Genomic DNA, 57,671 nt, shown 5'->3' with positions numbered 1-57,671 from the left:
GCATTCTTCGCCCTGAGGTTTCTTTGGCGAATGGACTTCCTTTAGGCACTTTAATTCCACACTCCCGCATATATATCACTTTTGAATCGACAGTTTCCGTGATCCCTAACTCCCTTGTCTCTGCTGAAGAATGGGTCAACCGTTCACGGCTGACTTACACATTTCGAATCAATGACGGAAGATCAGTTCGACTGACAACGCTAGCTTTTACTCCTGTTTTTTTCTATGCCCCGCGGATATTACTTCATGTGCTCACATCACCGAAGTTCGTGGAGCCTGGAGATGACATACTTTTTGAGATAACCATTCAGAATTCAGGGAATACGAAAGCAGATTTATTTCTACCCTTACCAGCGCCGGGTGTGTCTACGATTCTAAATGGCTTTATTCAGTGGTCTGATCATAAACGTGAGTTAACAGATCTTGAGATGAAGCAGCAGAGATTGCAAATTACAGATATTCAGCCTGGTGAAATCATCCAAATTATTTACACACTGCATATGCAAGTGTTTCCACTCTTTAGACCTACACGGGAACGGGATGAATATGTGTTTACCGATACGATCCAGGCACTTTACACGTATGACTTTAATAATCGTATACACTCCTTTGAAGTGGTATCTAATGTCTATGAAATTGTTTTTACTGAGCACGATGAATAAGAAGAAATTAAAGGCCCGTAAGCATTATTTTAATGCTTACGGGCCTATTTTATCGTCATGTAAAGTAAATTAGTCGGTATTAAAACAACTTCAATAATTCAGCTAATAAGGTTAAAACAACATCTATGTTCACAAAGGTGAAATAAATTCGATAAAAGGAGAGTGAAATTAGCAAAATCAGGTTGATAATTCATTCAGCCAATGTTAAAATTCGTTGTAGAGAAAGTAACATTTTCGTAATTATTATTGTAACTAATTGTTATCATTAACATGAATATACAAGGTGCAATCACGATAACCGCCGAATTCTTACGCACCTAAGAAGCGGGGGACCCGCCTACCATGGGTGAATTGATCTCGAAACAGAGTGATCATAGGGTACCTTCAACCGAATCCTTAGCTAACCTCGCAGGCATTGGAAGGAGTATTACATTTTGAAAAAGAAACTCGCAGCAGCAGCATTAGGACTATCTTTACTTTTCACAGCAGGACTCGGAGAAGCTTCCGCTTCTGTACTTACTACCACAGTAAATAAAACAGTTGGTGTTCCTTATAAATACGGCGGTACAACACTCACAGGGTTTGATTGCTCTGGGTTTACTCGTTATGTATACAAAAAACTAGGTGTATCTTTACCTCATAGTTCGAAACAACAATATAAAAAAGGAACATCAGTGAAGAAATCTGCTCTTACCAAAGGCGATCTTGTATTTTTTGATACCAGCGGCAAAGGCATTTCACATGTTGGTATATACCTAAGCGATAACAATTTTGTCTCCGCTACCTCCTCTAAAGGTATCGCCATTACACCCATTAATAAGGGTTATTGGAGTTCGAAATACTATGGTGCTAAGCGTGTACTTAGTTCATCAGCAGCGAAAAAGGCCGGCTTATAGTATACATATAAACTGCCATCACGATTATGAAACTTCAGATTTTCAACATATGAAGAAAGGTCAGAGGATTACTCCTCTGACCTTTTTTAGTGATTTTAAATTTGGCTGCTTTTGGCAATGACATAAGGCTGCTTAGCATCGCCGATCAGTGTGCGGTCTGCCGTTAAATGTACATCTTTATCAAGAATTACATTCTCAAGTACTGCGTTCTCCTCAATTACACACTTTTGCATAATGATCGAATTCCGAATTTGTGCCCCTTTATGAACTTTGACTCCTCTAAAAATAATACTATTCTCGACCTGTCCTCCAATAATACAGCCATTAGCAATTAAAGAGTTGCTCACTTCCGCATTATCCAGAAATCTAGTCGGCGGTTCATATTTGATTTTGGTATGAATCTCATTTTGTTTAAACAAACGTTGATATTGTTCTTGATTGAGTAAATCCATACTATTACGATAATAACTTTCGATCGAGTTAATTACGGTATGATATCCATCAAAAGCATATGCAGCAATGTTTAAGTTATGCAAATTATCTTGGATTCCGTCACGGAAGAAGTAATCTTGACCATGCGCAATACAATGATCCACTAATTTCAAAAACAATTGTTTTTCCATAATAAAAGCACCGAGATATATATTAGGATGATCTCCTTCTTGATGAATTCCGGTAACTTTCACACCGTCCACATCGACCCGTACACAGGATTCATGTTCAGGAAGAATCGCATCTACTTTTTTATAAAGAAGAGTGACATCGGCTTGCTGAGAGATATGAAACTGATACATTTCGCGGTAATCCATCGAGTAAATATGCTGACTGCCGGTATGAATAATATGGGTGCCTTTTGCTCGAAGAAAATAATCGCGATTATTATGAAAATGCTGCAAATCGCCTTTGGAACGGTCCGTAGGATCATTCCAGTCTGGCGGAAGTATAAAAAGTCCACCGTGTTTGCGATCTAGATCCCATGGAGCACCCTGCCCCAAATGATCAAGCAGCGATCGATACTTCCTGCGTACAAATAGCGCGGTATGATGAATGTTAGAATGCATTAAATTTGACAAAACAAAATCGATTAAACGATACCGACCTGCAAAAGGAACGGCAGCACCGCAACGAAAATACGTTAATTCATTCATTAAATCAAGCTCTTGATCCAGGTTTACTACACCCATGAGTTGTTGCATACTAGGTCACCGTCCTCATTCATATTTAGCTAAGTCCATAAGTATGTTGTCGAAATGTTTCGTCAATTAGTAAAATTTCATCTTCCTGATCTCCATTACCCCCAACAACGGAGTAATCTTCGATAATCGTTCCTTCGCTTACAATCGCCTTGTGAAGTCTAACATTCTTTCCTATTTTCACTTTAGGCATAATCACTGAGTCCGTAATCACACTTCCTTCCCCGATCTCGACCCCATAAAATAATACCGATTTGCTGACTTCACCTTCGACAATGCAGCCTTCATTCACGATGCTATTACGGACCTTCCCTTTTGTCCCAATATAGCCTGCCGGTTCATTCGGATTACGTGAATAGATACGCCACTGCGGATCATTTAAATTCAGGGGAGGATCATCGCTTAACAGATCCATATTCGCTTCCCACAAGCTCTTAATCGTCCCTACGTCTTTCCAGTAACCGCTAAATGGATAAGCGTACAGCTTCTTCTCATTCTTTAGAAGCAGAGGAATAATATCATGACCGAAGTCATAGGTAGAATCCGGATCTTGTTCACTTTCAAGAAGATGCTGTCTAAGGACAGACCATCTGAACATATATACTCCCATGGATGCTAGCGTACTTTTCGGATGTTCCGGCTTCTCTTCAAACTCATAAATCTCATAATTGTTTTTTGTATTCAAAATGCCAAACCGGCTTGCTTCATGCAAAGGTACATCAATGACCGAGATTGTGCAGTCCGAATCATGGTCTTTGTGATATTGAAGCATGGCATCATAATTCATCTTATAGATATGATCACCTGATAAGATAAGTACATGCTCAGGATCAAACTGGTCAACAAAATTCAGATTACGATAAATCGCATCTGCCGTACCTCTGTACCAGTTATTACTCCCCTCTCTCTCATGTGGCGGAAGTACAAATACTCCTCCCTTTCGGCGATTTAAATCCCAATCACTGCCAATTCCTACATACGAATGAAGCACCAAAGGCTCAAATTGTGTTAATACGCCTACCGTATCAATTCCCGAATTCGCACAATTGCTAAGCGGAAAATCAATAATACGGTAAGTTCCCCCAAAATAAACAGCAGGCTTAGCTAAAGTCTTCGTCAGCCCTTTTAATCGTTTACCCTGACCTCCGGCCAGTAACATAGCTACCACTTCTTTTTTGTTCATGGATAAGCCTCCTCAAGATGTAAAATTGTATAACTGCTACTTAAGTGAGTAATAAACAAATAACATATTGAAGATGACTGTGACTGGACATTAGAAGATCAAACGTTTGTAGAGGGAAAACCATGAAGGTTGGTCTTAGAAGATGGTTATTTAGGGAGGTGAAAACTTGTAACGGGTGTATAAGAAGAATAATTTCTCTATGTTGTTAATTTATGTATACACAGTTCTATTTCATTATAATCATCAAAATTCCTTCCTAAAAAGCAGTATTATCTTAATTTTCATTAAAAAACGGAAACTCAGCCTAGGAAACCGTCCTATTTTGTACCTTTCCTTCTTTTCGTCTTGCATTCGAAGGCACCTGATAGTACAATACGGCTTTGAGTATGAATAACAGCAAATAGAATTATAGCTTAGAAAGGGGATTATTCCCATGGAACTTCTCAAATCCACTTTGCCCGGTGTAGGTATGAAGTATCAACTGGAAACCAAATCAGGTTCTAATTTCATCATCGTTCACCATGAGGATGGACGCCGTGAAATTTACTGTACAGATCCAGAAGATCATGAAAACATCCGATGCATCGCTGAGTTAGAGGATGAGGAGTGTATGTTGCTCTCTAGTATTATAGGCGGATGGAACGAATAATAAAAAAAGAAATGGACAGTCCGACTTTTCTCTAACGAGAACGAGGTGAAGACTGTCCTTTTTTTCATGCAGTATCCAGCTCCAGTAAGAATTGAAAGGTAGCTCCCTTTCCTTCATCACTACTGACGCTGATGGAGCCTCCCATAACTTCAACCAAACGTTTTGAAATGGCCAGTCCGAGACCGGTTCCACCATATTTTCGATTTATAGAAGCATCTAACTGGGAGAATGATTGAAACAATTCATGCTGTTTATGAAGCGGAATACCAATGCCCGTATCTTGTATTTGAAATACAAGTAATTTCCGATTCGTCAGATGGGTGTTCATTTGTTCGATTTGTATAATCACTTCTCCAACATTGGTGAATTTAATCCCATTACTGATTAAGTTAATTAAGACTTGCTTGATTTTCGTTACATCACCTAAAAAGGTTTCTGGGATATTTTCATCATACTTTTGTATAAGCCGAATCCCTTTTTCTTCTGCTGAAGCGATAAATAGATCATGAACCTCTTGAAGTGCTTCAATTAAGGAGAACGGCTCATGAGCCACTTCTATTTTTCCGGCTTCGATCTTACTAAAATCAAGCAGTTCCCCAAACATTTGCATAAGTGTGTTGCTGCTATTCGCAATAATCTCTGTATATGACTTTTGTTCTTCATCGAGATCTGTATCCATCAATAATGAAGTCATCCCCACGATCCCGTTCATTGGTGTCCGCAGTTCATGACTCATCATCGCAAGAAATTCTGATTTGGCCCGGTCTGCATGAATCGCTTCTTCTTTTGCCTTCATAATCTCTTTGATTGATGTAATATCTCTAATTACGACTACTGCACCTTTACGTTCATTCCGATCGATTAATGGAGTGACTTGATACTCGGCAATAAACGTACTCCCGTCTTTGCGTCCAAAGATCTCTTCTTTTACGCAGTGACTCTCCCCGGACAGAATACTTTCATATATTGGCATCTTTTCTGGTGTATATGGATAATGATTTTCATTAAATTGCAAAATTTGATTCGTAAGCTTAAGACCAATCGCTTCCTCTTGATATATGCCGAGCAGTTCTGCCCCTTTTTTATTCAAATAAGTCAAATGCCCCTCATAATCCACACCAAAAATACATTCATCTACTGCATTAAAAATAAGTTCAAGTTGGTTGCTAAGATTCTCAATTTCCTGAAGATACCGTCTGCTTTCTGTTATGTCGCTAGTAATACCGTAAACACCTACCACTTTACCGTTTAGAATCGTAGGAACATTGATTACATTTGCCTCAATGGAATGACCCTCTTTATGAAGCATACGAATATGGTACGATTGCGGGATCCCTTGGGAAGCCATAAAAAAGTGATAATTGGTCTTCTCTATATAATCAGGATGAATCAGTGGGGTGTATCGGTCTGCAAGAAGCTCTTCTTCCGTATGACCTGTTATCTTACACTGTCCTTCATTTACCCGCAGTAAGTGGCCGCTGAGGTCCATAGAAGCTACTCCTAATGGATTATATTTAAACAAAGATTTTGATTCTTCCCATTCTCTTTCCGCTGCTAAGTCTTTCATTGGAGAAACCGCCTGAACAATAAAACAAAGGTCTTCCTGTTCCGAATCCTCCAATAGCGAGAAGTGAAGCTGCACTTCTTCTGATTTGATACGTCCTTTGTTTAGTGAAACTTTATATTGCACTGAATCCTCGCTGCCTGTCTCCAGTTCGATAGCGATTTGCTTGAAATTAAAATAGTCCATGTCTTGTAAACCCAATATATGTATAAAAGATTTAGAGAGTAAATTTTCTGAACAAAGTTCAGCCCATTTTTCAAACGCTTTATTCACTTTACATATAATTCCCTTATCGCCAACAACCATGGCCATCGGAATGGGTGCATTCTGAAAGATGCTCTTCCAGACTTTACTGTCTGTTAAAGGCCCTGACATGTGGACGCCTCCTTCACCTACCAATTATATCTATTCTAATAGTTACCTCTTTTTTCCTTACTCCAAACTAAGGTTACAAAAGATTCATCTTTTTTTTAGTTATCCTTTTTCACTCATTTTGCATAAGTAAAAAAAGCCCGGATTTATCAAAACACCAGGCTCTTTATTCTTCGTCATTCATATCATTATAAAAATAATGTTGCATTCAAATATCGTTTAGAAAGGGAATGCAAATACGTTGTTTGTATGGATAAGGTGGCAATGAAAATTATATTTCTCACGATAAGGTGTTGTCTCTCCGTTAAATAAGAGAAAGATTGCACCATCTCATCAGCTGCCGCCAGTACCTGCGCTTCTGCTTCCCTATCCGTGTGAATGAAATGCTTCTTCTCACAGTCTAACTTTTCAAAAAGATCCGCATACGTATTGTACAATATCAGCGGATTGAGTAAATCATCATCGTCACGCTCCGGATCAATAAAAACCCCCTTGAACAGATTGCGCATGGAATCGAAGTCTAGAACTGCCTTTAAATCATCTATAATAAAGAGGAGTGCAGCTTGATGAATGGAATATTTTTTCCCAATCTTCGGTGAAGAAAAATACTCTTTGAAATCCCGCTTCACCCAATTTTGCATCGAAGTAAGGGATGTATTTGAATATTCAATCATTTGAGCGAGTGATGCAATCTCTTGGAGGGAAAAACCAGCCGTTCGATTGCCTTTAATTAATTTTTCTAAAATGGGAGGAAGCGAAGTGGATAAGAATGCTGCATATGTGGTTCTCTGATCTACGTCTGACTTATGGTGTTCATTCCACGCTTTTTGCAGCAGTTCTAGTGGTGTTATCTTATGATGTCCTTCGATGGACAGCAGCAGTTGTGCCATTTCGCTACGAGTAAGGGTGAATAACTCTGTCATCTCACGGACCTCCAATAATTTTGTAATAATAATCCTATCAAATCATATGGACTAATATTACGTGACCCGCTATCCCTTGTAAAGGAGTGCAAGGGAGCGCAAAAGTATATAAAGTTAATCAATTCAGACCTTAAACGCCATAAATCAACCAAACAAGACGATATTGACCATTGCTCACCCTATCATAAGTTCTGTATACTAGTTCATATGAACTTAAAATATATTATAAAGGATTGTGAAGACGTCTAATGGATGACATAGGACTGAATTTGTTTTTGTTTGTTGTATTAATTGCGCTTACGGCTTTCTTCGTAGCTACTGAATTTGCCATTATTAAGTTGCGACCGAGCCGAATTGATCAATTAGTACTGGAAGGACGTAGAGGTGCACTTGCCGTACAGAAAGTGACATCCAATCTGGATGGATACTTGTCTGCGTGTCAGCTTGGTATTACGATAACAGCTCTAGGACTTGGATGGCTCGGTGAGCCTACTGTAGCAAAAATGGTTGAACCGTTGTTTGAACGATTCGGCATCGCTGCAGAAATTGGCCACATCGTTTCCTTCATTACTGCCTTTACTATCGTTACCTTCTTGCATGTCGTTGTAGGTGAACTCGCTCCGAAAACAATGGCTATTCAGAAAGCAGAAACTGTGACCTTCCTGGTTGCAAGACCCATTATGTTGTTCTATAAAATCATGTATCCTTTTATTTGGCTTTTAAACGGATCTGCCAATGGCTTGGTTCGAATTTTCGGATTAAAACCAGCAAGTGAACATGAAGATGCTCACTCTGAAGAAGAGATACAGATTATTTTATCTGAAAGCTATCAGAGCGGAAAAATAAATAATACAGAATACGGATATGTAAATCGTATTTTTGCTTTTGACGAATTATTAGCGAAAGAAATTATGATCCCTCGTACCGATATGGTTTGTCTATATACGAATAATACGTTTGATCAGAACATGGAAATTATCCGTAGAGAACAGTACACACGCTTTCCTGTTGCCGATCAAGGCAAAGATCAGATTATAGGAATGATTAATACGAAGCAAATGTTCCTTAATTATGAAGAAGGTAAAAGTCTTGATCTCAAACAATTTATGCATCCCGTTCTTACCGTATCTGAAGCAACAGCGGTTAATGATCTGTTGAAACGAATGCAGAAAGAACAAGTCCATCTCGCCGTATTAGTAGATGAATTTGGTGGAACAGCCGGGCTTGTCACTATTGAAGATATTCTCGAAGAAATCGTTGGCGAAATTCGAGATGAATTTGACTCTGAAGAACGCAAGGAAATTGAACAACTCGGGGAGCTTCACTACATCGTAGATGGAAAAATTCAGCTTGATCAAATCGCTGATATGACGGGAATACATTTCGATCTAGAAACAGCGGATACGATTGGTGGATGGTTATATACCATCTTGCTTAATCCGAGACCAGGTCTAACGCATCTTCATCAAGGTCTCCTCTTTACTGTCAAAGAAGTGGGACGCAACCGAGTGAAGAAAGTCGAATTTAAAAAAGCACCAGAAATCACTGAGAATAGTATGGAACATGAACCTACGGTTTCGTTCTAAATAGAGTAGATATAACAAAATCCTCTGACTGCTGTCAGAGGGTTTTGTGTATTTTCAATTGTTATGCTAATGCTTCTGTAAGAACAGGAACAATCTGAGATTTACGAGATACTACACCTTTGAGTAGTGCCTTGTTCTCAATAAGTTGTACACCGTAAGCACGTTCTACAGCTTCTGCTTTTTCACCAATGGCAAGAGCAACAGAATCATTATTTAGAATATCTGTAATTACGAAAAGGAACAGATCCAAGTTTTTCACTTGAACATTTGCAGAAATGGCTGCTTCAAGTTCCTCTTGTTTTGCAAGCACATCATTAACGTCCACTGTATTTACTTGTGCAATTTCCACTTTGGAGTTACCCATTTGGAACTCTTTTGCATCCAGTGTCAGCAGTTGAGGGATCGATTTTTTGCTCAGATCTGCACCTGCTTTTAACATATCCAGGCCATATACTTTAGCGTCTACGCCAGCAATTGCAGCAAGTTCTTCTGCAGCAGCTACATCTTGATCTGTGCATGTAGGGGATTTAAACAAGAGTGAATCCGAAATAATAGCAGACAACATCAAACCAGCAATAGGCTTTGAAATCTCTACATTATTTTCTTTATACAATTTATTAAGTATGGTTGCTGTGCAGCCTACTGGTTCCGCACGATAATATAACGGCTGGCTTGTCTCAAAATTTGCAATACGATGATGGTCAATAACTTCAGTAACTTGTACTTGATCAATATCACTTACACTTTGCTGACGTTCATTATGGTCTACCAAAATAACTTTGTTTACTTCATTCGCTACGGTCTCTACTAGACGCGGTGCAACAACGCCAAAGTAATCAAGAGCGTACTGAGTTTCGCCGTTCACCTCGCCAAGACGTACTGCCTCTGCTTCTAAGCCCAGTTTGTTTTTCAGATCAGCATATGCAAGTGCAGAGCAAATCGTATCCGTGTCTGGATTTTTGTGTCCAAAGATTAAAGTTTTCTCCATGAAAAGTAACCTCCGATAATTGTTAGAGTAAGTTCATATTTCAGATCATCCGTTAAGGATGTAAGTCCTTTTAAGATTATAGCGTTAAATCATCTGTATTCCAATAACTCTACCTTGTATTTAACAACATTTTTTTAAGGATGTAATTCCACAACTGCCTGTTTACCGCTAAGCTGGATTCCCGTACTTGGTTTCCCGAGTGGTTTTAAATCCCGAATGAAGTCTTCAAGTAATTTCTTAGCTGCCTCTCCTTGCTTTCCTTGAATCTTAACAACCAGCTTTACAATATCACCGGTCTTTAGAATCCGTTCCATTTGTGTTTTTTTGGTATCATAATCATGCTCTTCAATATGAGGTGTCAGCCTGATCTCCTTCGTCTTCGGAGCTCTGTCCTTACGTTTCTCAGCCAGTGCTTCCTGTTTCGCTGCTCCTGCCCCAATCAGTTTACAAGGCGGCGGACTTGTCATGAGTGAGGTACATACTAAGTCCACTTTTAATTCTTTTGCTAGTTTCAATGCTTCTGATGTAGACATAAGTCCGAGATCTTCTCCAGCTAGTCCCGTTACATGTACTTCTGATGCTTTTATCTTTTCATTTTTGATCATCAGTTCTTCTCCTCATCTCTTCATTTTTTCCTGACAAAAGGCACCGTACCTATTTACGGTGCCTTTCCGATTCTATTTATAATCCACGTTTCGGAAGCAGCTTCACATATTCGTCAGACAACTTCATGAGCTGCATGATGTAATCATAGTCTGACTTATATTTCTCAAAGTCTTCCACAGGAGCCAGCGTTTCAAGCGAAATTGCGGTTCCGTCCTCAAACCCAGTGCCTGGAATAAACATAATATCATTATTAAAGAAAGAACCTGTTGGCAAGTAATATCGCATTCCGATCACATTTTGATCCACATTTAGCAGATCCTGACCGAACGCAGTAAATTTAGTGTCCTCAAGTGAAATACCGAGCAGATTGCTGACCGTAGGCAGAATATCCATCTGACCACCAACCGTCTCAATTTCTTGTCCTTCCATCCCTGGTACATGAATAATTAGAGGGATATTAAATCTGCTGACCTGCTCATGATATGGAATACCAAGTGCTGCTTCAACCTCTTCTGGAGATGTACTTTGATTCTGTAATCCAAAATGATCACCGTAAACAACAAGCACAGTTTCATCCCATAATCCTTGCTCTTTCAGACCATCAATCAATGTTCCAAGCGCATAATCAGCGTAATTCAGTGATGTCAAATAATCCCCAAGCGCTGTTCCTTCAATAGAAGCAGGGGTGTCCCACTTCACAAATTCCGGTTTAACTTTGAAAGGAGAATGGCTCGAAGCCGTTATAAACTGAGCATAAAAAGGTTTGTTCTGTGCTTTTAAATCTGCCAGTTTTTCAACTCCAACGCTAAATAGTTCTTCATCGGAAGCACCCATCTCATTAAAATTATCATTATTGTAATAAGGCTTATCAAAATACTTATCAAAATGAAGAGCAGGATACATTTTACTTCGATCCCAGAAACTCACCGTGTTCACATGAAACGTTTCTGCTGTATATCCTTCATTTTGCAGCAGTCTCGGTAAACTCGGAAGAACACGATCGCTATACCCGGTAGACATAGCAATAGTGCCAAGCGGATAAATAGATGTATTTGAGATAAATTCAGCATCGGAAGTATTTCCTTGCCCAATCTGCTGGAATACATTTGTAAAATAAAGACTATCTTTTACAAGTTCATTCAGAACCGGTGTAACTTCTTGACCTTCTACCGATTGCCCGATCGGGAACCGTTGAAAAGATTCAAGCTGCACGACAATGACATTTTTACCTTTCATCGCTCCATACCCTTCTGGTTTTGCATCAGGGTCCTTCTCCGAGGTCTGATAAGGGTAGGATGACTTTAGATCATTCACTTTTTTGATGGTCTCTTGCAGGTCACCAGCGGCGATCGCTTTATTTTCTGCTTTCGCATGAATGGCAGCAGCGATTTGATAATTCAGAAACCCCAGCTCATCTGCACGAACGGTTTCATTCTCGATCGTACCGTCTTTCGCAATCGTTAAACCAGAGAAAATAACGCAAATGGCTCCGACCGCAACTATAGAGATCCGGGAAAGCTGTTTCGTATACAATCGGCGTTTGCCTTGCATGCGTTGGTAGAACCACCAAACCGCCATTAAAATTACATCAGCGAAAAACAAGAAATGTATCGGTTTAATGAGCATACCAATGCTTCCTGCTACTTGCGGAATCTGATTCAAGCTGAGTAACGTTGTGTAAGTAGGTATAGAGCCAAACTGCACGTTATACAGCGTTGCTGCGAACAAAATAATAGAAAAGAGTGTATTTAGTATAAAATAAGCACTGCCTTTCCATCTGCGAGGACTAATGAGTTCCCACAAGCTAAGAATAACGAGAATCGCTAGGGCATCTGCACCTATACGGTCCAGTGACAAATCTCTAAAAACGAAGAAACGAAATAAGGCAAACTTTGCCAATAGCAAAACAAATACAACAACAAATAAGGACCCCTGAAGCCCCTTCATCGTTTTTTTCAAAATCACGACCCCATTTTTCAAAATTAATTTCTATTTTACGAAAAGCTCGATTAATTATAACACTGTTTTGATCTGCCTTCCATTTCAAAGAGAGAAAATGAATGAATGAACAAACAAAAAAGAAACGACCGATGAAGGCCATTTCTTTTCTTTGAGCTATATTTTTTACGATGTGTACGTAATTTTTTGAACTGCCTGCTCTGTTTCGTGAAAAGCTTTATTCAATCCTTTATCTTGAATGTCCTTTTTGGCTACTTTTCGGTACGATAACTCCGTCTCAAAAGACTTCCTGAATGGAGCAGGCTGCACTTCTACCGTATATTCATCTTTCCAAAATGCTTGAACGGATTCTTTTCCTTCTTGAAAAAGAACCGCAGCTGATCCGAGCCCATTCTGGAACCATGGATGTTCCTTCTCTTTGCTTACCCCCGGTTCATTCATACATACGTAGAGAGAGAGATCATCACATAATTGAAGTAAGTGATAATGTTGTTTCATTTCTGTCTCCTGAATAGAACCCAGTTGTTGTTCCAGCTGCTCTTGTCTCTGCTTCTCCTCCTGATTAAAAGAAATACTGAATGGATCGGTTCCATTCTTAATATCGGGAAAGGTGGAGAAATGGTGACTTACTAAGTAACCAGCGTAAGGATTAACGGTTTCAACTTCCTGAATGCCGGTTTGGTACATCTTAAGCTTAACCGCATAGGGATAATCGACGAAATAATAGGGAGCTTTTGTGACTTCATTCCAGATGGGGTGTGCATCAAGCCGAATCCATCCACGATCGTGCTGTGTAATTGCATAAATGACATCTTGTCTATCTTTCTCATGTATGAAGTATTCAGGTTTCAGATGCTTGGCAATCTCTCCGCTTAATCTAGCATGTTCATGTTGCTCAATCATAATAAAATGTTCTACTTGTTCTCTTATCACCATGAGAAATTCAACTCCTGTCATTATCTTTGTTTATGATAAGTAACCCATGCAGGAGCAGGTTCAAACGGATACACATGCAGCATCTCCATTTGATAAGGATCTGTACTGTCCACTTCGCAAACAAGTTGCTTGATTCCATTTTCAGCGGCGTATTTCATTTGTTCTCTTGTAAGCAGCAGAATCAGATCCAAATGCTCAGAAGTTGCCACACCTCTCCATCCTAGTTCCGCCACACCGTTCTCTGAAGTAGAATGAAGCAAGGCAAATCCGGCACAACGACCGTTCGTAGCATTGAGAACAACATAAGAACCTTGTGACTCCAAGTCTTGTTCATGCAGAAATGCCTTCCAGCGAGATAAATCGAACACTCCCGGTGGATTTGCTCGGTGTGTATGTTCGTAGGTTTTTTTCACAAGACGTACAAGTTCTTCTTCAGCTTGTTCCCTCTTTAGATATTCAGACAGTGCTAACACCTGATAATCCGAGTGGTGTTCCATGAAGTATTCCTCATCTCTGATCAATCCGCTCTCAGGCGTTGCAATACGTACTTGATATGTATTTCTAATTTCATAAAAACCTTGCTTAACAAGTGCCTGCTTCATCGCAAAATCGGTTTCCCAGACAGAGATTTGGAGCGGGTACACCATCCGGTGCGCTGATAGAGATATCAGCAATCTCGATGCAATCAGCATTCGGTCACTTGAAGGTAAGACGAGAAGTGAAATATAGGTACAGTAAGGATGAAACGGACGATGATATGTAAAAATCATGCCGGCTGGAACTCCATCAGCAAGCGCAACAAAAGCAACTTCTGACTCTGCCGGGTTTACATGTTCCTGATCATCTAGTTTGGCTAACTCTTTTAATTTCATATAAAACGGTCCATGTTCTTCCCCAAAAGGTTCTATAGTAATATTCTGGTATCTTGTTGTTGTTAACAAGCGGCTCCCCCCTATTTGCATTTGTTATATCTATTATCGTATCAAAAGAAGCAGAAAACCGCCAGAAGGCGGTTTCATATATAACCAAGTATCATTCCGGCTGTTTCTTCAATCGCTTTGTCTGTAACATTAATAACCGGACAACCTAACCGATCAAACAACGTATATGCATATTCCAATTCTTCAACAATTCTAGCAAGTGAAGCATAATTAGAACCGTGCGGTAAACCCATAACTTTCAAGCGCTCTGTGCGAATTTTAAGCAGATGTTCTGCGTCCATCGTAAGGCCGATGACTTGTCCCTTGATTGCTTCATTAAGCGGATCAGGAGGTTTAATCTCAGGCACAACGGGATAATTCACGACCTTATAACCTTTGTGGGCCAGAAAAATACTGAGCGGAGTTTTCGAAGTGCGAGACACACCTAGAAGGACAATATCCGCTTTTCGAATCGCACTGGTATCTTTGCCGTCATCACATTTTACCGCAAATTCAACTGCTTCTACCCGGCGAAAATAGTCCTCATCCAGGCGGTGGAGCACCCCTGGTCTTTGGGTAGGGGAATCATGAAATGTATCGATAAAGGCCTGCATCATGGGGCCCATAATATCCACCGTTCGGATACTCAGCCGTATTGACTCTTCTTTGATCAGTTCACGAAGTTCGGGCTGCACAAGAGTATAAGCAACAAACCCTGACATTCGATGAACTTCTTCCATCAGATCGCGAATCTCTTCCTCACTGCGAATCTGCGGGTAACGTTTAATCTGAATTTGCAAGGATTCAAATTGGTGCAGTGCAGCTCTCACTACAAGATCTGCAGTTTCCCCAAGTGAATCCGAGCATATAGCAACAAATTGCATATTTTCTCCTCCAGCGGCCTATTCTACTGCGATCTGAACGACAAGCTTGGTAATGGTAGTCTTGGTTATTCTGCCAACCACTTCATACCCATCTTCTTGATTCCACGTTCGGATAACAGGAAGACTGTCCACTTCATAATTAATCATTTTCTGTGCAGCCTCCACCACATGATCTTCCGGTGTGACGGCAATCATCTGCACGGCTCTTGTCATCAGCATACATACAGGCACTTCTGATAAATCCTGATTCCCAAGCGTCATCTTCAGGAGGTCTTTTCGAGATAAGATGCCAGAAAGTCTACCTTCTTTGTTAATAACAAACAGGGTGCCAACGTCCTCTAAAAATAGAGCAACCACGGCTTCGTGAAGCGTCGCATTTTCATTGATTACGACCGGTACACTTTGAATATCTTTTACTTTCATATTTACAAGCGAAGTTCGAAGCGGTTCCTTAACCGTCAGACGCTCACCTGGAAAATATCCAACCTTCGGTTTCGCAGACAAGTACTGTGTCATTACAAGAAGAGAAAGATCGCTGCGTATCGTCGGTTTAGGCAAGCCAAGCTGTTCAGCGATCTGATCTCCAATAATCGGTGTCTTCTTCTGTACAATGTCAATAATTTGCTGCTGGCGTGCGGTAAGTTCTATTTTATTCACCCTCCAGCGTATTTTGTTAACTTTCTCTTATGCTGTAGTAGAAATAGGATTCTCACCATGTGATGACTTTGTTATATTTGAAGCTTGAATCTGTGCTTGGGCAGCAGCGATACGTGCAAACGGTACTCTATAAGGAGAGCAGCTAATATAATCAAGTCCTACGTTATGGAAAAAGAAAATCGAATCTCGCTCCCCTGCATGTTCTCCACATATTCCTGCTGCAAGTTCCGGTTTAAGGGATCTTCCTTGTTCAAGGCCAATCCGAATCAGCTCACCAACTCCATCTTGATCCAATACTTCAAATGGATTAGCAGGGAGAATCTTTTGTTCTACATAATGATTCAAAAACTTCCGTTCTGCATCATCTCGGCTATACCCCAGCGTCATCTGGGTCAGATCATTCGTGCCAAACGAGAAAAAGTCGGCATGCTCCGCAATTTGTGACGCGGTAAGTGCAGCACGAGGAACCTCGATCATGGTACCTACACGGTAAGGACAATGGATTCGCTCTTCCCTAAGTACCTGCTCTGCTACTTGATCTACTAATTTACGCAGGAAGGATAACTCACTTGCGTGACCAATCAGCGGAATCATGATCTCAGGCAGTACTTTGATCCCTTGATGAATACATTGCAGTGCTGCTCTGAATATAGCTTCGATCTGCATGTCATAAATTTCCGGGAAGACGATGCCAAGTCTTGCTCCTCTTTGACCTAACATGGGATTCGATTCTTTCAATTCCTTAACCTTCTCCATTACACGATCTACCTTCTCGAGTTCATCTGTATCACCATCGAGTGTAATCATCTCGAGATGCTCTCTTCTTCCTTCGAGCACTTCGAGCTTAGGTAAAAATTCGTGGAGCGGTGGATCAAGCAACCTGATTGTTACTGGCAATCCATCCATTTCCGCAAAAATTTCTGCGAAATCAGATTGCTGCACAGGTAGTAGTCTTTGGAGCGCTTCCTGACGCTCTTGATTACTTCCTGCAACAATGACCCTTTGTACTAGCGGAAGTCTCGATGGAGATAAAAACATATGCTCTGTTCGGCACAGCCCAATTCCCTCTGCTCCCCATTTACGAGCGAGTCTCACATCATGGGGATGATCACTGTTTGCAAATACTTTCATCCTCTTCACTTCATCTGCCCAGCCGAGCATCCGTGTTAGTTCTTCGGATATTTCGGGCTCTCTCAGTTCAATTTCTCCGGCATACACTTTTCCTGTTCCGCCATCGATCGATATTAAATCTCCTTCGCGGAAGATCTGATCACTGCAGATCAGCTCTTTCGTATCTTCTCGTAGTTCAAGTTCTTCACAGCCACATACACAAGGTGTTCCCATCCCTCTCGCCACTACAGCAGCATGACTTGTCATTCCACCGCGGAGTGTAAGAAGTCCTTCTGCTGCGATAACACCGTGAATATCCTGCGGGGTCGTTTCCCTGCGCACGAGAATTACTCGTTTCCCAAGAGATGCCCATGATTCAGCCGTTTCTGCATCGAATACGAGCTGTCCGCTCACTGCTCCAGGAGAAGCAGGTAGTCCGCTAGCTATAATCTCATCTTCTTCTCTAATTTTAATCGATTGATGGAGCAGTTGATTTAAGTGTTCAGGCTCTATTCTAATCAGTGCCTCTTCTTTGGTAATAATTCCTTCTTCCGCATAATCAACCGCTGCTTTCATGGCAGCTTGCGCTGTTCTTCTTGCATTTCTTGTTTGTAATATGTACAGCTGACCTTTCTCAATCGTAAATTCAATATCTTGAATATCGCCATATAACTCTTCCAATGAAGAAGCAGCTTCATGAAGCTGTTCATATACGGACGGCATCGTTTGTTTGAGATAAGTAATTCCAAAAGGTGTTCTGGTACCCGATACGACTTCTTCCCCTTGGGCAGCAGGCAAATATTCACCCAGCATCTCATTTCCGCCTGTGGAAGGATTCCTCGTAAACAAAACGCCTGTACCGCTCGTTTCATCCCGATTCCCAAAAATCATTTCCTGTACACTTACCGCAGTGCCTTGATCTTCTGGTATTTTATGAACTTTGCGATAGACCTTAGCCCTTGGATTTGACCAGGAACGGAAAACAGCCCGTACCGCATCAATTAACTGGTCTTCTACGTTTTGCGGGATCGACTTTTTAGCACGATGAAGGATAAGTTGTTTGTATTTGCTAATCAATTCTTCCAATTTCTCTTCCGATAACTGTCCGATATGTTCCGCTTCCGATTCACGGTTTACTTGCTGAAGAACTTTAGAGAAAGCATTATTTTCGATATCCATGGCGACATGACCATACATCTGTATAAATCTCGCATAACATTCCAGCGCAAATCTTCGATCACCTGTAGTTAACGCAAGACCCTCTACCGTTTCATCCGTGAGGCCTAAATTAAGAATGGTATCCATCATGCCGGGCATAGAAGTAACCGCTCCTGAACGTACCGCAAGTAAAAGAGGACTCACCGGATCACCGAAACGCTTGTTTGAAGTTTGTTCAAGAGATCGAAGTGCTGTTCGAATCTCATCAATGAGTGTAAGCGGAATATGACCAAGGTGAGTATAATAATCTCTGCAGGAAGCTGTAGTGATGGTGAATCCATAAGGAACTGGTAATCCAGCTTTCGTCATTTCGGCTAGGTCCGCACCTTTTCCTCCGAGCAGCTCGCGCATAGACGCGTTTCCTTCATGAAACAAAAACACACGCTTGTTCTTCATTTTATCTCTCCTTGTCATATTTACCAATATTTTCAAATTGTTCTCAGCCAATATAATACGTCATGAAGGGTAATTGGTCAATATATAATACGTCATGATAAGAAGAATCTTAGGTCCCTTTTCACTCATACTAAATCACACAAAATTCGTCATATAAAAAACAAAAAAGACTGCAGGCAAACTAGTTTAAGCTAGTTTACTTACAGTCTGCAGCCCAAAAGGCGGATATAGTGTTTATTATTTATGAAGTTTGGGGCAAAGGCCCAATTGTCGCCCATGATTACGTCTTACATCCAAAACAGTGTTTGCAATAGAACGTCTTATTTCATAGTTCCATGTTCGGTTGTATCTTCCGGATCGTTAACGCTCTCTATTCCTTCTTGCTCCAATATCTGACGAATTGTACTGCTATGATAAGATATCCGCGGCCGTAAATAAATATCATTCGTCTTTCCGTGTAAGAAGAGGGATAACTCATTTGTATCGCTATACCCACGATAGGAACGGACCTGGTCGAAAGAGTAAAAACGTGTACCGTACTTTATTCCCTTTGTTCCTACATAGAACCGGGTTACAAAGTAATGCACGATAAAAGCGATAATAAAGAGTCCGTATCTCAAGATACCTGTACTTGAAATGAGATAAACGCCACCTAAAATAAACACGACTATGGTAAGAAAAGATTGCTGTTTCCCCTGGCCATCAAACCTAATTTGTCCCACCCGCCCACGTAGCCATATACTATGACAAAGAATGACAGCAGACAAACCTAAATATACGATCAAACTGATGATTTGAAACGATAACATGTACTCACTCCCTGCGGCTGCTAATAGTCTTCGAATCTTATCCACATTGTACTTGCCTGTAGTAAAGAATGTACAGGTTTTTCCAAATGAGCTAATTATAAAAAAAAGGGCTAACCCCAGTGAATACACCACTGAGATTAGCCTTTTATTCAAGGTTAGATCAAGCTCCCGCCCATACATCCTTCGCATATTTACCAGATGATTCAAGACCGGTCAACCAAGATAATGCCTCATCTTCACTAACCCCATGTTTCAACTGATAAGCTGCAATCAAGGTCTGTTCCACATCCGGTGCCATTTTTGTACCATCACCGCAAATGTACATTTTAGCTCCTTGTTCCAGCAGGCTAAGCAGATGTTCGGCATCTTGTTTCATTAGATGCTGTACATAACATTTTTCTTGTCCATTCACTCTCGAGAAAGCCGTATGAAGCGTAACAAGGCCCTCCTCCTGAGCAGCGACTAACTCTTCTTTATATAGATAGTCATGTTCAGGATTCCGACATCCAAAGTATAGATGAGCTTCGCCGAGTTTAATATTTTGCTCCTTCATTACTTTTCTCGCTTGAATGAAACCACGGAATGGGGCTACTCCTGTACCTGGACCAATCATAATAATTGGTGATTCCGCCTTTTCAGGGAGATGGAATCCTGATTCTGGTGTGCGTACAAACAGGAATACCTCTGCGCCTATTTCGAGACCTTCCAGATAGTTGGATGCAATTCCTTTATACTGCCCTTGACCACTCCATGCTGCGTCTCTTACTACACTTACCGTAATACTTACGATATTTTCGCTCACCTTAGGTGAACTTGAAATCGAGTAGTATCTCGGTTTCAGTGCAGGCAGTAATTCCATAAAACGCTCAAATGGAATTTCACAAGCTTCATATCTTTCAATCAAATCGAGCATGGTGATTCGTTTCGCTCTAATTTCGGATTGGTATATCTCATCATCCAGCATAGCTGTCAGTTCTTTCGCATGAGGAGGACATACGGTATAAGCTGCAAGCTCACGCAGCTGTGCACGAGTTGCCGGCTCCTGCAGTTCTACACTGCGTGCAAGCAGATCATCAAGACGTACGGGAGTTCCCACCGGTAAATGCGCACTGCTTCTTCCGCTGGCGGATAGAACCAGGTGGCTGCTTCCTTGAAGAGCAAACCGCTTCAACACTCGCTGTACGAGCGATTCAGGATTAACAGGCAATATTCCCAAGTGGTCTCCTTCTTGATAAGACACCCCTTCTGGAAGAGCAATCTCAATGTGCTGAGTAATTCTGCCGCTTTCTGCATTTTGTAAATTCTCACTTTTAACTACGTGACCAAGTTCAGCATGGTATGTCTCTACTAGTGGAACGGCAGCTACTCCGCTGACATATTTCACTTTCAGGCTAGTACCCTTCTTCTTGCCATTTTCCACAAGCTTCAGATCTAGTGCTTGCATCAGATCAGGCCATAGTCCTTCTGACCAATCATCCACATCCGTTTCAAAATCCCCGCTCGCATCACTTTCTCCTCTGCCTAGAAGACGAGTCGCTCCTTTTGCTTCCAGGGTTTCATCAATCAATCTTGGAATCCGCTGATACGTGCTGGCCCAGTTATGGTCACCACAACCAAATACAACATAACGAACACCTTCGAACTCGGCTGGTCCAGCTGACTCGATCCACTGTGTGAACGATTTTGCATTGGATGGCGGCTGGCCATTATAAGAAGCGGTGACAATAAGTACGACGCCTTCTTTTGGCAGATCGCCCACATAATCATCCATTGGTGCTACATTACTATCAAACCCCTGATATTTAGCCCGGTCGGCTACCTCACGAGCAATCCCTTCTGCTGTACCCAGGTTCGAACCATACAGTACAAGCATTGGAGTACGATGCGCATTCTCCGGCAATGATTCAGCTGTGGCCGCTTCTGACGTTTGTTCTTGTGCGGTAACTGCCGAAGCACCTGGAATCATAAGTGCTGCAGATAAGTTTCCTCTGCTGCGTACTTTTACATGGAAATCATCCGGCTTCAAAGTTAGCGCCTCTTTTACTTTAAGTTCATAGTTATTAACATCTATAAATTCAAAGTGTTTTACAACAAGACCAAGAACAAGAGTAGCTTCCTGAAGGGCAAACTGCTGTCCAATACAAGCTCTTTGTCCATTGCCAAATGGTTTATAAGCGTCATGCGGTACTGCGCTTGGATCTGCGAATCGTTCCGGTTTGAACTCTTCCACATCATCTCCCCATACCCGAGTATCTCTATGCAACGCCGGAATGAGCACTGTTACACTGTCGTTTTTCTTGATAGGATATTTACCAGCAATTTGTGTATCCTCTTTCGCATAAAGAGAAAATGCCGGTGCAGTTGGCCATAGACGCAGTGCTTCATTCAACACCATGCGAGTATACTTGAGCTCTCTGACCTGATTGTACGTAGGCACCGGATCTTTAAGGACTCGATCAACTTCCTCAACAATCTTTTTCATTTTGTCTGGATTCTTCATTAAGTAATAGATGGCAAATGACAGAAGACCGCTTGTTGTTTCATGTCCTGCGATCAGGAAAGTAATGATCTGGAAACGTATATTTTCAGAGTCGAGTTTTTCACCTGTTGCCGGATCAACACCTTCGAGCATATGGGAAAGTAAATCTCCGCTGTTTCCGCCGCCCCGCTCTTTTCGTTCCTTGATTAGATCATCCACAAGATTGAACATAAACTGTTTATCATCTTGAAATTGTTTTTTTCTTTTCACCATAAACATTTCTTGAATACCTAATCTATGAAGTTGATTCATCCCTTCGTCCAAAGAACGAACCATGGCATCGATAAATGGATGATTATCTTCTCTGTAAAAACTGTTAAAACGGTAATCGAATCCACATATCCCTATCGTATCAAGCGTAAGTCTTGTCATATCAGCCGGGACATCAACCGTCTCATCAGGGTTTAATCTCGCCCATTTCTGAACGAGCTGAAAAGCGATATCAAGCATCTTGGTGTGATACCCTTGCATCGCACGCTGACTAAAACTAGATAACAAAATGTTATGCGCTTTTTTCCAGTTAGGCTCGTTCGTCGCACTCGTAAATAGTCCATCGCCCGCAAACGGCCGAACATTTTGCAGTGGAGCCCATATTCTTTTATCAAAGCGTTTCTCATCTGTCGCATCTTTAACAAATTCATGACCTGATATATATACTTCCTTACGTCCAGCAGGATACTGCATTTGGAAGATCGGACCATATTCTTTCGCAACTTTAGATAGTGACTGTATCGGAGCCGTTCCCTCAATCATAGGTAAATTTCCAAGTGGACCATAGGTTTTAGGTTGTGGTATGTGAACAGATTCTGTCATTTCGTTTCCCTCCGTTATCCTTCATTTATGATTCATTTCGCACTCTCTAGAACCAACTGACCATAACAGTAAACCGGTCATTTTGATGTAAAAAAAAGTGGATTTGATTATTCAATCTCTCCTACATATCTACACTATCACGATGAAAAATGTGGCACAACAGGTATAAGGTCATAATTCCTTACGTCAAAAGTTTCATATTTATTTCGAAAAATATCGAATTTTCTCCCTTTTCTTGGTACTTTTATCACAGCGTTCTTCGATAAGATCGTTAAACACCTACATCATTCATCACGTGAAATAGTAATCACCTATTTTATTAATTACCCAAATCATTGCTTGCTGAACATAAAAGAAGTGAAGAAACCTCCATTCCTTTCGCTTCGGAGGCCTTCACTTAGTTTCAGTCTAACCCAATATAATCGCATATACGATTCCAGGACCGTGAACTCCAATCGTCAGATCATTCTCTATATCAGAAGACCTGCTTGGTCCGGATATAAAATGCACCCCTGCCGGTAATTCCTCTCGGCCTTGTTCGTCGAGTTCTACAAGCAGTTCACCCATTCTCGTTCGGATCTGTTCTCTAGGAATAATAAGAAACAATGCCGTGGGCAGTAAACTTACCGATCTTCCCTTTTCCTTGGAAGACTTCACCATCACTGAACCGGTATACGCAGCTGCTCCATCTGCAACCACGATCCCAATATCCGCTTCTGCAGCCAACACTTTCTCATCAATTCCTTCCTCCGTATTCCAAAAAGTAATCTTGGCGTAGGGGATGGAATCTTCTAAGTGGAGCGCCCTTAGCTCTTCTTGATCCTGACAAATAATTCGTTTTGGTTCCAGCACCTCTGCTTTTTCCTCGATCCATGCACGGAGTTCCTGCTCATTAGAAACAAGGACGACATGTCCCCCTACGCTCTCGAAGTGAAGCGAAAACTGTTCAACCCGCTTTTCATCATCCCAATGGGTCTCATTCCAAAAATCAGGTGAACCTTGAAATGGTCTTTCGGGTCTTTGCATTACACGCGGTCGTTGCAGTTTAGAAGCAATATGCTGCATAAATGCATCCTGTTTGCGCCGCGATTCCTGTTCGAGTTCAGTAAGCCAAGTTTCGCCATATTTACTCATCTCGCGAATCCCCCTGTTGTCTACGGTCTAGTACATTTTGCATTCGATCGCGAACATCCGTATTCATCTCCACGTGCTCTGCACGAATCTCGGATTCTAGTGTCTTCCATGACTGTCTGAAAGACTGCTTTGCAAGCGAGGGAGTTACTCTGTAACTGTTCCATCCCTTCAGCGGTCCTGCCTTTAACGTAATTTCGCCATTTTTCACAATTAATTTTTGACCGATTTGTCCCATTTTTATCGCTGTACTAAAGCGACTAGCCTTCTTCACGACCGTTCCAAAAGCCTTCATCCCTGCTGTTTCTACCTTATTTCCATACCCTTGCTCCACTTTACGTCTACGAAGAGAAACAAGCATGTCATGTAAAGGGATTTTCACAGGACAAGCTTCATAACACGCTCCGCAGAGACTTGAGGCACTGGCAATATCGTCCCACTCTGCGACATTTTTATTTAATGCTGGTGTTAGGACGGCCCCAATCGGTCCGCTATACGTGCTTCCGTACGCATGACCACCAATGTGTCGATAGACGGGGCAAGCGTTTAGACATGCACCGCAGCGGATACAGTTCAGCAGTTCTTGAAACTCTGGGTCTCCGAGCTGCAAAGAACGTCCATTATCCACGATAATGATATGCATTTGTTCCGGTCCATCGGCATCTTCGGTCCTTTTAGGACCCGTTATACCTGACATATACATCGTCATACGCTGACCTGTAGCCGATCTTGGCAGCAGGGTTGCCATAACCTCTAGATCAGCCCATGATGGGATGATACGCTCCATGCCCATCAGTGTAATTTGAGTTCGCGGCAGCGTGCTCACCATCCGAGCATTCCCTTCATTTTCGAAGAGAACCATAGAACCTGTCTCCGCAACTGCAAAATTACATCCCGTCATGCCAATATCGGCATCGAGAAACCGTTCCCGTAATTTTTTTCGCACAAATCCTGCGAGAATGGTTGTATCAGGAGCCAGGGTCTCTCCCGCAACTTTAGATAACAGCTCGGCGATCTGATATCTATTTTTATGAATAGCCGGGATAACAATATGAGAAGGCATCTCACCGGCAAGCTGGATAATATATTCACCAAGATCGGTTTCAATCGCTTCGATTCCCGCTTCTTCCAATGCATGATTCAGATGCAGTTCTTCTGTGACCATGGACTTAGACTTTACGACAGAATGAGCTTCCCGGTGTTTGGCGATCTGTAAGGCAATCTTAACGGCTTCCTCACCGGTCTCGGCAAAATGGACGTGAACTCCGTTCGCTCTCGCATTCTCAGTAAAAAGATTTAGATAATAATCCAAATGAGCGATGGTATGAAGGCGAATCTGTCTTCCGCGTTCTCTCCATTCCTCCCATCTTCCATGCTCTTCAGATGCCAGCTTTTTTCCACCACGAAGCCTTTCTGTCGTAAATCGTACCGCTCTGCGTAAAAATTCATCATGCAGCGCAATTTCAGCGCGTTCTCTAACGGCATGTTTCCCTGCTCCCATGCTCATGAAGACTTCACCCCTTCGTATAGCAGCTCAGCAAGATGCATAACCCGAACCGGCTTATTTTGGAAGCGAAGCTGGCCGGCAATATTCATCAGACATGCCATATCTAAACCAACCAGAACTTCGGCTTCTGTTTCGACGATATGTTCTGCCTTTTCCGTTACCATCGCACCTGAAATATCTGCCATCTTCACAGCAAAGGTTCCGCCAAACCCACAGCAATCTTCTGCAAAAGGGAGTGGAATAAACTCGATATCCCTGACTCCTGCTAAAAGAGCCATCGGTTCTTCCTTCACTCCTAATAAACGACTGCCGTGACAGGACGGATGATACGTAACTTTATGAGGGAATCTAGCACCTATATCGGTGATCCCCATCACCTGAACTAAAAACTGTGTAAATTCATAAGTTTTCGCTTCAAGACGTCTTGCTTGTTCTGCCAGAACAGGATCATCTTTAAATAAGTCCTCATAGTGATGGATCATGTAAGTGCACGAACCCGAAGGTGAGACTACAAAATCACTGTCTTCAAATGCTTCTAGAATCGTTCTGGCAGCTGTTCTCGCTTCATCAAAATATCCGCTGTTATAAGCCGGTTGACCACAGCAAGTTTGCACGTTCGGAAATTGAAGAGTGACACCGTATTTTGCCAAAATACGAACCATGGCTTCTCCCACCGCTGGATAGATGGCATCACTCAAACAAGTAATAAATAGGGAGACTTTCATCAGCGTACACCTCTTATCTAGAGAAACTCATCTTATTGTTTAGGTCTATACATAGGCAGCTAAATTTGTATATTTTACATACCCCAGATAGGCTTCTTTCCAAGCTTCTGCGTTCTCCGGTTCATACGTAAGTACTGGAAATGACTCTTTTACTGCCTTTCTCGCTTCAGTCAAAGAACTGAAAACGCCTTCATTTATCCATTGTACAATAATATTTCCAATCGCGCTTGCTTCAACAGGACCGGCATATACAGGTTTGCCAAGGGCACTCGCAGTCCACTTACATAAAAGGCGATTATGAATGCCTCCGCCGACCATATGAAGCCCGCTGAAAGATTGCCCAGATACCTGCTCTGTCAGCTCATATACATACCGATATTTCATTGCGAGACTTTCCAGTATGCACCGAATGATCTCTCCTTGCGTTTGTGGCGGACGTTGATTGGTCTTTATACAATATTCTTGGATTCGAGTCGTCATGTTCCCTGCTGGAAGAAACATAGAATGATCCGGGTCTATAAAATACTGAAAAGGAACAGCCTGCTCAGCTAAATGAAGAAGTTTATCATAGTTCACATCATGCCCTTCTCGCTCCCACTCTCTTATCGTCTCTTGAAAAATCCACAATCCCATAATATTTTTCAAGAGACGATAAGTATGACCCACACCGCCTTCGTTCGTAAAATTACTCGCAAGCGTCTGTTCATTAATAATCGGTGCTTTTACCTCGGTACCCATGAGAGACCATGTGCCGCAGCTTAAGTAAGCGAACGGGCCATCCGTCGCCGGGACGGCAGCAATTGCTGAGCCCGTATCATGTTCAGCCACCGCAATAAAGGGAACTGGCCGTATGCCGAGTTCTTTGGTCACTTCGGAACGAAGCATCCCGACTTCCGTGCCTGGAGAAACAATGGGGCCAAACCATTCTTCCGGTATGCCGATCTGCTTGATTAATTCTCGGTCCCAATCATTCATAACAGGATTAAACAACTGAGTGGTCGTCGCGTTTGTGAATTCATGCTGTTTTTCTCCTGTCAGAAAATAACGGAGTAAATCCGGGATCATCAGCAAATGTGCCCCTTCTCTCAGCAGATAAGAGTCTCGTTTTTTCAAGGCAGCAAGTTGATAAATGGTGTTGAACGGAAGAAACTGAATTCCTGTTTTTTGAAAAATGCGTTCCGCTGGAATCTTATTCAGCACCTCTTCCATTACACCGTTTGTCTGCGTATCACGGTAATGGTATGGATTTCCGAGTAGCTCGCCATCTTTGCCAAGGATCCCAAAATCAACAGCCCACGAGTCAATACCGACACTGCTAACTCGCTCTCCTGCTTGTTTTGTTTTCAGCAAACCTTGTTTCATTTCATGCAAAATTCGTAATATATCCCAGTGCATGTGTTCCCCAGCAAAAACCGGGTTATTACTAAATCGATGCACTTCCCTTATCTCCATGCGGGAGTCGTGGAGCAGTCCAAGGACTGCTCTCCCGCTGCTGGCTCCCAAATCAAAGGCTAGGACACTCACCAGCTAGCCCCTCCTTTGCCGCGCCCTGCAATTTCGGCAGTATAACGGCTGTTTAAATAGGCTTCCATTGGATCTACTGGAAGTCCTTGCTCCTCACGTACGGCATGCAGTAGTGGAGTAACATCGAACTCAAATGCTCTTCTTACTGCATGTTCAGCAGCAAGTACATCATTATTTTTTTGAGCAGCCGCTACTTCCTCGTGATCTACAAGCAGCGCTTTGGCGTATTGCGTCTGAACATTGAGTACGGAACGAATCATTGCAGGAATCTTCTGTTCAATGTTATGCGATTGATCAAGCATATAAGCGATTTTATCTACACCGCTTCGTATTCCTTCATCTTCATCCATACTTCCTTGCAGAATCTGATAGAAAATAAGGAATAATTCATATGGGTTGACGGTACCTACGATAAGATCATCATCGGCGTATTTCCGGCTGTTAAAATGAAAACCGCCTAGTCTTTTCTCATCCAACAGGTAGGCTACAATATGTTCGATATTCGCCCCAGGGAGATGATGTCCCGTATCAACTAGCACTTGCGCCTGTTCTCCAAGCTTCAGCGCCATATTGTATGCCATGCCCCAATCCGCCAAATCGGTATGATAAAAAGCAGGTTCAAAACATTTATATTCAATAAGCATCCGCATGTCTGGATCCAGAGCACGGTACATTTCCTGCAAAGCTTCCTGCATCCAGCCTTTGCGTTTACGGATGTCGCCTTGTCCCGGGTAATTTGTTCCATCGGCAAACCACAAAGATACATCTTTCGAACCGGTCTCTTTTGCGATATCTACACAGGCAAGAAGATGGTCGGTTGCCATGCGACGAATTTTGCTGTCACTGTTCGTTACACTTCCAAGCATGTACTCGTCTGCCTGGAATAAATTCGGATTTACGGCTCCAATGCGCAGACCTAGATTTTCCGCATGTGAACGCAGTTTACTATAGTCATCCACTTGATCCCAAGGGATATGAATTGCAACGGTCGGAGCGAGCCCGGTCAGCCTGTGGACCACGGCAGCATCTTCCATTTTCTCAAAAGGATTACGCGGAACGCCTTCTTTTTGAAACACTTTAAAACGTGTACCGGAATCTCCATAACCCCAAGAAGGAGTTTCAATTTTCAGCTCGGCTAGCTTTTGTTTTACATGATTAACATCGATTCCTCTTGCTAACTGCTGCTCTTCGAATAGTACATAGGCTTTATCCTTCAAATCTGTTCCCTCCTTCGAATGTGAAGCACAAAACGAATGAATACTTACGGATTTAACGTGTAAAGGCTGCAGGTACTCCGCCATCAATCGTCAACATACACCCTGTTGTTTTTTCTGCTTTGGATGAGGCAAAGAAAGCGACGCCTTCGGCAATATCTCTTGGGTAAATATTAACGAGCAGTGTAGTTCGCTTGCGGTAATGTTCTTCCAGCTGATCAGGTTCGATTCCGTAAGCTTCTGCTCGCTCATTACGCCAGTTGGAATTCCATATCGCAGAGCCTTGTAAAATCGCATCCGGCAAAATCGTATTCACGCGAATTCCGTATTCCCCGCCTTCTGTCGCAATACAACGAGCTAAGTGGGCTTCCAAAGCTTTCGCAGAACTGTAAGCGGTCACATTTTTACCGGCATAAATTGAATTCTTAGAACCAATGAAAACCATACTGCCTCCAAGCGCCTGCTCTTTCATTACCTTAAAAGCTTCGCGGGCAACAAGGAAATATCCTGTTCCTAACACATTTATATTTAAATTCCATTCTTGGAGCGACGTCTCATCAAACGGACTCGAGGTTGCAAGCCCCGCATTATTGACAATAATGTCGACACCGCCATAAGTAAGTGCACACTGAGAATAAGCTTCTTTAATTTGCTCTTCGTTCGTCACATCCATCTTAATGGCAAGGGCCCTACCATCTCCGTACTCGGCATTGATTTCTGCAGCGACACGCTGAGCCCCTTCGAGATTCAAGTCTGCAATAGCCACATGCGCCCCTTCAGATACAAGCACCCTAGCAGTCTCACTGCCAATTCCGCCCGCACCTCCCGTAATGAGTGCAACTTGACGCGAGAATTCCGTTTCTTTTGGTGCGAGTGACAATTTATACAGTTCAAGCGGCCAATACTCCACATTGTACGATTCATTTTCGCTAAGAGAGACAAATTCTCCTAGAGCAGTAGCGCCTCTCATCACGGCAATTGCCCTATGATATAGTGCACCGCTAATTAGCGAATGAGCATGGCTTTTTCCCGTATTGATCATCCCGATACCAGGAATCAAAATGACGCGCGGTGCGCTTTCAAACATTTGATCTCCTTCATGTTTGTTGCGTTCAAAATAGGCTTTGTAATTCTGTTTATACTGCTGGATTTCTTCAGATAAAATCAGTTTCACTTGGTCTATATTTTCTAACTTTGGTTCCCATTCTACGAATAAAGGAACAACTTTGGTATGTACCAGATGATCAGGGCAAGCTGCGCCGACCTGTGACAAAGCTTTCGAGTTGATTCCATTGACGAATGATAATACATCATCTGCATCGTCATACGTTAAAATCATTTTCTTCTCATCACTGACAGCTCCGCGAATCAAAGGCATGATCGCTGCTGCTGCTGCGCGGCGCTCTTCCTCGCTAAGCGATGTATAGCGTGCTCCTCCAAATGTCTCTTTCTCCTGTGCTTGGCGTTCAATATAGTCTTCGGCCTCTTGAATCACGCTTATTGTCTTTGCATACGTCTCTTCAGAGGTATTTCCCCATGTAACCAGTCCATGCTTCTCCATAAGCACAAGTTCCGCATTAGGATGATTTCTGACACCTTCTGCAATCATTTTCGACAAAGTAAAACCTGGACGAATATAAGGAACCCAGACGAATCGATCTCCATATATTTCACGAGCGATTTCGCGTCCGTTATCTGCACAGCAGATACTAATAATGGCATCCGGGTGTGTATGGTCAACCTGTGGAAATGGCAGAAACGCATGAAGCAAGGTTTCAATTGATGCCCTTGGGTGTTTCGAATCAATCATACAATTGCTGAGGTATGCCACCATTTCTTCGTCTGGCATTTCATCTAATTCATATAAAGGATTAATATCTTCAAGCCGAAGTCCCGTAAAATGTTTAGCTTGCATGGTTCCAAGATCAGATCCGCTGCCTTTCACATACATGACCTCTACATCTCTTCCCCGAAAATCCTTAATCACCGTTTTGGTTGATGTATTTCCCCCGCCCCAATTACATACACGGCGATCGGTTCCAATAAGATTGGAGCGATACACAAGTTCATCAAGTCCTTTGTTCAGTTGCTGAGCTTTCTCGTTGTCCCACAAATTTTGTACCATAGTGTAATCAACCCTCCAGAGGTTCTATATTTAGGATAATTTGTCATTGCTTAACGGGAGTATACCACTTTTATTTGGGTTTGAGTATGTATTTTTCTGTTTTTTACAGAAAAAACAATAGGAAAAGTAGTTATATATCTTTGTTTCAAACAAATGAAGCGCTGTCAACCTCCAAACTACATAAAACTACATCTATTTCTTTGAGATACATCTTCTTTACAGATGGGACATTCCTTCTATAGGAGCTGCATATTATAAGAACAATAAAAATGAACAAGGGCAACGATATGATGTATTACAACAACAAAGGAGGAACGGGAAAATGATGATTGAAGTTGAAAATGGAGTTCAGCTGTACGTAGAAGATCTTCGTCCTGTGGACGGAGGAAATGGACAAACCATCTTTTTTGTCGCGGGCTGGCCTGTAAGTCACCGAATTTTTGATTACCAGATGCAAATGCTGCCCTACTTAGGATATCGTTGTATTACTCTGGATCTTCGAGGATTTGGGAAGTCTGATAAACCATGGCATGGATACTACTATGATCGATTTGCCGAAGATATCTCCTTCGTAATGGATGTACTTAATCTAGAAAATGTGGTTCTTGTCGGATTCTCCATGGGTGGAGCTATCTGTACTCGTCTCATTACGAAGTATGATACGGGTGCTAGAGTGGAAAAACTCGTTCTTGCCGGAGCAACAACCCCTTTTATCGTAAAAAAAGAGAATCAATCTGCTTTTGGTCTGCCTTTAGTTCAAATTGATCATTTACTTCAGCAAATGCAGATTGATTTGCCTCAAGCGATCTCCGACTTTGGGGGTACTTTCTATTATCAATATATCAGCCCCGAATACAAAAACTGGTTTCAGCATATGTGCCTCGAAGGCGCTTCCCATGCCATTTTACAGAGCGGAATTGCTTTAAGAAACGAAGATGTTTCCTCAGATCTGACCCAGATTCAAATACCGACCGGTATTTTTCACGGAGCTCATGATCAGATCGCCCAGTTTCAAGGCGCAGTTGCTACACAGCAGGCCATCCCCGGTTCTTTGTTATATCGTTTTGAGGAAAGCGGTCATGGACTTTTATATGAAGAGAAGAATCGCTTTCAAGCCACATTACTAGATTTCATTAAAAATACGTAGAAACATAAGAAGATGTAAAAATGAACCTTGCGTTTGATGAACATTGTCTGTGGGGTATAATAGTACAAGCGTAAAATAACAACTATGACCAAAGGTGATGAGCATGTATTATGATTTATCATGTGACCTATCCATCTGAAGGACTTCATGTAAAAGGATATCTTAGTCTGCCCTACGGGTACCAACTTCCTGAAGACGAAGTTCGTCAGTTGCTGTTTGGAAAATTCAGCAGCGATACATATCCCGCTGTACAACTAAATACTCCTCTGCATACCACAGGTCAAGATTTCACTTCTAAGAAATGGCCTGTGTTCATTTATTGCCGTGGTGGAATTGGTGATTTTGGTAAGGTCCGTACTCCATGGGTCGAGGAATTTGCGATGCATGATCATATCGTGTTTGCTCCCTCCTACCGGGGAAAAGACGGCGGTGAAGGACGCGACTGCTTTGGCGGAGATGACAAAGAAGATGTGTATGCTGCCGTAAAACTTCTGTCACAACTGCCTTTTGTTGATGCCGAACGAATAAGCATTATGGGATTTTCACGAGGTTCAATTAATGCGGCATATACAGCACATACCCAACCAAATATTCATAAACTGGTGCTTTGGAGCGGTGTATCCGATATGGCTCAGACCTACGAGGAAAGAGTTGATCTGCGCCGTACGTTTAAACGCGTCATCGGCGGTACTCCAACGAAAGTGCCGGAAGCATATAAAGATCGCTCACCCGTCACGATTGCTTCCGAACTCAGTTGTCCTGTGCTTATCGTTCATGGTACGAAGGATGTCCAGGTATCCTACAGTCAAGGCGAGAAAATGTACAACTCGTTAAGCGAAGCAAAAGCAAATGTGAACTTCCATCGTTATGAAGGTCTCGGTCATCATTTCCCTCAGGAAACGCACCGCGCTGCGATTTCTCGAATGTTCGAATGGATTACAGAGGGCACAGGAGATCCTGAGGCCATTACCATGTAATTCATAAAAAAAAGAGCTGTCCCCTATGTAGTCTGAATCACACACTACATAATGGGGACAGTTCTTTTTAGTGTTTCTTTTAAGTGTTACTGAGATAACGTACTGAGTATTACTTCGCAGACGGGATCCGGTGTGCGGAGTGTCTTGTTGGACCAACAAAATTGTTAAGCGGGAATCCATTTGAGATCGCCTGCGTTACAAATGTTTTCGCTCCAGATACGGATTCACGAACGGAACGTCCTTTTGCCAGACCAGCTGTAATTGCAGCCGAAGATGTGCAGCCCGCACCATGCGTATACTGGGTCTCAATCGCATCAGCTTCAAACCATTCATAGGTTTGTCCATCATATAGTAGATCCACTGCTTTACCTGCACGGATCTTTCCTCTATCTTTAATCAGAACATGTTTTGCTCCGAGATCATGAATGATCGTTGCTGCTTCCTGCATTTTTTCAAGTGTAGTAATCGGACCTGTTTTTGCAAGTTGTGAAGCTTCAAAAATGTTCGGTGTTACGAGATCCGCACGCGGAAGAAGGAATTCGATCATCGCTTCTGTATTTTCCGGCTGCAGTACTTCATCCGTACCTTTGCAGACCATAACAGGGTCGATAACAATTCGATCTAGCTTATAACGGTCAATATAGCGAGATACGAGTTCAATAATATCAACAGAACCAAGCATCCCTGTCTTCATTGCATCAAAACCAATACCTTCAATTACGGTTTTAAGCTGTGTTTCCACAATTCCAAGATCCACAGGAAATACTTGATGATCCCATGTTTTCGGTTCCATGCATACAATCGTTGTTAAAGCGGTCATTCCGTATACATCATATTCTTGGAATGTCTTTAAATCAGCCTGAATTCCAGCTCCTCCGCTTGTATCAGAGCCTGCTACCGTTAATGCTTTTCTTATCGTCATGTTCATTATTCCCTTCGCTTGTAGATAACTTCTCTATTATAAAATAAGTGAATGGCCTTAATCCATACCCATTTTGTAAGATTATCATAGAAATCAACATTTCGTGAAAAAAACTGCCTAATCACCTCTCTATTGAGATGACCAGACAGTCTTCAAACGTAATAGTAACTTTTGAATATTTACTGTTCATATGGAGAAGGCCTAAGCGGACTTGTCATCCGTTCAAATCCTAAATACCGAGTTCCTTGATGAGTAAGTGTGCCCTCGTCACCTTCCACCAGCAGACCATATTCTTCTGCCCGCACCTCAAATTCTGTTCGACGACCATCTTCAAATTCAAAGGTTAGATAATAGTTAGTATATGCCCTGCTGTTACCAGAGCCTCCGCTCACTTCGGTTCTTTTGGTTAACACACGTGCGCGTTCACTCAAACGTTCAGCCGCATTATTACGAGTGTAGGTGGTAACTCCCTTTATAATTGAATAAAGAACAACACTGATAATAATTAATAGAATTGTTGTAAAGAAAAATGCAAATACAGGAGGAAAACCAGCAAAAAAATTGCCTAATCCTGAGAAGAAACCAGGCCCTTCATCAAAAAACATGCCTCCGTCGTTAAATCCACTTCCAAATAAGTAAAAATGAACGTTCATGACGTTTCTCTCCCTTGATGGACATAAAAACCTTTGTACGAATTAGTATAAACTCTCCAGTTCATCAATCAATTCACCCACATAACGTACCGCACTGCGAATCGGTTCCGGCTGCGACATATCCACACCAGCCAGCTTCATGAGTTCCAAGGGACTTTTGCTCCCCCCGGCTTTTAACACCTCTAACCAGCGATCTACCGCAGGCTGCCCTTCGTTACGAATCTGCTCAGCAACAGCAGTCGAAGCAGTAAGACCTGCAGCATAAGTATAAGGATAGAGACTCATATAATAATGCGGCTGACGCATCCATGTAAGGGAAGCATGATCATCAATGACAACATCCTCTCCCCAGAATGAAGATAAAATACGGCCTTTTAACTCCCCTAGCTTCACTGCAGTGATCGGCTCATTATTCATGGCAAGTTCGTACACCTGACGTTGCAGTTCTCCTTCTAATAAGTGAGTAACGAAGTTGTGGAAATAGGTTCCTAACAGCTGTGAGATAACCCAGCGGCGCATCCGTGGATCATTAGATCGCTTAATTAAATGATCTGCCAGCAACAGTTCATTCAGTGTAGAAGGGGCTTCAATAAAATAAAGTGATGGTCTGGCATTGGTAAGACGTTGATTTTTCCCAGCAAGCATTAAATGTCCCGCATGACCCACTTCATGAGCGAGGGTAAAGGCGCCTCTCATGTTATCTGACCAACTGATGAGAATGTAGGAATGGACATCTGGAATAGACATACAGAAGGCACCTGTTCGTTTTCCTGCATTATCAGCATAGTCAATCCAGCGCTCGCGGAAGGAATCAGCAACAATCTCACCATATTCCGGCCCGAGGACCTGCAAAGCTTCTTTGATCAGTTCGCCAGCCTCTTCGAATGTAATACCGGGACTATAATCAGGATCGAGCGGAGCTTTTAAATCAGCAAAAGTCATCTCTGATAAACCCAGTACACGTTTCTTGAGTGCTGCGTATCTCCGCATATGAGGTGCAAGTTCTGTCTGAATGATGTCAAGGATATTGCTGTACATTGCTGTAGTTACCTGCTGAGGCTTAAGCAACATATCTGTTACCGAATCGTATCCCCGAAGACGAGATTCAATGACTTGGCGTTTTACTTCTGTTCCATACGCTTCTGCGAACGTATTTCGATATTTATACAACGTTTCACTAAAGGCTTTAAACGAATTTCGGCGAAGTGTGGTATCCGCAGACTCTACATATTTATTCTCATAGAGTGCAAAGGATACGGGAACTTGTTGCCCCCGCCCATCTTCAGCGGGAGGAAAGGTCATATCCGCCAGCTTGCTTCGTTCATAAATACGGTAAGGTGCGCTTAACACTTCACCAAAAGAAGCAAGTACTTTTTCAGTTTCTGCACTAAGCCGGTGACGCTTGGTTTCAAGCAGCAGCTTCAAACTTCTTTCGAACACTTGAAGTCCAGGCTCCTCTTCTATGTAGGCTTCCACTTTTTCATCCGGAAGGGATAAAATCTCTGAACGTACAAAAGAGAGTGCGGAGCTTACCGCAGAAGATACGTCTCTTGCTTTTGAGGCATCCATTTGATTCTGAGGGTTAATACTATCGCCCGATTGATGCAGATATGAGTAAGCATTCATTCGCTGCAATCTTCCCTGAAGCTTCTCCTGAGCCTCCAGACAAGCAAGCAGTGCTTCTGCACCCTCTCCCAGCCTTCCTTCATATTGTGTAACGGTAGAAATATCCATCTCGATGGCTTTACGCTCTTCCTCCCAAGCTTCTTTCGTAGCGAATATATCATCTAGATTCCAAGTGGATTCCGTTCGGACTTCAGACCTTGTTAAAATTTTGGACATAGGGTTCATTCCCTTCTTTTTTCTGTTATATATTACCTAATTTATGTATTGTATCACAAAACACCTTGAGCTCCCTTTTTAAAAAAACAAAAAAAGAACCCGCTTCTGTTTCCAGAAGCGAGTCCCTACGACGAGGATCATTACTCGATTACCAGCTCATGATTAGAGTCTGGCGTCTCTTCACCGTCGTCTTTCCATATCACGTTCTCACCATATTGTTTGCCCCAATTATACATCGCTTGTAAAACAGGCATCAGGCTTTGTCCATGATCCGTCAAAGAATATTCTACGCGCGGAGGAACTTCTGCATACACTTTGCGATGAACAAGAAGATCTTGTTCCAGTTCTCGTAGCTGATGGGTCAACATTTTCTGTGTAATATGAGGGATCATCTTTTTCAGTTCACTAAAACGTTTGGTCCCTTCAAGACCCAAATGCCATAATATAATCAGCTTCCACTTCCCGCCAATGACAGCAAGCGTCAGTTCTTTCTCACAGTTAATTTCTTTGAGATTAATACGATCTTTTATTTCTGTTGCCACTTGATATCATGCCCCCTTCACCTAAGTCTACTATAACTTTCTATTTCGCAGCAAAAGGGGCTAAAGAAAACTATTCAAGATTGGCATGTCTTTCAAACATGGTTCCTGTATCCTGATCCATCTTTCTCATTAATGATAGAATAATTCCATCGAGCGTAATGATCAGACTTTGTTCAAATAGTGAACCCATTGGCTGAATAGATTGCCGCTTACCTTCATCTTCCTTCGCTGCCGCATGAATTTGTATGATTACATCCGCAAGCTGCCCAATCGAAGAATTCTGATGAATCGTAAGAACCAAGACGGAAGCATCCATTGCTTTTGCCTTTTGGGCCATAGATAACAAACTTTTCGTTTCACCTGACCCGCTGCAAAGAATCAGAACGTCGCCCTTGCGAATTGGAGGGGTCGTCGTCTCTCCAATTACAAAGGTAGGCTTACCCAGATGAGCTAGCCTCATCGCAAACGCTTTTCCCATCAAGCCAGACCGCCCTGCTCCCGCTACAAACACCTGACCTGCTCCCGCGATTATATTCATCGCTTCCGTTAACTGGGTTTCGCTAAGAAGAGCCGTTGCCGTTTCTAATTCCCTAAGGATAGATACTACATCATTTTTGACCATCTCTCTTTGTTACCCTTGTTTAATCAATTTTTGCATCTCAGCTGCTACTGCTTTTTTATCATCTTGGGTAGTGATTCCGCCGCCGACAATAACGAGATCAGGTCCAGCTTTGATTACTTCTGGCAAGGTTTCCAGCTTAATTCCGCCCGCAACCGCTGTTTTTGCATTTGTTACAGCTCTCTTAATCGTCTGCAAATCTTCAAATGAGTTTTGACCTACGGCTTGAAGATCATATCCAGTATGGACACAAATATAATCTACACCAAGAGCATCGATCTCTTTAGCACGCTGTTCAATGTTTTTCACATTGATCATATCAACAAGGATTTCTTTGCCTTGTTTTTTTGCTTCTTCGACAGCACCTTTGATTGTCATATCATCAGTAGCACCAAGAACAGTAATAATATCAGCGCCCGCTTCGGAAGCTTTCATAATTTCGTAACCACCCGCATCCATAATTTTAAGATCCGCGAGTACAGTAAGCCCAGGGAATGCTGCTTTCATTTCTTTCACTGCACGAAGTCCTTCATTAATGACGATAGGTGTTCCAATTTCAACAATATCAATATAAGATTCAACCTCTTTTACCACTTCAATTGCTTCTGGGATATTTACAAGGTCAAGTGCTAATTGTAATTTCATATATCATTCGCTCCTCTATAGTTCGTTTTCATGACAAGCTGGATTCAGGTTGTCTGTTACCCTTTATACTAAGTACTAAAGATCCAAATAGGAAGTACGCACTTTAAAGTAGGGTAGTTACCTGGAGTATACTAATGGGCAGTATGTTGATTTTTTATATAAACACTGTAACTTTTGAACTGTACGGTTTAAGCACAATTGATTAGCCAGTAAGACCTATACTATAATGCTAGAAGATATGATAAATATCTGGAAAACGATAGAATCTAGCAGGGAGGGAAAACTTTTGTCCGGCAGATGAGATTCCGGCTTAAGTACAATTGATGAAACCACCACTCGAAAAAGTAAAATCTCAGGACGATGCTTTAATAAACTACGTCCCAAGTAGTCCTGAGCAAAAGTCAAACGTTTTTGTCAAAGCTTCAAATGTCCTCACCATGATCTGCACACGCTCGTTATTGTTCTTCTCTCTAATTATGCTGTTTAAGAGTTATGTAGCTTGGTTTGGCGTTTTTGATGACGGACCTTCCTGGGCCATTATGCTCAAAGAATTACCTTTCATACTGCTCATTTTCTGTCTTATTGAATGGTTTGCCACGAAACGAAAATTAATGATATATACTATTTTTAATTTGCTTTTAACCGCTATTTTCTTTGCAGTTATTATTTATTACAAATACTATGGTGTTATTGTCACCTACAAAGCATTAGAACAAGTAAATCAGGTGACGGCAGTCAGCAACAGTGTCTTCTCACTAATCGACCCTCAATATTTGCTGATCTTCACGGACGTTCTCGTGTTTGGCTATTTACTATTCAGGAATAAATCGGCGAGAAGCTGGAAACAAGCGATACGAAGACCCGCAAATAAAAAAATCGTTGCCTGTCTTTTTTCTATCTCACTCCTTATTACATCACTGAATATTTACACAAATCGCGGCAGTTTTAATGAAGTAGTCAAAGCAGAACAAATGGGGATTTTCAATTACGAAGCGTACACCTTGTTTAATCAAAAGAAAGCGGAACTTATCCCAGCGGAAGAGATTACTCAAGAACGGATTAATGAATTAAAAGGATTGTCAGAAAATACGGCTGACGCTTTACAACTGAATGGAGCTCTAAAAGGAAAAAATCTCATTATCATTCAGATGGAATCGCTTCAAAATTTTCTAGTTCATCTAAAAATCGATGGACAAGAAATTACACCCAACTTGAATAAGCTGGTACAAGATAGTACTTATTTCTCTCATTTTTATCATCAGGTAGGCCAAGGGAATACATCGGATGCTGAGTTTGTAGTAAACACTTCCTATTATGTCCCTCCTGAGGGCGCTGCTGTTCAGACTTACGTAGACAAAGTATTACCGAGCCTGCCAAGACTTCTTAAAGATGAAGGTTACAATACAGCTACGTTCCATACCAATGTCGTAGAATTTTGGAATCGCGGTGAACTATATTCATCACTTGGGTTCGATCACTATTATGACAAGTCATTCTTTGGTGAAGAAGATACGGTATTCTTTGGAGCTTCCGATCATGTACTCTATCAAAAAACAGCGGAAAAACTAGAGGAGATGGATCAGGAAGTAAATCCATTTTATGCCCAAGTCATTTCCATGTCTGCTCACCATCCGTTTACTCTTCCCGAAGAGAAAATGACGTTGCCTCTTCCTGAACGTTATGATGATACCTTTGTGGGAAACTATATTCGTGCTCAGCATTATGCAGATGCTGAACTTGGTACGTTCATTGCGGATTTGAAAAATCGCGGGGTATGGGATAACAGTGTTGTTGTTCTATATGGAGATCATGTTGGACTGCCGACTACATCACTGGATGACGAAGACCTGTCATTGCTAAATGAAATACTCGGACATCCTTATGATTACTCTGATATGATCAATATTCCTTTTGTCATTGCTTCTTCTGGTGTCACACCTGAGGGAGAGCAGAAACAAATTGGTGGTCAGGTAGATATCTTGCCTACTGTAGCCAATCTGCTTGGTATTTCACTCGAAGACCATATTCATTTCGGGCAAGATTTATTGAATCAAAAGGATTATAATTTATTGCCTGAACGCTATTATCTGCCTACCGGCTCGTTTGTGAATAGCAATGAAGTCTTCATCTCCGGCAGTGGATTTGATGATGGAGAACATCATTTACTGAAGAACATGCAAGAAACGGATCATATAACGACAGAGAATGATTTCTATCATGCCCTTTCTCTCCTCGATTTGTCACATAGTTATATATCCCAGCTTCCTATTAAGCAATAAGTAAAAATAGCACCCTATGTCCTCACGATGAAATCGTGAAGCATGGGGTGCTGTTTTATTTTGCAGCCACATTTACGGTGTCTACACTACATATATACGGGCCATACGCAGACTGGCTTCGGTGACTCTACTTGTTTGCCTGTATATGTCAATCGGCCGGTCTCCTTGTTCACTTCAAATACTGCAATATTATTCGTATCTCGATTTGCGACAAGCATCAGGTTTCCGTTTGGTGTAAGCGAAAAGTGTCTTGGATGAGCACCTTCAGTAGAGATATGCTGTACATGTTCGAGTGTTCCATCCGCAGAAGTGGCATACACAACTATACTGTCATGTCCCCGGTTAGAACCATATACAAAGCGCCCATCCTCCGAAATCGTAATTTCTGCACATGTATTTTCACCTGTGAAATCACTTGGCAACGTAGGTAATGTTTGAATCGCTGTTAAATTCCCTTCTTCAGCGTCATATGCATAAGAAGTTACCGTAGAATCTACTTCGTTAATTACATAGGCATACTTGCCATTTGGATGGAATACGAGATGACGTGGACCTGCAGCGTCATGCGTATTCACTTCACGATGCAGCACAAGTTTATTTTGCTCCCGGTCGATTTGATATACAAAAATCGTATCAAGACCTAAATCTTGGACCATGATAAATTGTCCGTCTGGCGAGAAGAACGCGGAATGAACATGAGGACGATCTTGGCGTTCTGGATGCGTTCCATGACCTTTATGCTGTTTGGAATCCAGCATTTTACCGATGCTTCCATCTTCTTTTAATGATACTAGACTTACTGTGCCTCCATGGTAGCTGGAAATCACAAGATATTGACCTTGAGGATCCTTTTGAACATGGCAAGTAGGTGCATAAGCAGACTGACCACGATTAATGAGTTCCAGTTCTCCCGTCTCTGGGAAAATCTGATAAGCTAGAGCTTCCCCCGAATTTAAGCCATCGGTTGTCACCATTTCTCCAATAGAAATAAGTTGTTTTGAATCCGAATCTACTTGGAGAAAGGTTGGGTTCTTCACCCCTTCCTGCTTACTGCGCAGGGATAGCTCGTATGTATTTTCATCGAGTTCATATACATGAATCCCTGGATTTTCTTTCTCTGCATAAGAACCTGTAAATACTAATAATTTTGAAGTTGTCATCTTGTATTTCCTCCCTTACACACTGGCTACGAGCACACTTGGCTCCGTCTTTATTTGTACATTTCCTGCAACAGCTCTTGAGATCATACAAGAACTTTCCGCTTTATGCGACAGATGAAGTGCTTTTTCCACATCCGAATCTGTTGAGTCTTGCTTCAAAGTAACTACCGGACGATGAGTAATTGCTTCATACGTAAACATATTGTTTGTTACATCTACGGTCGCTTCTGAAGTTAAGGTAAGCTGGTCTACAGAAAGTTCAGAACGCTCCATCATTGCTGCAAGAGTAATCAGATAACAGGTGGCGGCGGCTCCAAGCAGCATCTCATCAGGATTCGTGCCGATCCCAGGTCCGCCCATTTCTTTAGGAATTGAGATCTTGGTTTGGAGCTGTCCAGCTTCAATCGTGCCGGTACTATTACGTCCACCGTTCCATACGGCTTCAAGTACAAATGGGTGTTTCAAGCTGCAATCATCCTCTCTTTTGCTTTTTTCACTATATCATAGAGCAGCTAAGAAAAAACAATAAAGCCGGAAAGCTACGGGAAGCTTCCGACCTTATACTCATGATATTATTTTGATTCTTCTAAATCAAGTACCGGGAACCAGCCCGGAACTCCGAGAATCATATTCCACAGCGGATCTGGAAGGACAAGTCGTTCCTGATCTTCTTTTGTTAAGTGCACAGCAATATGTTCTTCATTGCCGGATTCGATCTTTTCAACCCAGTCCGGTTCAACAATCAGTTCTCTGCCAAGTGCAATCATGGATACATTTGTATTCAGTGCACTCAGTGCCTCATCCGCTGTCTGAATGTTACCAACTCCGATAAGCGGAACTCTGTTACCTACACGCTCTGCGATCCATTCCATTCGGGTCTTAGAATCGTCAGCGCCACGTCTTGGTTTGGACCAGAAATCGCCAAGAGAAACATGCAGATAATCCAGATTTTTCTCAAGTAGTGCATCCGTCAATACGAAAGTGTCTTCCATAGTTAGTCCCGGTGTCTCCGGTTCTTCCGGCGAGAAACGATATCCTACAATAAACGGGCCTTTCGCATATTTCTTAACTGCGGATTGAACGGAATCGATCACAGCAAGCGGGAATGTAAGTCGTTTCTCTACATCTCCACCCCAGCGGTCTTCTCTACGATTTGAATGAGGAGAGAAAAATTGTTGAATTAAGTAACCGTTAGCTCCATGAATCTCAACCCCGTCAAAACCGGCTTCAATCGCACGGCGAGTCGCCTCTCCAAAATCCTTAATAATCGAAACAATCTCAGCATCTTGTAATTCACGCGGTTCAGGCGATCCTGGTCTTTCACTTGTAATGGCACTCGCGCTGACAACATCTCCGCTTACCAAATCAGGTGGAGATAATCTGCCCGCATGGAAAATTTGTAACACGGCTTTAGCACCTTGTTTTTTAATTGTATCAGCCAGTTTCTTAAGCCCTGGCACAAAAGAATCGTCCGTTACCGAAAATTGGCCTGGAAAACCTACGCCATTATCCGTTACATACGCAACTGCAGTAACAACAACACTCGCTCCATTAGAGCGGCGAGCATAATATTCCAGCTCTGCATCCGATACAGTCCCGTCCTCATTGGAAGACGAATGCGTCATTGGCGCCATCATAATTCTATTTTTTAAGATCATTCCATTTGGTAAGGTAACTTGGTCAAAAAGAAGATTATATTTTGAATTCATCTCGATCACTCCCACATTTACAGCTATTATATTTATAAACTTTTCCTTGCTTACTGAAACAAGTATAGTTACTTTAAAGTTTTTATGCAAGTCATCGTAAATAAAAAAGGCTATAAAAAATACACATGACCATACCAAAAATGACATTACTGCCGTCCTGGTATGGTCATGTGTATTAACGATGTTACGGTTTAATCATAGCCATTCGCGTATCTACTTCTTTAACACATTCAAGTGAATCGTGATTATCATTACCTACGAGTGATGATACAGGATATACTTCCATCGGTGTATCCCGATAAGATGTGAGATAAGGAAGTAATTGATGTACTTCCGTCACCCTTGGATCGAGCCAAGCATCAATGGCTTCTTTTGATAGGATCGCTGGCATTCTGTTATCAAATTCTCGAATCGTTAAATTGGCATCCGACATCAGCATGGTACTCGTTCTCACTGGAATCTTGTGTGGATCTTTCCATACTTCATACAATCCCGCAACTCCAAACATAGAACGGTCCGGCATGACTACACGAACCGCATATTTTCTTTTTCCTTCCTGTCGCCAGTAAAAGAACCCATTACAAGGAATAACACATCGTTTCGTTTCCACCATTTTCCGATAAGTCACGTTGTTATGAACAGACATCAAGTCTGCGTTAACAGCATCCTTGCCCCAAAAAGGAATAAATCCCCAACGATATTCGTCCATGATACGTTCCCCATCTTCATAAAGTATGAGCGGAGCATGTTGTGTCGGGCTAATATTGTAACGGTTTTTGTAATAATACATAACCCGCTGCACACCAAAATGATCACGAACTTCATCCAAATCTGCTGCAAGCGAATAACGTTTACACATCCTTTGTAACCCCCCTGAATTTTCCTTTACTATTTGCAACAGAAGGTAAAATTATGCATAAAAATCGGTTATGGATTTATTGGATTATCTACACTACTCTGTGCTATATTCAGCGAGATCTTATATGTCTTATTTTGATCTATTCAGCAATTTTATTCGTTTCATTATTATGCATATTGGTGAATAGGCTTAAGGAATAAAGAAGATTAAAAACTCTAATAGAAGGTGGGATCGCATGGATTTTTGGATTTACTCCGTAATTACAATTGCTTATATTATCTTGTTGTTTTTCATGTTCACCCATTTGTCACGGTCAAAGCAGTGGTTTCATTACCCGATTTTACTCGTGATCTTGGCACTCGGCCTTGCTTACGATAACGGAATCATTGCAGCTGGCAATGCCATTGGCGAAGGTAAGCCCCTTATGATATTAAGCAGTCTTCGTTTCTGGATTCATGCTTTTGTCACACCGGGTCTTGTCCTTGTAGGTTATTACATACTTCAAAGATCAGGAGCAGCTTTTGCTTCGAAAGCATACATACGGATCTCCGCCTGGATTCTAACATTAGCATTGATACTGTATCAGATCTTTGCTCAAACATTACATGAAGTAAAGAATCTGCAACTAGTTCAGGAATATGGTGTTCTTCGCTACTCAGCAGAAGGTACCTCAGGACCACCAATCATGGTAATCGTGGTGGGTTTAGTGTTGCTAATCATCGGCATCATCTTAATCTTCCGTCAAAAATGGATATGGATGTTTGTCGGAACCGCGTTACTTTTTATTGGACAACTGATTCCTCTTCCTTTCGAAAGTTCAGCAGCCACAAATATTTTTGAGCTCATTCTGATCATCTCTCTATGGGTAACAATCTTGTTCCAAGATCACAAGAATGGATCTCGTCATATCACAAGGTGAATTTAATCAGTTTAATATTTCATGTCATTAATCATTAAGCACATCAAAGAAAACCTCCTAAATCTGCTAAGAATGAAAGCAGGCTCGGGAGGTTTTTATTCGTACCGAATTATAGTGTCCACATTCGCTGGGTGAGTACAGGAACTTCATTTCGCTCTCCCCATTCATGTATTTCATTGAAGGCATGATCTGCTTTATGCTTATCGAGGACTCGAAAAGCAAGCCTCATGGGTACGAGCATCTTGTTTTTGGGTTTAATTCCAATATGCGGCCCATAATATTCTTCTATAATAATGGACTTCAACTCATCAGCTCGAAATATACGGTTACCAATGATAAGCTGCCCCTTATGAAGTTGGATGCTTTTAGGTTTGACAGACCATTGATATAGCAGCAGCCCTAGTTCAAAAAGAAACAATACAGCTGTTATAACTGTAAATATATGTATATAGTTTCTATCCATCTCAATAAGGGCTTGATACCCCCCCATCAAAAAGCTGTAAATCCCCATTGCGAACAGATTCCTGTATCTTCTCCTCGAAATAACTTCAATCTTAGGCTCATTCATAAGTTTTCCCCTCCCTTCTATGCTATATTATCGATCTAATTTTACCCTCCCGGATTTCAATCTGATATGTATCTGCCCATTCCTGCAACTGATCGAACGCTTCTTGTTCCGTATTAGGATTTGCAAATATAAATTGTAAACGCTGAGGAATCCATCTTTGCTTCTTAAGTTTAATTCCTATTGAAGAATTGAGATATCCTTCTGAGACAATCAGATCGATCTGAGAAGGAAATACCACCTCTCCTTGTAATATAAGCCGATCTTCCTTGATAATCAGTAACTGTTCTCTACGAGTGCGAGTATAGGTAAAGTAATAATGAAGCTCATACCCTATAAGCACGATATATACCAGAATCAATACGAATGAAAGAACGTGCAGCAACACATGATCTGTCTTTCGTTGAAGAACGCTAATACCTAACAGCATTAAAAATAATAATATAGTAGCTGCCAGCTGTGATTTACGATCTTTTTTCGTAATTACATATTGTTTCTGCTCCACCTCTGTATCCTTCCTCTCTGCAGACTTAGTAAAATATACGTTTGTACTGGATAGGAATCTGGTGGATCTCGGACCAGGTTCGCAGTTCCTTCATAATCTCATCTTCCTGCAATGTATTCTGATATTTCAACCTTAAATGTAGAGGAATTTGTTTTCTCCCCTTCAGCTTAACTCCAATAGTGGAATTCCAGTATCCATCGATCCGAATGGCTTCAATCTCCGAAGTCTTCACGCTACAAGAGCCTAGACGAAATGAACCGGGTAATAACTCGAGTTCGACGAAGCGAAGCGGGTAGTATGTAAAGCTATACCTTAGTATTAGAAATAATTTATATCCAAAAAATCCGATAAAATATACATAACAACCTATTGATAGAATATAGAGAAGCAACGGAATCTCAGACATACTATTTCTAATAAGAAAATAAATATAAAAGGAAAGTAACGGGATCAAAAAAATGATTACTGCTAGATCTATTTTTCTTCTTACCACATGTATTTGTTCACTCACTCGTCTTCCCCTTCCTGATCATCCGTGTTATTCCGGTTCGAATCATCATGTAAACGAAGAGCGTCAATAAAGCCAAACCGATCATCAGTAGAGGAGAAGCTTCAAATGAGTGAATAGATGAAGACTCACTTTGTATCATCTGAGGAACATACATCCATGTCAGAACCATTCCCGATAGAATCGGCATAATCACAAAGATCAGCATGAGAACCCCTGCCCCTTCTAGTACAAAACGCCATGTTTTGCTCAATTCCTCACCCCTAATCTAAATATTTTCGGAATCCTACCACCGACTCTTTCTCATTATATCCAAGGGACTCATATAGCCGGTGTGCTTCCGATCGGCCTGCTCCCGATACCAATATAATGTAAGAGCATTGCTTGCTTCGTGCAAGTCCCTCCATTCGGTCCATCAATTTACGACCCACGCCTTGTCTGCGCGCCTTGGAAGAGACCACAACGTTCTCAATTACCATAAAGGGGTTACATTCACCAGCTAAGTCCTCACAATAGATTCCCATCACTGATCCAACAAGCTCCCCACCGTAAATAGCACCCAGTACTACATAATTCTCATTATGCAGCAGCCTTTGATAGGTTTCCTCTAATTTAGAAAGATTCGTTTTTTCACCTGTTAACTCTTCGAGCAACATTGCTAATGTCGGTAGATGTTCCATCTCCACCTTTTGAAGGGTAAGCATTATTTCCACCACTTTTCTTTTTCATTACAGCTTTTTCTTTAAAAAATACTGTTTGATCCCCTCTGGGTATTCATCATTTACGCCATAGATTTCATATCCATTCTTCTCATAAAAGGAAGGAGCTTGATAAGAAAACGTGGAGGTATGTGCGAATAAGCAGCCCATCTCCTTACCCCTGCGCTCTGCCTCAAGCAGCATCTGCCTGCCATACCCCGCTCTTCGGTAATCTTCTGATATCCATAATACATCAATGTACAGCCCGTATAACCATGACTCACAAAAAATACCTCCGACGACTTCTGAACTGGCATTTTTCAAATACAAGTGGATGTTTTGCCCCGGCTTCTGCAGCAGCCCGTTACTCGCCCTTACATTATACCCGTACAATCTCCGGCAAATATTCTGGTAATCTTCAGGATGCTCTCGAAGCTCTGATAGTCGTAAATCACCAATCTCGATATCATTCATTATGTATCTTCCCTCCCGATTTCTTGCTAGTAACCGCTGATATTTCTCGGGTAATCGCAGGATGCCCTTTTCTTTGACAAAGTTTATGTTTTCATGTCAGGAACCATGTGAAACTCCTGATGAAATGAGTAAAAACTCGCACACATTTATCGATTTATAAGACTCTGATACTCTTGCTTTAGAATAGAAAACAGGAATGAACTGTGATATTTCCCTTTGTAAAATACATGCTCACGAAGCAATCCCTCCTGCGTCATTCCATTTCGAGTCATTACCTTACTTGAACCGATATTTCCAGGACGGCAAGTCGCATAAATCCGGTGCACTATTGGATGATCGAAACCATACTTCAGCATCGCCGTCGCTGCTTCACTCGCGTAACCTTGCCCCCAATAATCGGGATGAAAGCAATAACCGATCTCCGCATTGCTGCCCATAAAAATGATATTACAGCCTCCGATGAGAATTCCTGTGTCTTTCTCTTCGACTGCAAGCGAATACTCGGTTCGCTCCTCTACTTTCTGTTGTTCCAAACATAACTCAATAAAAGCTTTTGTATCTTCTTCCTTATTCGGACCCCAAAGCGTATGTTCTGTCACACGTTCATTCGATGCATACCGGTGCACACTCATCCAGTCTTCTTCTACAAATTCCCGGATTACCAGGCGTTTTGTTTCCATCCTTGTATACACCATATATGCTTCCTCCTTCATAAAATAAAGAAACCCGTTTTTTCCTAGAGGGAAATCCGGGTTCATCCAGTTTTTACTATTATATAATTTGATAGTTATGAACGAAAGAATTTTCTTATCCGTGTGAGAGGGATTCGATCTTTATCAGATCTTTTCCATAACGATGCTCTTCACCTGAGATCGTAAATCCCAGAGATTGATAAAGCTCCAGTGCTTTTTCATTTTTTGTCTGAACATTAAGTCTTGCTGCAGTATATCCCTTTTCCTGTAAGTATTGTAAGCCATAGCGGATAAGATACGTTGCGATTCCTTTTTTTCGCCAAGCCGGTACGACAAAGACTTCTTCAATGGAGCCTGATTTCTCATTTTCTTGACACACCATGACGCTCGCTATGAGCTGTCCATCCGGATCTAGCGCAGCAAAGCTAGTGAAATCAGTTCTTCCTTTCAACTGACGAAGACGATGTAAGCCAAGTGGATATTCCGGCCATATCGTGCTTTCTGTACGCAGATAGCGTAATTCTTCATCAGAAGATTCAAGTGCAGTTTGGATGAATTGAAGTTCAGGGATGTGTAAATCGGGAGCTTCCTGTACACTATTCAGCTCTTTTTCCATCTCATACTGGCGATACATCGGAGTAAAATCACGCTTCTCAAAAAGCGCTGAATTCTCCTCTTCTGCCTGATGATTTCCTACACAAAGCTGTACTGAATGCGTCTTAGGAAGATCTTGAGCGAGGACAAGCGCACGTTCATATAATGCACCGTAAAGTAACTGAAACACTTCCTCCTGATTGGATACTTCAGGCCTTATCTTTATGTTCATATAGATTTGGTGATAGCTGTCCACTGTACCGTCTTTCGTTCCTTCGTATTCACCGGTCTCATCCTGAGATTGAATGGTTATGATTTCGACTTGTCCTTTTCCTACAAGAATTTCTCCATCAAAGGCACAGTACACATTATCGTGATTTTCTTCCGGACCTGGCCACCAAAAAATCGCATGTTTATACTTCGCTGTCACCGCCAGATATAACTGTACAACTAGTTCATGACATGAATCTTTATAAGGTTTCAAGACGATTGGTCTCATTCGCATCCTCTTTCCCTGTTTTCTTCTATTGTTACCCCAAAAAATACCATAAACAAGTTATTATACATCTATAAGTGTTATCTACCACCTGCACACCCTTTTCATGAAATCGAAGGAGTGAATTCAATGTATGTCGGCCGGATCAAAGAAATTGTACGTCATCCTATAAAATCGTTTCAAGGAGAACGGGTACCCCGTACTCAAGTGATGGAATATGGACTTTATGGGGATCGCAGTCACGCCTTTGTACACAAATCAAATAAAAATCAATATGTAACGATTACTCAGTTGCCGCAAATGGCTAGTTTCCAGGCAAATTTTACTGATCAAGAAGATCGAGAACATTACCCTCGTGTGGAAGTCGTTACACCTCTAGGACAGAAATATTATTTTGGTGATGAGGAACTGAATCGAACATTAGAAGAGCTGTATAAAAAAGAAATTGTGCCAATCCAGTTCCAACCTGCTCATGTGCCCTTAGGAGCGATCGAAGAGGAACCTATTCAACTCGTCACAGATGCTTCCATTACACAACTTGAGAAAATATGGGGAAATAACGAAGTGGATTCACGTAGATTTCGACCGAACTTCGTTTTGTCGCTTGTCGATCAGGTTCCTTTTATGGAGGAACAATGGCTTGGTAAAAGGATGCAAATCGGGGAGAATGTTATCTTACTAATTAAACGACCATGTAAACGATGCTCCATTATTAATATTCATCCAGAAAATGCGAAGCGAGACCCCTCTCTGCTTAAAAAGATAGTTACAGAGCGAAATAATCAGTTTGGTATATATGCTTCAGTACTGCATACGGGTATTGTTTCCGAAGGCGATGAAGTTACGCTTCTGGATTAGCCTTATAAAAAATAAAACCCGGAAGGATATTTCCCTTCCAGGTTTTGTATTTATTTTATGCTTTTACTTCAATTGGTTTTTTCCATAATCCGAGAATCAGACCAGACACAACCGCACCAATCACTACAGCAAGTAAAAACAGCAAGGCATGGTTAGCAAGTGCTGCTACGAAAATACCGCCATGCGGTGCAGGAAGGTTAATTCCCCACAATTGTGTTAGTCCGCCTGCAATACCGGAACCAATAATACAGGAAGTCAGGACACGAAGCGGATCTGCTGCTGCAAATGGAATCGCACCTTCGGTAATGAAGGAGAGTCCCAGCACGTAATTCGTTACACCTGATTTACGTTCTTGTTCCGTAAATTTATTTTTGAAGAATGTCGTAGCCAGTGCAATGGCAAGTGGCGGAACCATACCGCCGGCCATTACTGCTGCCATCATCAGCCCGTTCTCGTTCCCGCTGGAAGTAAAGACACCAATGGAAAACGTATATGCCGCTTTATTAAACGGACCACCCATATCAACGGACATCATTCCAGCAAGAATGACACCAAGAAGCACCATATTCCCTGTACCCAGGTTATTCAGTATATCCACCAATCCTACGTTAATCCAACTGAAAATCGGTGAGAGAATGTAGTACATGGCTGCACCGGTAATCAGAAGACCAAAAACAGGATAAAGCATGATGGATTTCAATCCATCAATCGCAGATGGTAAATATTTAAATACTCTACGCAGACCAAGGATCACATAACCCGCTAGAAAACCGGCTGCAAGACCGCCAAGGAATCCAGCGTTTGCATTTACTGCCATTAAACCGCCGACCATACCTGGCATGAGAGCTGAACGATCACCAATACTCATTGCAATAAAACCAGCAAGGACCGGAATCAGGAAGTGGAATGCACCATCTCCGCCTCCAATCGTCTGCAATAACTGGAAGATCGGACTATCCGCACCAGCTGCTTGTTCAATCAAGAAGGAGATAGCAAGCAGGATACCTCCACCCACTACGAATGGAAGCATATGCGAAATCCCGTTCATCAGGTTTTTATAGAGCGTACTTCCTATGCTTGTCTTTTCTTCATCCGCAGAGGAAGAAGAGGACGCAGCATCCGCATGAAGTATAGGTGCATCACCTTTTAAAGCCTTGGTAATTAGTTCTTCTGGTTTGCGAATTCCGTCCGCTACAGGGCGCTGAAGTACAGGTTTTCCATGGAAACGGTCCAGATCAACCTTTTTACCAGCTGCAATGATAACCCCTTTTGCCCGGCGAATTTCATCTTCAGTCAGAACGTTTTTCGCTCCTTCTGCACCATTCGTCTCTACCCGGATATTTACTCCCATCTCTTTTGCTTTTTTAAGCAATGCATCTTCTGCCATAAAAGTATGAGCAATACCTGTCGGGCAAGCCGTAACGGCTACAACAAAATCTTCGGAGTTATCTGCTTTGGTTTCTGCTTCTGTTTTTGATTTTGTTTCCACAGGAGCTGCTTTAGCAGCACTTGCTTTTTCTGCTTCTTTTTTCGCTTGCTCCGCTTCTTCATCTTGTTGTTTATCATTAAATAATGCAGTTACTTCATCCGGCGTTTTCGTATTCATCAATTGCTCGATGAAATCAGCATCGATTAAAAGCTTAGACAAAGCAGCAAGCGTACGAAGATGCGTATTACCTGCTCCTTCTGGGGCAGCAATCATAAAGAATACATGAGCTGGTGCTCCATCTAAAGAATCAAAGTCAATCCCTGCTTTGCTTTTTGCAAAAACAACTGTTGGCTCATTGACTGCTTTAGTTTTGGCATGCGGCATCGCAATACCTCCACCAATTCCCGTACTTGATTGCTCTTCTCTCTTATAGATCGCTTCCTTGAACAATTTCGGGTCATTAATACGTCCGCTTTTGTTAAGGCTCGCAATCAGTTCGTCAATCGCTTCGGCTTTCGTTGTTGCCTTTAAATCCATTATCATTACTTCTTTGATCATCAGATCCGTAATTCTCACGATATGCACTCCTTTAACTTAGGCAAGTGATCAAAAACGAGCAACCTTACCCATGATGTATGTTATTTCCACTCGTTAATTTGTACTTGAGGAATCAGTGTTTCAATCTGTTCTTTCACTGCAAGATCATCGGAGAACGCAGTTGCACTTCCTGAGGCAACACCCGTACGGAAAGATTTCAGTACATCGCCTGTGAGAGCAAACGTTCCAATAAATCCAGCAATCATGGAATCTCCAGCACCTACTGAATTCTTCACTTTACCAGCAGGAACATTAGCGTGATATACCTCGTTATCCGTAATCAACAGTGCACCTTCACCCGCCATAGAGATGAGCACATGTTTAGCACCTTCTTCAAGAAGTTTCCGGCCATACTTTACTAAATCCTCTTTCGTATCAATGGTAACGCCAAATAGTTCAGCTAGTTCATGATGATTCGGCTTTACCAGAAGCGGCTTATCTTTTAGTGCTTTTAACAAGGCTTCTCCGGTTGTATCGATTACAAAGTCTGCCCCTGCTTCTTTACATACCTGAATCAATCGTTCATAAAAGTCGCTGCCAAGAGAAGGAGGTACACTGCCCGATAGAACGAGAATATCACCTTTTTTCAAATGAGAGAGCTTTGCTACAAGAGCTTGCGCTTCTTCATTCGTAATAGCAGGTCCAAGTCCATTAATTTCCGTTTCATCTCCATGCTTCAGCTTCACATTGATTCTTGTATCATCGGAAATCGATACAAAGTCAGAATCGACCATGCTTTTGGATAAGAAATCACGAATGAATTCACCTGTAAATCCGCCAAGGAATCCCATCGCTGTATTCTCTGCACCAAGTTGGGTAAGGACTCTAGAAACGTTAATTCCTTTCCCGCCAGGTAACTTCAAATCCCGTTTCATTCGGTTTAAATGTCCGAGCTGTAAATGTTCGACTTCCACGATGTAATCAATGGAAGGATTCAGTGTCACTGTGTAGATCATTGTTCATCCCTCAATTACTTTATATTTCTGACCAATGGGAACTTTGTATGGTTCTGGTACCATGTCGGTAATTAACGTTGCTTCATTTAAGTCAAACAACTTAGCAAACGTAATCTCACCAAATTTACTGGAATCAGCCAACACATAAGTTTCACCAGACAACAAATGTGCGTTCCGTTTTATTAAGGCTTCCTCCGGGTCAGGAGTAGTATACCCCATCTTTACATCAATCCCATTCGTTCCTATAAATGATTTATCAAAACGGAATTGATTCATATTTTGAAGTGCGATACTCCCTACGACTGCTTTCGTATGCGTTTTCATCAAACCGCCAAGCAAGTAACTGCGAATATTTTTTGATACTAAGGCGTCCACATGAGACAGACCATTGGTTACCACTGTAATATTCTCTGCTTCTATATAAGGAATCATGGAAAGTGTAGTTGTACCTGCATCTAGATAGATACAGTCTCCATTTTGCAATTGCTCTGCTGCAAGCCTGGCAACTTTATTTTTCTCATGAATGTTTTTGAATGTTTTTTCATCCATACCTGGTTCGGTGCTTTTCTGTGTAAGTAGTGAAGCACCACCATGCACTCGCTTGAGAAGACGATTTGCCTCCAGATCAATAAGATCTCTTCTAACTGTTGATTCAGAAGCCCCTAACAACTCTACAAGCTCTTGCAGTTTGACAACGCCCCGTGATTGTAAGCGTTCTAAAATCAAACGGTATCGTTCTTCAGTAAGCATTCCCATTCCTCCTGCCAGCTCTTATAGTATCATAAAATCATCAAAAAACAATCATTTTCTATCAAAAATATTCAAAAACTATCATCCATTTATTTATTCTGTCACAATTATTTAAAAAATAAAGATATCAACCCTTCATGTGATCTATTTCAAGGCTCTCTTCCACTTCTCACTTCTACATACATTACCCTTTTTCTAGTCGATCTGTTACTTATCTTCCAGAGGATTATGTTTATTATATCCCTATACTTTTGCACTGACCCTGTTCCTAGATTTGAAGCCCTACGGACTAGCTATGCTCAGAAGATTTTCAGAAGATTTTCTAATTCAGTACATAAAGATTTTAGCACATAACGTTTTTCTTAAAATTTCGAGAGTTCTTTAGAACTTTGAGAGCATCGTGAGCTTGTTTCGTCAAAATGCGTTAATAATCGGATAATATCGATATAGTAGATCCTGATTATTTCAAACCTGAACATCTCAGGAATCCTAAAAATTTATCATTAAAGCTTATCATTTTGCTAATTCCTTAAATCGTTTTCCTTTGGGAAGATGCGCTGGTAACCTAGGAGGAGAATCGAGTGGTACTACTTGAGGAGAATTGAAAAGGGGGATGTTTTGCAATAATATAACAGAACAAACTGAAGTACAGAATAAAAGGACTACAATGAATAGCTTTTACTAATCCTCTTTGCCCAAGCTATTTCCTAGAGTCAGCGGTTAGCGATATTATGGACAAAGTTCGATCATGCTGAGTTGAGATTTTAATTACAGGCTGTTTAAGTTCTTTCAATAAAATCATCTAAATCATCTTTAAGTCATCTAAGTTAATAAATATTTCCTCATTAGAAATTGGGTTCAAGCAGCAGCAGACAGAAACCTACTACGGCTGAAAAAGCGAAAAGGCTTACCCCCTGGTTTTGGGAGCAAGCATCCTTGTTTTTAACGGACTTAAATCAGGTCTACGCAAATTAAGAGGCTGTCCTTTCTCCAATGCTTCTGCAAAAGGATTACTGTTTAAGAAGTAAGGATTAGTTCTTGTTGTTTTTTAGTCAGGCTTTTTAGGACAAGCTCATAGGAATGATCAATCATTGATGTTACATCCTCAAGCGATAAACTTCCTTGAAGAGATATCGAGTTCCAATGCTTCTTATTGAGATGATAGCCGGGGACAACTTCTTCATGCTGTTCTCTCAAATTCTCAGCAATCACGGGATCACATTTGAGAGAAATATCAGTCGCTTCCTGTTTCTCATTGAATGTTATTAAGGCAAACATCTTGCCTCCAATTTTGACAACTAGGGGCGCAGGACCAAATGGGTATTCTTCTGTTGCCCCCTTTTTAGAATGACAATATGCTTTAATGGTAGCTTTTTTCATAAAACCGTTCTCCTTTATTCTTGGTGTATGGGGGTATTCCACATGCGCTCTACTTTAATCAGCTTCATATCACGAAAAATTAAATGATAAATATCCGGCATCGTGGTTTGTTTCCAAAAGTGAAATCCATAATTTGAATCATAATAGTTCATCATAATGGTCATGATATTTCCGTGCGTACCCATGATAACATGTTTTCCTGCATATTGTTCCAGTAGAAGTTCAAGTACAGGAATAGACCGCTCTTGCGTCTGCTTTGTCGACTCCCCTCCGTGCAGCGAGTAATCCTTGTCATCAAATGACTTTTTGATGGCCTGGACAATGACCTCCCATTTTTCTTCGTAAAGGGGTCCTTTTATCAAACGTTCGCGCAAATTTTCATATTCTTTGATCGGTAGCCCTTTTTGATCCGCTATATACTGAACCGTCTGCACTGCTCTTTTATAAGGACTTGAGACCACAGCATCTACCTTAATATCGGCGAACACATTTGCAACACATCTCGCGTACTCTAAACCTTTCTCCGTAAGACCTCGTGAACGTTCCTCTCCATGAATATATATAGATTCTGCATGTCTAACCATATAAATATGGGTTTCAGTAGATGTCATGTCAGGTGCCCTCCTTTGATGTGATCCAAAATCGTCTTAACGACTTCTTCTCTTTTCATCTGGTCTGTATCAAGTTTAATCTCAAACCGTGCGTCTTCAAATGCCGTGATACAACGTTCTGTTTGTCGATATACCCATTCACCAGGTGTTTCTCCTCGCTCATTCAGTCTACCATGGATTGTATCTTTAGATGCAGTAAGACAAAAATGATAGATATCTGAATCTATTTCCCCAAGTCCATTCCTTATATATTCATAATTTTCAAGTTTATATAGGGTCATTGGTATAATCAGTGTACGGTAGTATTTTCGTTTTAGTTCTTTAGCACAAGCGACAACTAGTGTTCTCCACAACTCTAAATCTTGAAAATTATCCGTTTGTTCTTCCTTATATTTCACCTCGTCTGGTATTACTTTTCTCAACATATAACCAATCTCTTCGGGGTCAAAAACCATACTGTTTGGAATCTTCTTATTCAAAGCTTCCGCGGCTGTCGTTTTTCCTGATCCAAATGCACCATTGATCATGATAATCATAAAATAATATCCCTTCTGAACACATAGATAACGTATATTATTTTGTATACTTCTCTATTATCACTCAAATACCTTGTTCATACATAAAAACTGTTCTTGTCTCTAGGTTTAGAATATCAAAAGCGTTGTAAGCATTAACCATGTTACGTATCCATCGATCCCACATAAGATGCTAAGATATACGAATAACAAAGGGATGTCATTAATACCATTACAATTTCAATGGCCAAAGAGTTAGGCTCAAAGAGATATTACCTTCAATTCAGTGACGCCAGAAACGTAGATACTGATTCAACTGCTAGCTGATTGCATATAGAAGAAGGACAATGCGAAAAATAAGAGTGTTAGGCAAGAAGGGCAACTCGGAGAAATTAACGGACGTGTTATTTCATATCTAGCAAGTGAAAAGCTAGGTTTATTACGGGACATATTATAATTGAACTAGAGGAAATCATCTATAAAAATCGACAGTTTACAATGCAAATATGTTAAGAAATATATACAAAAACACACTTCCGATATACATCGAAAGTGTGTTTTCAGTGTTGTGCTTGGCAACGTCCTACTCTCCCAGGACCCTGCAGTCCAAGTACCATCGGCGCTGGAGGGCTTAACGGTCGTGTTCGGGATGGGTACGTGTGGAACCCCTCCGCTATCGCC

The 57,671-nt window shown here is 41.6% G+C and carries 53 protein-coding genes, 1 rRNA gene and 1 riboswitch (1 of these 55 running past the window's edge); of the genes, 9 read left to right on the top strand and 45 right to left on the bottom strand.

The window, feature by feature from the left end; all coding sequences use genetic code 11:
* Positions 1 to 662, top strand: the 3' portion of a protein-coding gene (locus tag H9647_RS22245) for a COG1361 family protein (RefSeq protein ID WP_191804182.1). Its footprint begins 1,054 nt before the window's first position; 662 of the gene's 1,716 nt are visible here — the last part of the coding sequence; its start codon lies off the left edge, out of view; its stop codon occupies positions 660 to 662.
* 289 nt (positions 663 to 951) lie between these two features.
* Positions 952 to 1,092: riboswitch (cyclic di-AMP (ydaO/yuaA leader) on the top strand.
* A gap of 4 nt (positions 1,093 to 1,096) precedes the next feature.
* Positions 1,097 to 1,558, top strand: coding sequence for a C40 family peptidase (locus H9647_RS22240; RefSeq protein WP_191804180.1), 462 nt, complete (start codon positions 1,097 to 1,099; stop codon positions 1,556 to 1,558).
* A 95-nt stretch (positions 1,559 to 1,653) separates the two neighbouring features.
* Here H9647_RS22240 and glgD read toward each other — a convergent pair whose 3' ends face one another.
* Positions 1,654 to 2,754: a glucose-1-phosphate adenylyltransferase subunit GlgD gene (gene glgD / locus H9647_RS22235; protein ID WP_191804177.1), complete on the bottom strand. Its 1,101-nt coding sequence runs from the start codon at positions 2,752 to 2,754 to the stop codon at positions 1,654 to 1,656.
* Positions 2,755 to 2,779: 25 nt separating this feature from the next.
* The gene (locus tag H9647_RS22230) at positions 2,780 to 3,934 is read right to left on the bottom strand and encodes a glucose-1-phosphate adenylyltransferase (protein ID WP_191804175.1); all 1,155 of its coding nucleotides are present in this window, start codon (positions 3,932 to 3,934) and stop codon (positions 2,780 to 2,782) included.
* Positions 3,935 to 4,367: 433 nt separating this feature from the next.
* On the opposite strand from H9647_RS22230, the gene H9647_RS22225 reads away from it, so the two are divergent.
* Positions 4,368 to 4,583 carry a hypothetical protein gene (locus H9647_RS22225; protein ID WP_191804173.1) on the top strand — a complete coding sequence of 72 codons (216 nt, stop codon included), beginning with the start codon at positions 4,368 to 4,370 and terminating at the stop codon, positions 4,581 to 4,583.
* A gap of 64 nt (positions 4,584 to 4,647) precedes the next feature.
* On the opposite strand, the gene H9647_RS22220 is transcribed toward H9647_RS22225, so the two are convergent.
* Positions 4,648 to 6,522: a PAS domain-containing protein gene (locus tag H9647_RS22220; RefSeq protein WP_191804171.1), complete on the bottom strand. Its 1,875-nt coding sequence runs from the start codon at positions 6,520 to 6,522 to the stop codon at positions 4,648 to 4,650.
* 185 nt (positions 6,523 to 6,707) lie between these two features.
* Positions 6,708 to 7,442, bottom strand: a complete 735-nt coding sequence (locus H9647_RS22215; protein WP_191804169.1) for a DUF1836 domain-containing protein — start codon at positions 7,440 to 7,442, stop codon at positions 6,708 to 6,710.
* 248 nt (positions 7,443 to 7,690) lie between these two features.
* Here H9647_RS22215 and H9647_RS22210 point away from each other — a divergent pair, with 248 nt between their 5' ends.
* Positions 7,691 to 9,028: a hemolysin family protein gene (locus H9647_RS22210; RefSeq protein WP_191804167.1), complete on the top strand. Its 1,338-nt coding sequence runs from the start codon at positions 7,691 to 7,693 to the stop codon at positions 9,026 to 9,028.
* Positions 9,029 to 9,089: 61 nt separating this feature from the next.
* On the opposite strand, the gene H9647_RS22205 is transcribed toward H9647_RS22210, so the two are convergent.
* The 16 genes from H9647_RS22205 to H9647_RS22130 all read right to left on the bottom strand — a co-directional run bounded on the left by H9647_RS22205 (position 9,090) and on the right by H9647_RS22130 (position 31,089).
* Complete coding sequence (locus tag H9647_RS22205) at positions 9,090 to 10,016, bottom strand: manganese-dependent inorganic pyrophosphatase (RefSeq protein WP_191804165.1); 927 nt, start codon at positions 10,014 to 10,016, stop codon at positions 9,090 to 9,092.
* A 134-nt stretch (positions 10,017 to 10,150) separates the two neighbouring features.
* Positions 10,151 to 10,621 (bottom strand): translation initiation factor IF-3, encoded by a 471-nt coding sequence (gene infC / locus H9647_RS22200; RefSeq protein WP_191804163.1) that lies wholly within the window; start codon positions 10,619 to 10,621, stop codon positions 10,151 to 10,153.
* A 76-nt stretch (positions 10,622 to 10,697) separates the two neighbouring features.
* Positions 10,698 to 12,569 (bottom strand): LTA synthase family protein, encoded by a 1,872-nt coding sequence (locus tag H9647_RS22195; protein WP_191804224.1) that lies wholly within the window; start codon positions 12,567 to 12,569, stop codon positions 10,698 to 10,700.
* Between the two features lie 177 nt (positions 12,570 to 12,746).
* Positions 12,747 to 13,517 (bottom strand): DUF3891 family protein, encoded by a 771-nt coding sequence (locus H9647_RS22190; RefSeq protein ID WP_191804161.1) that lies wholly within the window; start codon positions 13,515 to 13,517, stop codon positions 12,747 to 12,749.
* A 20-nt stretch (positions 13,518 to 13,537) separates the two neighbouring features.
* A complete protein-coding gene (locus H9647_RS22185; RefSeq protein WP_191804159.1) occupies positions 13,538 to 14,458 on the bottom strand; it encodes a GNAT family protein in 921 nt (306 codons plus the stop codon).
* A gap of 74 nt (positions 14,459 to 14,532) precedes the next feature.
* Entirely contained in the window at positions 14,533 to 15,321 is a 789-nt protein-coding gene (locus tag H9647_RS22180; RefSeq protein WP_191804157.1) for a pyruvate, water dikinase regulatory protein, read from the bottom strand.
* Between the two features lie 18 nt (positions 15,322 to 15,339).
* Complete coding sequence (locus H9647_RS22175) at positions 15,340 to 15,978, bottom strand: CBS domain-containing protein (protein ID WP_318245356.1); 639 nt, start codon at positions 15,976 to 15,978, stop codon at positions 15,340 to 15,342.
* A gap of 27 nt (positions 15,979 to 16,005) precedes the next feature.
* Entirely contained in the window at positions 16,006 to 18,702 is a 2,697-nt protein-coding gene (ppdK, locus tag H9647_RS22170; RefSeq protein ID WP_191804155.1) for a pyruvate, phosphate dikinase, read from the bottom strand.
* Positions 18,703 to 19,022: 320 nt separating this feature from the next.
* Entirely contained in the window at positions 19,023 to 19,511 is a 489-nt protein-coding gene (locus tag H9647_RS22165) for a hypothetical protein (protein ID WP_191804153.1), read from the bottom strand.
* 160 nt (positions 19,512 to 19,671) lie between these two features.
* Complete coding sequence (locus H9647_RS22160; RefSeq protein ID WP_191804151.1) at positions 19,672 to 22,863, bottom strand: bifunctional cytochrome P450/NADPH--P450 reductase; 3,192 nt, start codon at positions 22,861 to 22,863, stop codon at positions 19,672 to 19,674.
* 408 nt (positions 22,864 to 23,271) lie between these two features.
* On the bottom strand, positions 23,272 to 23,997 hold the full coding sequence (locus H9647_RS22155; protein ID WP_191804149.1) for a LutC/YkgG family protein: 726 nt from the start codon (positions 23,995 to 23,997) through the stop codon (positions 23,272 to 23,274).
* Complete coding sequence (locus H9647_RS22150) at positions 23,990 to 25,501, bottom strand: LutB/LldF family L-lactate oxidation iron-sulfur protein (RefSeq protein WP_191804147.1); 1,512 nt, start codon at positions 25,499 to 25,501, stop codon at positions 23,990 to 23,992. The genes H9647_RS22155 and H9647_RS22150 overlap by 8 nt, the downstream gene beginning before the upstream one ends.
* Entirely contained in the window at positions 25,498 to 26,226 is a 729-nt protein-coding gene (locus tag H9647_RS22145) for a (Fe-S)-binding protein (RefSeq protein WP_191804146.1), read from the bottom strand. The genes H9647_RS22150 and H9647_RS22145 overlap by 4 nt, the downstream gene beginning before the upstream one ends.
* A gap of 45 nt (positions 26,227 to 26,271) precedes the next feature.
* Entirely contained in the window at positions 26,272 to 27,750 is a 1,479-nt protein-coding gene (locus H9647_RS22140) for a rhamnulokinase (protein ID WP_191804144.1), read from the bottom strand.
* A complete protein-coding gene (rhaI, locus tag H9647_RS22135) occupies positions 27,747 to 28,967 on the bottom strand; it encodes an L-rhamnose isomerase (protein ID WP_191804142.1) in 1,221 nt (406 codons plus the stop codon). Before rhaI ends, H9647_RS22140 begins: the two co-directional genes overlap by 4 nt.
* Positions 28,968 to 29,019: 52 nt before the next feature.
* Complete coding sequence (locus tag H9647_RS22130; RefSeq protein ID WP_191804140.1) at positions 29,020 to 31,089, bottom strand: bifunctional aldolase/short-chain dehydrogenase; 2,070 nt, start codon at positions 31,087 to 31,089, stop codon at positions 29,020 to 29,022.
* Positions 31,090 to 31,411: 322 nt separating this feature from the next.
* On the opposite strand from H9647_RS22130, the gene H9647_RS22125 reads away from it, so the two are divergent.
* Together H9647_RS22125 and H9647_RS22120 are read left to right on the top strand one after the other, a co-directional pair.
* On the top strand, positions 31,412 to 32,236 hold the full coding sequence (locus H9647_RS22125) for an alpha/beta fold hydrolase (RefSeq protein ID WP_191804138.1): 825 nt from the start codon (positions 31,412 to 31,414) through the stop codon (positions 32,234 to 32,236).
* Between the two features lie 110 nt (positions 32,237 to 32,346).
* On the top strand, positions 32,347 to 33,213 hold the full coding sequence (locus tag H9647_RS22120; RefSeq protein WP_191804136.1) for an alpha/beta hydrolase family protein: 867 nt from the start codon (positions 32,347 to 32,349) through the stop codon (positions 33,211 to 33,213).
* Positions 33,214 to 33,322: 109 nt separating this feature from the next.
* Here H9647_RS22120 and pdxK read toward each other — a convergent pair whose 3' ends face one another.
* From pdxK to hxlA, 6 genes are all read right to left on the bottom strand, one after another.
* Entirely contained in the window at positions 33,323 to 34,135 is an 813-nt protein-coding gene (gene pdxK / locus H9647_RS22115) for a pyridoxine/pyridoxal/pyridoxamine kinase (protein ID WP_191804134.1), read from the bottom strand.
* Positions 34,136 to 34,314: 179 nt separating this feature from the next.
* Positions 34,315 to 34,788: a DUF2500 domain-containing protein gene (locus H9647_RS22110; protein WP_225229496.1), complete on the bottom strand. Its 474-nt coding sequence runs from the start codon at positions 34,786 to 34,788 to the stop codon at positions 34,315 to 34,317.
* 42 nt (positions 34,789 to 34,830) lie between these two features.
* A complete protein-coding gene (pepF, locus tag H9647_RS22105) occupies positions 34,831 to 36,630 on the bottom strand; it encodes an oligoendopeptidase F (protein WP_191804132.1) in 1,800 nt (599 codons plus the stop codon).
* A 140-nt stretch (positions 36,631 to 36,770) separates the two neighbouring features.
* Positions 36,771 to 37,172, bottom strand: coding sequence for a winged helix-turn-helix transcriptional regulator (locus tag H9647_RS22100; RefSeq protein ID WP_191804130.1), 402 nt, complete (start codon positions 37,170 to 37,172; stop codon positions 36,771 to 36,773).
* A gap of 70 nt (positions 37,173 to 37,242) precedes the next feature.
* Positions 37,243 to 37,794, bottom strand: a complete 552-nt coding sequence (gene hxlB / locus H9647_RS22095; RefSeq protein WP_191804128.1) for a 6-phospho-3-hexuloisomerase — start codon at positions 37,792 to 37,794, stop codon at positions 37,243 to 37,245.
* A gap of 9 nt (positions 37,795 to 37,803) precedes the next feature.
* Entirely contained in the window at positions 37,804 to 38,436 is a 633-nt protein-coding gene (gene hxlA, locus H9647_RS22090; protein WP_191804126.1) for a 3-hexulose-6-phosphate synthase, read from the bottom strand.
* A 437-nt stretch (positions 38,437 to 38,873) separates the two neighbouring features.
* Between hxlA and H9647_RS22085 the strand changes: the two genes are divergently transcribed.
* Positions 38,874 to 40,715, top strand: a complete 1,842-nt coding sequence (locus tag H9647_RS22085; RefSeq protein WP_191804217.1) for an LTA synthase family protein — start codon at positions 38,874 to 38,876, stop codon at positions 40,713 to 40,715.
* An 86-nt stretch (positions 40,716 to 40,801) separates the two neighbouring features.
* Here H9647_RS22085 and H9647_RS22080 read toward each other — a convergent pair whose 3' ends face one another.
* The 4 genes from H9647_RS22080 to H9647_RS22065 form a co-directional block, all read right to left on the bottom strand.
* Positions 40,802 to 41,875, bottom strand: a complete 1,074-nt coding sequence (locus H9647_RS22080; RefSeq protein ID WP_191804124.1) for a lactonase family protein — start codon at positions 41,873 to 41,875, stop codon at positions 40,802 to 40,804.
* Between the two features lie 15 nt (positions 41,876 to 41,890).
* Complete coding sequence (locus H9647_RS22075; protein ID WP_191804122.1) at positions 41,891 to 42,340, bottom strand: OsmC family protein; 450 nt, start codon at positions 42,338 to 42,340, stop codon at positions 41,891 to 41,893.
* Positions 42,341 to 42,447: 107 nt separating this feature from the next.
* Positions 42,448 to 43,584 (bottom strand): NADH-dependent flavin oxidoreductase, encoded by a 1,137-nt coding sequence (locus tag H9647_RS22070; RefSeq protein ID WP_191804120.1) that lies wholly within the window; start codon positions 43,582 to 43,584, stop codon positions 42,448 to 42,450.
* Positions 43,585 to 43,768: 184 nt separating this feature from the next.
* On the bottom strand, positions 43,769 to 44,443 hold the full coding sequence (locus H9647_RS22065; RefSeq protein WP_191804118.1) for an SOS response-associated peptidase: 675 nt from the start codon (positions 44,441 to 44,443) through the stop codon (positions 43,769 to 43,771).
* Positions 44,444 to 44,678: 235 nt separating this feature from the next.
* Here H9647_RS22065 and H9647_RS22060 point away from each other — a divergent pair, with 235 nt between their 5' ends.
* Positions 44,679 to 45,362, top strand: a complete 684-nt coding sequence (locus H9647_RS22060) for a hypothetical protein (RefSeq protein WP_191804116.1) — start codon at positions 44,679 to 44,681, stop codon at positions 45,360 to 45,362.
* A 109-nt stretch (positions 45,363 to 45,471) separates the two neighbouring features.
* Here H9647_RS22060 and H9647_RS22055 read toward each other — a convergent pair whose 3' ends face one another.
* The 8 genes from H9647_RS22055 to H9647_RS22020 form a co-directional block, all read right to left on the bottom strand.
* Complete coding sequence (locus tag H9647_RS22055; protein WP_191804114.1) at positions 45,472 to 45,930, bottom strand: hypothetical protein; 459 nt, start codon at positions 45,928 to 45,930, stop codon at positions 45,472 to 45,474.
* Between the two features lie 22 nt (positions 45,931 to 45,952).
* Positions 45,953 to 46,432 (bottom strand): hypothetical protein, encoded by a 480-nt coding sequence (locus H9647_RS22050; RefSeq protein ID WP_191804112.1) that lies wholly within the window; start codon positions 46,430 to 46,432, stop codon positions 45,953 to 45,955.
* Positions 46,433 to 46,457: 25 nt separating this feature from the next.
* Entirely contained in the window at positions 46,458 to 46,943 is a 486-nt protein-coding gene (locus H9647_RS22045) for a hypothetical protein (protein ID WP_191804110.1), read from the bottom strand.
* On the bottom strand, positions 46,936 to 47,193 hold the full coding sequence (locus H9647_RS22040; RefSeq protein WP_191804109.1) for a hypothetical protein: 258 nt from the start codon (positions 47,191 to 47,193) through the stop codon (positions 46,936 to 46,938). Before H9647_RS22040 ends, H9647_RS22045 begins: the two co-directional genes overlap by 8 nt.
* A 10-nt stretch (positions 47,194 to 47,203) precedes the next feature.
* Positions 47,204 to 47,644, bottom strand: coding sequence for a GNAT family N-acetyltransferase (locus H9647_RS22035; RefSeq protein WP_191804107.1), 441 nt, complete (start codon positions 47,642 to 47,644; stop codon positions 47,204 to 47,206).
* Between the two features lie 24 nt (positions 47,645 to 47,668).
* On the bottom strand, positions 47,669 to 48,112 hold the full coding sequence (locus tag H9647_RS22030) for a GNAT family N-acetyltransferase (RefSeq protein ID WP_191804105.1): 444 nt from the start codon (positions 48,110 to 48,112) through the stop codon (positions 47,669 to 47,671).
* A gap of 146 nt (positions 48,113 to 48,258) precedes the next feature.
* Complete coding sequence (locus H9647_RS22025; protein WP_191804103.1) at positions 48,259 to 48,807, bottom strand: GNAT family N-acetyltransferase; 549 nt, start codon at positions 48,805 to 48,807, stop codon at positions 48,259 to 48,261.
* 112 nt (positions 48,808 to 48,919) lie between these two features.
* Complete coding sequence (locus H9647_RS22020; RefSeq protein ID WP_191804101.1) at positions 48,920 to 49,897, bottom strand: GNAT family N-acetyltransferase; 978 nt, start codon at positions 49,895 to 49,897, stop codon at positions 48,920 to 48,922.
* Positions 49,898 to 50,023: 126 nt separating this feature from the next.
* Between H9647_RS22020 and H9647_RS22015 the strand changes: the two genes are divergently transcribed.
* Complete coding sequence (locus H9647_RS22015) at positions 50,024 to 50,752, top strand: MOSC domain-containing protein (RefSeq protein ID WP_191804099.1); 729 nt, start codon at positions 50,024 to 50,026, stop codon at positions 50,750 to 50,752.
* Positions 50,753 to 50,807: 55 nt separating this feature from the next.
* Here the strand turns inward: H9647_RS22015 and H9647_RS22010 are convergent, their stop codons facing one another.
* From H9647_RS22010 to rrf, 7 genes are all read right to left on the bottom strand, one after another.
* Positions 50,808 to 52,757, bottom strand: a complete 1,950-nt coding sequence (locus H9647_RS22010) for a PTS fructose transporter subunit IIABC (RefSeq protein WP_191804097.1) — start codon at positions 52,755 to 52,757, stop codon at positions 50,808 to 50,810.
* A 62-nt stretch (positions 52,758 to 52,819) separates the two neighbouring features.
* A complete protein-coding gene (gene pfkB, locus H9647_RS22005; RefSeq protein ID WP_191804095.1) occupies positions 52,820 to 53,734 on the bottom strand; it encodes a 1-phosphofructokinase in 915 nt (304 codons plus the stop codon).
* Positions 53,735 to 53,737: 3 nt separating this feature from the next.
* Positions 53,738 to 54,484, bottom strand: coding sequence for a DeoR/GlpR family DNA-binding transcription regulator (locus tag H9647_RS22000; protein ID WP_191804093.1), 747 nt, complete (start codon positions 54,482 to 54,484; stop codon positions 53,738 to 53,740).
* Positions 54,485 to 55,501: 1,017 nt separating this feature from the next.
* Complete coding sequence (locus tag H9647_RS21995; protein WP_191804091.1) at positions 55,502 to 55,864, bottom strand: MmcQ/YjbR family DNA-binding protein; 363 nt, start codon at positions 55,862 to 55,864, stop codon at positions 55,502 to 55,504.
* 14 nt (positions 55,865 to 55,878) lie between these two features.
* A complete protein-coding gene (locus H9647_RS21990; protein ID WP_225229495.1) occupies positions 55,879 to 56,475 on the bottom strand; it encodes a histidine phosphatase family protein in 597 nt (198 codons plus the stop codon).
* Positions 56,472 to 57,011: an AAA family ATPase gene (locus tag H9647_RS21985; protein WP_191804089.1), complete on the bottom strand. Its 540-nt coding sequence runs from the start codon at positions 57,009 to 57,011 to the stop codon at positions 56,472 to 56,474. Before H9647_RS21985 ends, H9647_RS21990 begins: the two co-directional genes overlap by 4 nt.
* 549 nt (positions 57,012 to 57,560) lie before the next feature.
* A 5S ribosomal RNA gene (gene rrf, locus H9647_RS21980) occupies positions 57,561 to 57,671 on the bottom strand; the annotation flags it as partial.

Origin of the sequence: Paenibacillus gallinarum (assembly GCF_014836635.1) — a bacterium.
GTDB classification, from domain to species: domain Bacteria; phylum Bacillota; class Bacilli; order Paenibacillales; family Paenibacillaceae; genus Paenibacillus; species Paenibacillus gallinarum.
Note: the sequence above shows the minus strand (reverse complement) of the source record. Positions and strands in the feature narration are given on the sequence as shown.

What these genes read in the sequence shown, in the direction of transcription:
- H9647_RS22080 (WP_191804124.1), bottom strand. Translation starts at nt 41,875, where the DNA reads ATGACAACTTCAAAATTATTAGTATTTACAGGTTCTTATGCAGAGAAA.
- H9647_RS21995 (WP_191804091.1), bottom strand. Translation starts at nt 55,864, where the DNA reads ATGAAAAAAGCTACCATTAAAGCATATTGTCATTCTAAAAAGGGGGCA.
- H9647_RS22220 (WP_191804171.1), bottom strand. Translation starts at nt 6,522, where the DNA reads ATGTCAGGGCCTTTAACAGACAGTAAAGTCTGGAAGAGCATCTTTCAG.
- H9647_RS22145 (WP_191804146.1), bottom strand. Translation starts at nt 26,226, where the DNA reads ATGAAAGTCTCCCTATTTATTACTTGTTTGAGTGATGCCATCTATCCA.
- H9647_RS22165 (WP_191804153.1), bottom strand. Translation starts at nt 19,511, where the DNA reads ATGTTATCGTTTCAAATCATCAGTTTGATCGTATATTTAGGTTTGTCT.
- H9647_RS22015 (WP_191804099.1), top strand. Translation starts at nt 50,024, where the DNA reads ATGTATGTCGGCCGGATCAAAGAAATTGTACGTCATCCTATAAAATCG.
- H9647_RS22205 (WP_191804165.1), bottom strand. Translation starts at nt 10,016, where the DNA reads ATGGAGAAAACTTTAATCTTTGGACACAAAAATCCAGACACGGATACG.
- H9647_RS22225 (WP_191804173.1), top strand. Translation starts at nt 4,368, where the DNA reads ATGGAACTTCTCAAATCCACTTTGCCCGGTGTAGGTATGAAGTATCAA.
- H9647_RS22025 (WP_191804103.1), bottom strand. Translation starts at nt 48,807, where the DNA reads ATGGTGTATACAAGGATGGAAACAAAACGCCTGGTAATCCGGGAATTT.
- H9647_RS22020 (WP_191804101.1), bottom strand. Translation starts at nt 49,897, where the DNA reads ATGAGACCAATCGTCTTGAAACCTTATAAAGATTCATGTCATGAACTA.
- hxlB (WP_191804128.1), bottom strand. Translation starts at nt 37,794, where the DNA reads ATGGTCAAAAATGATGTAGTATCTATCCTTAGGGAATTAGAAACGGCA.
- pdxK (WP_191804134.1), bottom strand. Translation starts at nt 34,135, where the DNA reads ATGACGATAAGAAAAGCATTAACGGTAGCAGGCTCTGATACAAGCGGA.
- H9647_RS22065 (WP_191804118.1), bottom strand. Translation starts at nt 44,443, where the DNA reads ATGTGTAAACGTTATTCGCTTGCAGCAGATTTGGATGAAGTTCGTGAT.
- infC (WP_191804163.1), bottom strand. Translation starts at nt 10,621, where the DNA reads ATGATCAAAAATGAAAAGATAAAAGCATCAGAAGTACATGTAACGGGA.
- H9647_RS22190 (WP_191804161.1), bottom strand. Translation starts at nt 13,517, where the DNA reads ATGGTGATAAGAGAACAAGTAGAACATTTTATTATGATTGAGCAACAT.
- H9647_RS22030 (WP_191804105.1), bottom strand. Translation starts at nt 48,112, where the DNA reads ATGAATGATATCGAGATTGGTGATTTACGACTATCAGAGCTTCGAGAG.
- H9647_RS22085 (WP_191804217.1), top strand. Translation starts at nt 38,874, where the DNA reads ATGATCTGCACACGCTCGTTATTGTTCTTCTCTCTAATTATGCTGTTT.
- H9647_RS21990 (WP_225229495.1), bottom strand. Translation starts at nt 56,475, where the DNA reads ATGACATCTACTGAAACCCATATTTATATGGTTAGACATGCAGAATCT.
- H9647_RS22000 (WP_191804093.1), bottom strand. Translation starts at nt 54,484, where the DNA reads ATGCTTACTGAAGAACGATACCGTTTGATTTTAGAACGCTTACAATCA.
- H9647_RS22125 (WP_191804138.1), top strand. Translation starts at nt 31,412, where the DNA reads ATGATGATTGAAGTTGAAAATGGAGTTCAGCTGTACGTAGAAGATCTT.
- H9647_RS22150 (WP_191804147.1), bottom strand. Translation starts at nt 25,501, where the DNA reads ATGAGCATGGGAGCAGGGAAACATGCCGTTAGAGAACGCGCTGAAATT.
- hxlA (WP_191804126.1), bottom strand. Translation starts at nt 38,436, where the DNA reads ATGAAATTACAATTAGCACTTGACCTTGTAAATATCCCAGAAGCAATT.
- ppdK (WP_191804155.1), bottom strand. Translation starts at nt 18,702, where the DNA reads ATGAAGAACAAGCGTGTGTTTTTGTTTCATGAAGGAAACGCGTCTATG.
- H9647_RS22230 (WP_191804175.1), bottom strand. Translation starts at nt 3,934, where the DNA reads ATGAACAAAAAAGAAGTGGTAGCTATGTTACTGGCCGGAGGTCAGGGT.
- H9647_RS22060 (WP_191804116.1), top strand. Translation starts at nt 44,679, where the DNA reads ATGGATTTTTGGATTTACTCCGTAATTACAATTGCTTATATTATCTTG.
- pfkB (WP_191804095.1), bottom strand. Translation starts at nt 53,734, where the DNA reads ATGATCTACACAGTGACACTGAATCCTTCCATTGATTACATCGTGGAA.
- H9647_RS21985 (WP_191804089.1), bottom strand. Translation starts at nt 57,011, where the DNA reads ATGATTATCATGATCAATGGTGCATTTGGATCAGGAAAAACGACAGCC.
- H9647_RS22055 (WP_191804114.1), bottom strand. Translation starts at nt 45,930, where the DNA reads ATGAATGAGCCTAAGATTGAAGTTATTTCGAGGAGAAGATACAGGAAT.
- H9647_RS22130 (WP_191804140.1), bottom strand. Translation starts at nt 31,089, where the DNA reads ATGGTACAAAATTTGTGGGACAACGAGAAAGCTCAGCAACTGAACAAA.
- H9647_RS22215 (WP_191804169.1), bottom strand. Translation starts at nt 7,442, where the DNA reads ATGACAGAGTTATTCACCCTTACTCGTAGCGAAATGGCACAACTGCTG.
- H9647_RS22070 (WP_191804120.1), bottom strand. Translation starts at nt 43,584, where the DNA reads ATGAATTCAAAATATAATCTTCTTTTTGACCAAGTTACCTTACCAAAT.
- H9647_RS22155 (WP_191804149.1), bottom strand. Translation starts at nt 23,997, where the DNA reads ATGAGTAAATATGGCGAAACTTGGCTTACTGAACTCGAACAGGAATCG.
- pepF (WP_191804132.1), bottom strand. Translation starts at nt 36,630, where the DNA reads ATGTCCAAAATTTTAACAAGGTCTGAAGTCCGAACGGAATCCACTTGG.
- H9647_RS22110 (WP_225229496.1), bottom strand. Translation starts at nt 34,788, where the DNA reads ATGAACGTTCATTTTTACTTATTTGGAAGTGGATTTAACGACGGAGGC.
- H9647_RS22035 (WP_191804107.1), bottom strand. Translation starts at nt 47,644, where the DNA reads ATGCTTACCCTTCAAAAGGTGGAGATGGAACATCTACCGACATTAGCA.
- H9647_RS22195 (WP_191804224.1), bottom strand. Translation starts at nt 12,569, where the DNA reads ATGAAGGGGCTTCAGGGGTCCTTATTTGTTGTTGTATTTGTTTTGCTA.
- glgD (WP_191804177.1), bottom strand. Translation starts at nt 2,754, where the DNA reads ATGCAACAACTCATGGGTGTAGTAAACCTGGATCAAGAGCTTGATTTA.
- H9647_RS22180 (WP_191804157.1), bottom strand. Translation starts at nt 15,321, where the DNA reads ATGCAATTTGTTGCTATATGCTCGGATTCACTTGGGGAAACTGCAGAT.
- H9647_RS22160 (WP_191804151.1), bottom strand. Translation starts at nt 22,863, where the DNA reads ATGACAGAATCTGTTCACATACCACAACCTAAAACCTATGGTCCACTT.
- H9647_RS22120 (WP_191804136.1), top strand. Translation starts at nt 32,347, where the DNA reads ATGATTTATCATGTGACCTATCCATCTGAAGGACTTCATGTAAAAGGA.
- H9647_RS22210 (WP_191804167.1), top strand. Translation starts at nt 7,691, where the DNA reads ATGGATGACATAGGACTGAATTTGTTTTTGTTTGTTGTATTAATTGCG.